The organism is Micromonospora sp. LOL_025 (assembly GCF_048060285.1).
Classification (GTDB): Bacteria; Actinomycetota; Actinomycetes; order Mycobacteriales; family Micromonosporaceae; genus Micromonospora.
The window spans coordinates 226,781-281,301 of the sequence record NZ_JBHMIR010000003.1 but is presented as its reverse complement, the minus strand read 5'-3'; the positions used below and the strand labels follow the sequence as shown (position 1 = coordinate 281,301).

Here is a 54,521-nt window from a genome sequence, read left to right as displayed (position 1 = left end):
GGGGGAGAGCAGGGCGGCCCCGGCAGGACCCGCCCACGTCCTCACTGACGGCGAACGGGCCCGCGTGGTGACAGTCTGGTGAGGACACCACTACCGTCGACACATGCTCGCCGTATCCGCGCAGGTCAGCGAGGCGTTCGAGCGGGCACGGGAGACACGCCGACGGGACCGAGCAGAATTTGGGGAATCGATGGGCACCGCCACCAACTACGTGCTGGGTGAGCTACGCACGTTCCGCGCTCAGCTCGGCCTGAGCCAGGACGACTTCGGCAGGACGATCGGCTACTCCGGGTCGCACGTCAGCTCGGTCGAGACGGGCGGTCGCCCGCCGACGCGGGAGTACATGAAGGCGATCGACGACCAGCACGACACGGGCGAGCGGTTCGGCCGGATGCTCCGTGAGCTGGCCCGGCTCGACGCCACGCCGGCCTGGCTGCGGGAGTGGATCGAGTTCGAGCGGGAGGCCACGACGCTGCGCTGGTTCGAGCTGGCGTACGTGCCGGGCCTGCTCCAGACCGAACGCTACGCCCGCGCCACGCTGGCCGGGGGCCGGTTCACGCCCGACGAGGTCGAGCGGATCGTCGCGTCCAGGATGGAGCGTCAGGCGATCCTCGGCCGGGAGCGGCCGCCCCAGCTCATCGCCGTCGTCGACGAGGCCGTGCTGCGCCGGCCGGTGCTCGACCAGCCGGGGCTCATGGCCGAGCAGCTCGACCACCTGGTGGCCGCCGCGACGCAGGAGCACGTCCAGCTCCACGTCGTCCCGGCCGATGCCGGCATGTACCTCGGGCTGGCCGGCCAGTTCATCATCGCCGAACTGCCGGACGGCACCCGGGTGGCCCACGCCGACAACCAGCTCAGCGCGCAGATCGTCGACGCATCCATCGACATTGCTAGGCTGGCCAAGACGTGGGAGATAGTGCGGAACGAGGCCCTCCCCCGCCGGCAGTCGACCGTGCTGATCAAGGAGGTGGCGAAGTCATGGACGTGACGACCCCGCGGTGGCGGAAGTCGACGAAATCCGGCGGCAACGGCGGTTCCTGCGTCGAGGTCGCCGACAACGTGCCGGGCGTCGTGCTGGTGCGCGACACCAAGGACCGCGAGGGCGGCACCCTCCACTTCGACTCCCGGGCGTGGCAGTCGTTCGTCGGCCTGGCCAAGCGCATCGGCCCGGTCGGCTGACCCGCTTCTCCCCCCGTCCTCACGCCGCATATCCGGCCGGCGCCCGCCCGACGGCGGCAGCGGGGACGTGCACGACCGACTCGGCCGCCCGGGCGAGCAGCCGCCGGTCGGCGTGCCGGGCGGGATGCAGGGCGGCGGAGACGCTCACCCGCACCTCCAGGTCCCGGGCGGCGAGCACCCGGCCCACCGAGCGCAGCAGGTCGTCGTCCCCGACGAATGCGGCGGCCGTGGTCGGCACGCCGGTCGCGGCCCACCGGTAGCCGATCCGCAGCGGCACCACCGGCGCCCCGGCGTCGATCGCCGCCTGGAACAGCGCCGGACGGAACCCCCGGCCGGGGCGGCAGGCGACCGATTCGGCGGTGCCGCACCAGGTCGTACCCTCCGGGAAGACCGCCACCGGGTTGCCGGCGCGCAGCGCGGCGGTGACCCGGGCGACCGTCGCGGGCAGCGCGCGGGGGCGGGCCCGGTCGACCAGGACCGTGCCCGCCGCCGCGAGCAGCCCGACCAACGGCCAGGACCGGACCTCCCGCTTGGCCACCATCCGAGCCGGCGCGACGGCCAGCAGCGCGAGCACGTCCAGCCAGGAGACGTGGTTGGCGGCCGGCCGCGCACCACGAGGCGCACGCCGAACGCGCGCAGCGTCCACCGGGCCCAACCACGTAGGGCCGCCGCCCGGTCCCCGGCCGGCAGCACCGGCAGCAGCGCCGCCAGCGCCGCCCCCGCCGACAGCGTCCCGAGGACGGCGAGGGTCCGGCCCGCCCGCCGTACGGGCGACACGGCCGGCACCTCGCCGGCCGGCGGGAGGCAGGTCGGCCCGCACCCCGACGCGGGCAGCCAGAGGCGTCCGGCGGTGCTCACCGCTCGGCCCCGCCGAGGAAGTGCCGCAGGTAACGGGGGTTCATCCGGTCCAGGGAGAAGAGCACGTAGAAGTCGGCCACCCCGAAGTCCGGGTCGTACGCCGGCTCGCCGCAGACCCAGGCCCCGAGGCGCAGGTAGCCGCGCAGCAGCGGCGGGACCGTGGTCCGCGCCGTCGAGCCGTCGGCCGCCGCCGGCCCGGCGATCCTGTCCGGCTCGGCGAACCAGGGGCGCCTCGGCCGTACGCGCAGCCGCGGCGGGGCCAGGTGCCGGGCCGAGACCTCGTCCCACACCCGCGCGACGGTCCCGCCCCCGTCGGCGACCGGCACCGACGCGCAGCCGCCGAGCCAGCGCGACCCGCGCAGGTGCAGGTAGCGGACGATGCCGGCCCACATGAGGTTGATCACGGCGCCGGATCGGTGATCGGGGTGCACACAGGACCGGCCGGCCTCGACCAGGTCGTCGCGGAGCGGGTCGAGCCCGGTGAGGTCGAACTCGGTCGCGGCGTACCGCCGGTCGGTGCGGCCCGGCGGGAGCAGCCGGTACGTGCCGACCACCTCGCCGGTGCCCTCCTGCCGGACGATCAGGTGGTCGCAGTACGCGTCGAGGTCGTCGACGTCGAGCCCGGCGGCCCCCGGGCGCAGGGTGGCGCCGAGTTCGGTGGCGAACACCTCGTGACGGAGACGTTGCGCGGCGGCGACCTCGCGCGGGTCGTCGGCGATCAGCAGGGTGTAGCCGCTGGTCGTCAGGGGTGCGCCAGCGGCGTGCAGAACGGCCATGGGACCTGTGTAGGCGGCTCGGGTTGCCGGCCGACGGGGTGAGGAGTGTCGATGAGGTGAACGGCCCGTGCCGGTGTCGGGGCGACGACGGCGGGCGCGCTCGTCTCAGCGGGTGGCGCGCAGGTCCCGGGCGAGATGCGAGCGCCGGAACCCGACCGTGACCAGGCGCCGCAGGTCGGCCCGGTTGTCGTGCATGAGCTGCACGCGGAAGTAGTTGACGTACTCCAGTACGGCGAAGAGGCCGAAGGCCAGCCCCGGGTACGACCGCGCGCCGGGCGCCCGCACGGCGGCCACGGCGCAGGCGGCGATCACGGCGACCAGGAGGAACGGCAGGGCGGCGCGCGCGGTGACGAAGTGACGCCGGCCGGGCAGGCGCGCCTCCCCGCGGCGCAGTTGTCGCAGCTTGAGCGCCCAGTAGGCCGCGCCCACCACGAGCAGGGCCGCGAACGCCCCGAAGCCGGCGAGGTTCGCCGCCGTCGGCGGCAGACCCACCAGCTGGAACCACACCCACGCCTGTAGGGGGACGTTCAGCAGCTCCCAGCCGGCGAGGGAGCGGAGCCGACGCCGGGCCGCCTCGCGGGTCGGGCCGGTCACGGCGGCGACGCCTGCACGGAGTCCGAGGGGCCGGGCAGCAGCAGTGCGACCGCTCGTCGTACGGCCTCGACGTCGCCCTCGCCGGGAGTGCCGTCGTCGCGCATGGCGCGGCGGGCGACCGCGTACGGCAGGTCGACCACGGCCAGCACGACATCGGCCGGGCGGTGCCCGGTGGCGTGGGCCATCGCGGTGAGGGCATCGCCGAGGGCGCGGTGGTGGGCCTGCGCCTGCTGGGCGAGCGCGGGTGAGGTGTCGCCGCGCAGCAGGTCGCGCAGAGCGTGGCGCAGGAGGAGGGCGGCGTCCTCGGGGTGGGCACGACACCAGGTCAGGACAGCAACCGCGGCGCGGACGCCGGCCTGCGCGTCGGCCGGGCCGAGGGCCTCCAGGTAGACGCGGAGGAAGCGGTCCTGCGCGCGTAGCCAGGCGGCGGCGACGAGGTCGTCGCGGCGCGGGAAGCGGTGGTAGACCGAGCCGCTGGAGGCACCGGTGGCCAGGCAGACGGCACGGGCGGAGGCGGCGGCAGGCCCGCCCGAGAGCACCAGGGCCCGGACGGCGTCGAGCATCACGTCGGCCGAGTGCTTGACCGGCTGCGGCATGAGGTAGAGACTACCCTCTACTTGAAGTAGCGAATGCTCTCTAGGAGAGTCATGGTCCGCAACATCCACGAGCGGCAGCTCGCGGCGCCTCCCGCAGCCGTGGGCGCATTGATCGACTCCCTCGCGACTGCGGATGACCGGTTGTGGCCGCACGGGCGGTGGCCGGCAATGCGGTTCGACCGCCCGCTCGGCGTCGGCGCCCGTGGCGGGCACGGGCCGATCCGCTACACCGTCGTCGCGTACGAGCCCGGGGCCCGGATCCGGTTCGAGTTCTCCGCGCCGGCCGGCTTCCGCGGCCATCACGGGTACGAGGTCCTACGGGTCACCGACCGACGCTGCCTGCTGCGTCACTCCCTCGTCATGACCACGCGGTGGCCGGCGTGGGTGAGCTGGCCGACGGTCTACCGCCCGCTGCACGACGCCCTCATCGAGGACAGCCTGGACACGGCGGCTCACCACCTGGGGCTGGCATCGGCCCCGTCGCACCGCTGGACCCGGCGGGTCCGGGGCCTCCGCTCGCTGGCCCGCCGCCGACAGCCCTGAGGCGCCCGGCCCGTGCCGGTGCCGGGTCGCGACGTGCGAGGCTGCCGGGGGCGCACCGGCGACGGGGCCGGGCGTCGCGGTCGGAGGTGTCTCATGATCATCGAGTCGCGTTTCAACGGGCCGCCCGGCTCGGGCAACGGCGGCTGGAGCGCCGGGGTCCTCGCCGGCGCCGCCGGCCCCGGGCCGGTCGAGGTGACGCTGCGTCGCCCGCCCCCGTTGGAGACCCCGCTCACTCTCGCCGACGGCGAGGTCCGCGACCCGCAGGGCAATCTCGTCGCCCAGGTCCGCCCCACGGAGGACCCCCGGGCGGTGGTGCCGCCGGTGGACCTGCCGGCCGCGCGGGCCGCCTCGGCGGCGTACCCCGGGCTGGTCGACCACCCCTTCCCGGGCTGCTACGTCTGCGGCCCGGACCGCGCCGACGGGCTGCGGATCTTTCCGGGGCGGCTGCCGGACGGCCGCACCGCCGCGCCGTTCCGGGTGCCCGGGTCGGTCACGACCGCCACCGCCTGGGCCGCGCTGGACTGCCCCGGCGGCTGGGCCGTGATCGCCCCCGGCCGGCCGTACGTCCTGGGCCGGATCGCGGCGGTGGTCGCGGCGCTGCCGGAGCCGGGCGACGAGTGCGTGGTGACCGGCGTCATGGTCGGCGGCGAGGGCCGCAAGGCGCTCGTGCACACCAGCCTGTACGCACCCGACGGCGCCCTGTTGGCCTGGGCCCGGGCAACCTGGATCGCCGTGGCCGACGACATCGGATAATCGTTCCTGGGGATGAGGGCCTCCTGCCTGAGGCGGAGGTGGATCTCGGAAGTGCGCCTGATTGACCTGGTTGCGCCCGCCCGCCACGCTGTGTCACGGCGTACCCCGACGCCACCGCACGAAGGAGAGCAATGACTGACGGGCAGAGAAGCCCCACCGGTGACGGTCAGATCGTGGTGTCCGGCCTGACGAAGCAGTACAAGAACGTCCGGGCCGTCAACGACCTGTCGTTCACCGTCGAACCGGGGCGGGTGACCGGCTTCCTCGGCCCCAACGGCGCCGGCAAGACGACCACGCTGCGGATGCTGCTGAACCTGGTCACGCCGACCAGCGGGACGGCGACCATCAGCGGGCGGCGCTACGCCGACCTGACCGACCCGCTGCGGCACGTCGGCGCCGTGCTGGAGGCGTCCAGCGCGCACAAGGGCCGCACCGGCATCAACCACCTGCGGGTGATCGCCGCGGCGGCCGGCCTGCCGAAGCACCGGGCCGACGAGGCGCTGGCGCAGGTCGGGCTCACCCCGGCGGCGAAGCGCAAGTTCAAGGGCTACTCGCTCGGCATGAAGCAGCGGCTCGGCATCGCCGCCGGGATGCTCGGCGACCCGCGCGTGCTGATCCTCGACGAGCCCGCCAACGGGCTCGACCCGGAGGGCATCCGGTGGATGCGCGGCTTCCTCAAGAACCTCGCGCACGAGGGCCGCACGGTGCTGGTCTCCAGCCACCTGCTGTCGGAGATGCAGCTGCTCGCCGACGACGTGGTGATCATCGCGGCCGGGCAGCTGGTCCGGCAGGGCACGGTCGAGCAGGTGATCGGCTCGATGGCGCAGGGCGTCCGGGTCCGGGTCCGCACCCCGCAGGCCGACGCGCTGACCGCCGCCCTCAAGGAGGGGCCGGCCACCGTCGACCGCGACGAGCACGGCGTCCTGCTGGTGGGCGGGGTGGACGCCCCGACCGTGGGGCGGGTCGCCCTGACGGCGGGCGTCGAACTGCACGAACTGACCACGGAACGGCCCGACCTGGAACGGGTCTTCCTGGAGCTGACGGCCGGAAAGGCGGGCATCCGATGAACCTCGTCCGGTCCGAGCTTCTCAAGATCCGCACCACCAGCACGTGGTGGTGGCTGGCCATCGCCGCGTTCCTGTCGATCGCGCTGGCCTTCGCCTTCAACGCCTGGGTCGCCAACGAGACGTTGAACGGCAACGCCGAGGAACTGGGCGTCACCGGCGACCAGGCCTCCGCGGCGGCGCAGGCCGCCAACCTGTACACCTCCGGGCAGTACCTGGGCCTGATGTTCGTGATGCTCATCGGCATCCTGATGGTCACCAACGAGTTCTTCCACCAGACGGCGACCACGACGTTCCTGGCCACGCCCCGGCGCACGTCGGTGATCCTCAGCAAGCTGGTCGCGGCCAGCCTGCTGGGCTTCGCGTTCTGGCTGGTGACCACGCTGATCGACCTGGCCGCCGGGGCGGTGTTCCTGTCGGCCAACGGCCACGGGACCCTGCTCGGCGAGTGGGCCGTGCAGCGGGCGCTGCTGCTCAACCTGCTGGCGTACGCGATCTGGACGGTCCTCGGCATCGGCATCGGCACGCTGATCACGAACCAGCTCGGCGCGGTGATCACCGCGGCGGTGCTCTACCTGGTCGGCACGCAGGTCGTCGGGCTGCTCTTCGTGCTGCTGTCGAACCTGCTGGACAGCGAGGCCGTGGTCAAGTGGCAGGTGATCTGGCCGGCCGTCGCCTCGACCGTCATGGTCAGCGAGGGCCAGACCGACTTCACCCCCGCGTGGTGGGTCGGCGCGCTCGTGCTGATCGGCTACGCGGTGGTGAGCGGGGTCGCCGGCGTCCTCATCACCCGGCGGCGCGACATCTCCTGACGCGTCCAGACGGCGGGGGTGGTGCCCGGCACCACCCCCGCCGCCGTGCGACGTGGGGCTCACCACCACATCCGGCCTTACCAGCAGCCGACCGCGCGCGCAGCGCTTGGTGAACTTCTGGCATCTTCTGTGAAACCGGCCACGGGTCGGAGGCGGAAATGCCTGTGGCATCCGTACGGCGTAGCCTGGGAGCCGTCTCGTGCGCGCCCGCAGGCAGGGTTCGTCCGGACACCGCGTGACACACAAACCCGCGTGAAAGAGGCGATTACCGGCCGTGTCGACCCAGCAGACTTCGCAGGAGAACCCACTGGCGGGTTTCGGTCCGAACGAGTGGATCGTCGAGGAGATGTACCAGCGCTACCTCGCCGACCCCACCAGCGTCGATTCGGCCTGGCACGACTTCTTCGCGGACTACCGCCCGGCGCCGGGCGCCGGGAAGCCGCGCGGAGCTGAGCAGGCCCCGAAGCCGGCCGCCAAGCCGGAACCCGCCGGCCAGCAGGAGGCGGCCGCCGCGGTCGCGCAGCCGGCGGAGAAGAAGCCCGCCGAGAAGAAGCCGGCCGAGAAGAAGCCGGAGCCCAAGCCCGAGAAGCCCGCCGCCAAGGCCGCCCCGGCCAAGCCGGCGCCCGAGAAGGCGGCTCCCGAGAAGGCGGCTCCCGCCAAGCCCGCGGCGACCAAGCCGACCGCCACCGGCCCGCAGACCACCCCGCTGCGCGGCGTGGCCGCGAAGATCGTCCAGAACATGGACGCCTCGCTGGCCGTGCCGACCGCCACCAGCGTGCGCGCCGTCCCGGCCAAGCTGCTGGTCGACAACCGCATCGTGATCAACAACCACCTCACCCGTGGGCGCGGTGGCAAGGTCAGCTTCACCCACCTCATCGGGTACGCGATGGTCCGCGCCCTGGTCGCCCACCCGGAGATGAACAACTCCTTCGCCGAGGTCGACGGCAAGCCGGTCATGGTCCGGCCGGAGCACGTCAACCTGGGCATCGCGATCGACCTGACCAAGCCGGACGGCAGCCGCAACCTGGTGGTCCCCTCCATCAAGGCCTGCGAGCAGATGGACTTCCGGCAGTTCTGGCAGGCGTACGAGGACGTGGTCCGGCGCGCCCGCCGCAACGAGCTGACCATGGACGACTACTCCGGCACCACGATCTCGCTGACCAACCCGGGCGGCATCGGCACCGTGCACTCGATGCCGCGGCTCATGCAGGGGCAGAGCGCGATCATCGGCGTCGGCGCGATGGAGTACCCGGCTCCCTACCAGGGCATGTCCGAGGCCACCCTGGCCGAGCTGGCCGTCAGCAAGGTCATCACCCTCACCAGCACGTACGACCACCGGATCATCCAGGGCGCCCAGTCCGGCGAGTTCCTGAAGGTCATGCACGAGCTGCTGCTCGGCGAGCACGGCTTCTACGACCAGATCTTCACCTCGCTGCGCATCCCTTACGAGCCGGTGCGCTGGATGCGCGACGTCGCGGTCAACAACGAGGGTCAGATCAACAAGACCGCCCGGGTGCACGAGCTGATCCACGCGTACCGCGTGCGCGGTCACCTGATGGCCGACACCGATCCGCTCGAGTTCAAGATCCGCAAGCACCCCGACCTGGACGTGCTCCAGCACGGGCTGACCCTCTGGGACCTCGACCGCGAGTTCCCGGTCAACGGCTTCGCCGGCAAGCAGCGGATGAAGCTGCGCGACATCCTCGGCGTGCTGCGCGACTCGTACTGCCGGCGCGTCGGCATCGAGTACATGCACATCCAGGACCCGGAGGAGCGGCGCTGGATCCAGGAACGGATCGAGCGCAAGTACGAGAAGCCGCCGGCCGACGAGCAGAAGCACGTGCTCAACCGGCTCAACGCCGCCGAGGCGTTCGAGACCTTCCTCCAGACCAAGTACGTCGGGCAGAAGCGCTTCTCGCTGGAGGGCGGCGAGTCGCTGATCCCGCTGCTCGGCGAGGTGCTGGAGGCCTCCGCCGAGGGCGGGCTGGACGAGGTCGTCATCGGCATGGCCCACCGTGGCCGGCTCAACGTGCTGGCCAACATCGTCGGCAAGCCGTACGAGAAGATCTTCTCGGAGTTCGAGGGGCACCTGGACCCGCGCTCCACCCAGGGCTCCGGCGACGTGAAGTACCACCTGGGCCAGAACGGCAAGTTCACCACCCCCGACGGCGACCACGCGGTCAAGGTCTCGGTGGTGGCGAACCCGTCGCACCTGGAGGCCGTCGACCCGGTGCTGGAGGGCATCGTCCGGGCCAAGCAGGACCGGATAGACCTCAAGCTGGAGGGCTACACCGTGCTGCCGCTGGCGGTGCACGGTGACGCCGCCTTCGCCGGTCAGGGCGTGGTCGCCGAGACCCTCAACCTCTCCCAGCTGCGCGGCTACCGCACCGGCGGCACCGTCCACGTGGTGGTCAACAACCAGGTCGGCTTCACCACCGCCCCGGAGTACAGCCGCTCCAGCCTCTACAGCACGGACGTCGCCCGGATGATCCAGGCGCCGATCTTCCACGTCAACGGCGACGACCCCGAGGCCGTGGTCCGGGTCGCCCGGCTGGCCTTCGAGTACCGGCAGGCGTTCAACAAGGACGTCGTCATCGACATGGTCTGCTACCGCCGGCGCGGACACAACGAGGGCGACGACCCGTCGATGTCCAACCCGCAGATGTACAAGATCATCGACTCGAAGCGGTCCGTACGGAAGCTCTACACCGAGGAACTGATCGGGCGCGGCGACATCACCGTGGAGGACGCGGAGGAGCTGCTGCGCGACTACCAGTCGCAGCTGGAGCGGGTCTTCAAGGCCACCCGCGACGCGGCCACCACGCCGCGGCAGCTCAGCCGCCCCAAGCGGGAGGACGAGCCGGAGCCGCAGGTGGAGACCGCCACCGACGCCGCCGTCGTCAGGGCCGTCGGCGAGGCGCACGTCAACCTGCCGGAGGGCTTCACCCCGCACAAGCGGATCCAGCAGCTGCTCGACCGGCGGGCCAAGATGTCCGTCGAGGGCAACATCGACTGGGGCTTCGGCGAGATCATCGCGTTCGGCGCGCTGCTGCACGACGGGGTCACCGTCCGGCTCGCCGGCCAGGACTCCCGCCGGGGCACCTTCGTGCAGCGGCACGCCTCCGTGGTCGACTCCCGGACCGGCAACGACTACCTGCCGTTGCAGTCGCTCACCGGCGACGGCGAGCGGTCCCGGTTCTTCGTGCACGACTCCCTGCTCAGCGAGTACGCGGCGATGGGCTTCGAGTACGGCTACTCGGTGGAGAACATCGACGCGCTGGTCTGCTGGGAGGCGCAGTTCGGCGACTTCGTCAACGGCGCCCAGTCGGTGATCGACGAGTTCATCTCCTCCGGCGAGGTGAAGTGGGGCCAGCGCTCCGCGGTCACGCTGTTGCTGCCGCACGGCCACGAGGGCCAGGGCCCGGACCACACCTCCGGCCGCCCGGAGCGGTTCCTCCAGATGTGCGCCGAGGACAACATGCGGGTGTCCATCCCGACCACCCCGGCCAACTACTTCCACCTGCTGCGCCGCCAGGCGCTCTCGCCGAAGCGCAAGCCGCTGGTGGTGTTCACGCCGAAGTCGCTGCTGCGGCACAAGCTCTGTGTCTCCTCGGTCGAGGACTTCACCTCCGGCACCTTCCAGCCGGTGCTGCCCGACTCGGGCGCTCTGGCGCCGGAGCAGGTGAAGCGGGTGCTGCTCTGCTCGGGCAAGGTCTACTACGACCTGTTCCAGGCCCGCGCCGATCGCGGCGTCACCGACACCGCGATCATCCGGATCGAGCAGCTCTACCCGATGCCGGTCGAGGAGATCCGGGCCGCCCTCGCGGCGTACCCGAACGCCGAGGACTTCGCCTGGGTGCAGGAGGAGCCGGCCAACCAGGGTGCCTGGTCGTTCGTCGCGCTCAACCTGCTGGAGCACCTGACGGACGTCCGGCTGCGCCGGATCTCCCGCCCGGCCGCGGCCGCCCCGGCCGTCGGCTCGGCGAAGATGCACGAGGTCGAGCAGACCGCGCTGATCGAGGCGGCCCTGCCCCGCCCGTGACCTGACGCACCACCCAGCGCACGGGGCAGAGCCGTCGACACGACGGCTCTGCCCCGCTCGCCGTCCCGCCCGCCCCGCACGCGACGGCACCTGTCCGCACCCCGACCACGAGGAGGCAACGGAGAGCATGTACTTCACTGATCGAGGCATCGAGGAACTGGTCGAGCGCCGGGGCGACGAGCAGGTCACCATGGAGTGGCTCGGCGAGCGCCTGCGCGACTTCGTCGACCTCAACCCCGAGTTCGAGACGCCGATCGAGCGTTTCGCCACCTGGCTGGCCCGCCTCGACGACCCCGACGACGAGTAGCTCTACCCGAGTCGACGAGCGCGGCGTTACAGTGACGTCGGTCTGTCCGCTCGACGGTCGGGGTACGGCATGGAGACGACCGGCGGCGCCACGGTCGCGCCGGCCGACGGCGCCCATCGCCGTCCCGCCCGCGCGCGGGCCCCGGAGCGAGCGGGGTCCCGGGGCGACCGGCAGAGGCCCCGCAGCGGGCGAGGGCCGCGGGACGACCGGCAGAGGGCCCCGGAGCGGGCGGAGGCGCCGGAGCGACCGGCGGAGGCGCCGTGACCGACGCCTGGGCGGATGTCGCCGAGGTTCCCGGCGCGCGAAGGACGCTGGAACGACACGGTCGCGTCCTGCGCGAGGAAATCCTCGGGGTCGCCGCCCACCTCGCCCCCGGGCAGACGCTCCCCGTCCCGATGTCCCGGGAGCCGGAGGAGGACCTCTGGCACGAACCACTCTGGTACGCCCGCCGGGCGACGCTCCGTCTCACCACCGACTTCGGCTCGGTCGAGGTCGTCCAGCACATCGCGCACCGGCTCGCGGCGCAGGGCTGGCACACCGATCTCGACGCCTCCTCGACGGCGGTCGCCACCGCGTCGGCCATCCGCGACGGCTTCTTCCTCTGGCTCATGGCGTACCCCGGCTTGTCCCGGGCCGACCTCGGCGGCAGCACCCCGCCCGTCCTGCTCTACGCGGATCCCGCCGGCACTGCCATCCGCCCCCCTCCCCCTCCCGCGCCGCCGAAGCGGTTCGTACCGCCCGAGCCGGTCGTCACCGAAGCCACCCGCAAGCCCGGTCACGTGCTCTGCGGTGACTGCGACGGGATCGGCTGGTGCCCGGAGTGCCTCGCCCGGGGATACCTCCTCGACGACAGCGGCGAGGAGCGGCGGTGCTTCGTCTGTTTCGGCTCGAAGATCTGCCAGATCTGCGGCGGCTTCGGCCAGAAGCGCCTCGCCGACATGCCCTCCTGGGTGCGCCGCCAATACCCACCCACCGACCCCGCCCACTGACCCCACCCGGCGCCGTTGATCATGGCGTTGCCGACAGCCGGTCCTGGCGTGTCGTGACGGCAACGTCATGATCAACGAAAGAGGGGCGAAGGACCCGAGCCGGGAGTCCGAAGATCTTCTAGGGTGGGTGGGTGGCGCGGAGTGTGTACCTGACCAGCGTGGGTTCCGGCGGCGGAAAGTCGACCATCGCCCTCGGCCTGGCCGAGCTGTTGTCCCGGCAGGTCGAGCGGATCGGCGCGTTCCGGCCGCTGGTGCGCGGGGACGGTCCCGACCCGATCCTCGCCCTGCTCAGTGACCGCTACCGGATCGAGCTTCCGCTGGCCGACCTGAGCGGCACCAGCTACGCCGAGGCGACCGCGCTGGTCGCCGACGGGCGGCGGGAACAGCTCGTCGCCGGCATCGTCGAGCGGTACCGGGAAGTCGAACGGCGCTGCCCCGCCGTGGTCGTGGTGGGCAGCGACTTCGCCGACGGCGGCGACGGGGCCGGCCCCCGCGAGCTGGCCTTCAACGCCCGGCTGGCCACCGAGTTCGGCAGCGTGGTGGTGCCCGTCGTGGACGGCTTCGGGCAGGAGCCGGCGGCGATCGCGGCCGCCGCGCGCGGGGCGTACCACGATCTGGCGGACCTCGGGGCGACGGTGCTGGCGGTGATCGCCAACCGGGCACCCGGCCCGATGACGCTGCCCGAGCTGCCCGTGCCCACGTACGCCATCCCGGAGGTGCCGACCGTGTCGGCGCCGACGGTGGCCGAGGTGGCGGCGGCGCTCGGCGCCACCCTGCTCGCCGGGGACGACGACGCGCTCAGCCGCGACGTGCTCGACTACGTGGTCGGCGCGGCGCACGTGCCGACGCTGCTGGACCACCTGACCGAGGGCGCTCTGGTGATCACCCCCGGCGACCGGGCCGACCTGCTGGTGGCGGCGAGCGCCGCGCACGTGGCCGGGCAGGTCTGCGTCTCGGGGCTCGTGCTGACCCTCGGCGAGCAGCCCGACCCACGGGCGATGCGGCTGGTCGAGGGGCTCAACACCGGGCTCGCGGTGCTCTCCGTGCCCAGCGACAGCTACGACACCGTCGCCGCGTCCAGCCGGATCGAGGGGCGGCCCAGCGCGGCCAACCCGCGCAAGGTGGAGGCCGCGCTCGGCGCGTTCGAGCGCTGCGTGGACACCGACGACCTGGCCCGCCGGCTGCGGGTCAGCCGCTCCGCGCGGGTCACCCCGCTGATGTTCGAGTACGACCTGATCGACCGCGCCCGCGCCCGTCGTCGGCACCTCGTGCTGCCCGAGGGGGCGGAGGAACGGATCCTGCGCGCGACGGAGATCCTGCTGCGCCGGGGCGTCGCCGACATCACCCTGCTCGGCCGCCCGGACGACATCGCGCGACGCACCCGCGAACTGGGCATCGACATCGCCGGGGCGCGGGTGGTCGACCCCGTCGCCAGCGAGTGGCGCGACGAGTTCGCCGCCACGTACGCCAAGTTGCGCGCCCACCGCGGCGTGACCCTCGACCTGGCCCACGACATCGTCGCCCAGCCGAACTACTTCGGCACGCTGATGGTGCAGACGGGACACGCCGACGGGATGGTCTCCGGCGCGACCCACACCACCGCCGCCACGATCCGGCCCGCGTTCGAGATCATCCGGAACGTGCCGGGCGTCTCGGTCGCCTCCAGCGTCTTCTTCATGCTGCTCGCCGACCGGGTGCTGGTCTACGGCGACTGCGCGGTGAACCCCGACCCGGACGCCGCCCAGCTCGCCGACATCGCCATCTCCTCGGCCGACACCGCCGCCCGGTTCGGCATCGAGCCACGGGTCGCGATGCTCTCCTACTCCACCGGCAGCTCCGGGGCGGGCGCCGACGTGGAGAAGGTCGCGGCGGCCACCAAGCTGGTCCGCGAGCGCCGGCCCGACCTGCTCGTCGAGGGGCCCATCCAGTACGACGCGGCCATCGACCCGGCCGTCGCGGCGACGAAGCTGCCCGGCAGCGAGGTCGCCGGCCGGGCCACGGTCTTCATCTTCCCGGACCTGAACACGGGCAACAACACGTACAAGGCGGTGCAGCGTTCCGCCGGGGCGGTGGCCGTCGGGCCGGTGATGCAGGGCCTGCGCCGGCCGGTCAACGACCTGTCCCGGGGCGCCACCGTGCCGGACATCGTGAACACCGTGGCGATCACCGCCATCCAGGCCGCCGCCACCGAGGAGTCGTCATGAACGGTCCCGCCGCCCCGCAGCAGCGCCCGACGGATCGCGTCCTCGTCCTCAACTGCGGGTCGTCGTCGGTGAAGTTCCGGCTCTTCGACGGCGACCGGGTGGTCGACAAGGGCACCGTGGAGCGGGTCGGCGAGGCCGGCGGCGGCCCGGCCGACCACGAGACGGCCGTCCGGGGCATCCTCGACGGGCTGGACCTGACCGGGTTGGCCGCCGTCGGGCACCGGGTGGTGCACGGCGGGAAGCGGTTCGGCGAGCCGGTGCTGATCGACGACGCGGTGCTCGCCGCGATCCGCGACCTGGTCCCGCTCGCGCCGCTGCACAACCCCGGCAACGTGACCGGCATCGAGGTCGCCCGGGCGGCGCTGCCGGAGGTGCCGCAGGTCGCCGTCTTCGACACCGCGTTCCACCACACCCTGCCCGAGGCCGCCGCGACCTACGCGATCGAGCGGGACACCGCCGAGCGGTACGGCATCCGGCGCTACGGGTTCCACGGCACCTCGCACGCGTACGTGTCGCGGCGCACCGCCGAGCTGCTCGGCCGCCCGTACGCCGAGGTGAACACGATCACCCTGCACCTCGGCAACGGCGCGAGCGCCTGCGCGGTGGCCGGCGGCCGGAGCGTGGCCACCTCGATGGGGATGTCCCCGCTGGAGGGCCTGGTGATGGGCACCCGCAGCGGCGACCTGGACCCGACCGTGATCTTCCACCTGCGCCGCGAGGGCGGGCTCTCCGTCGACGAGATCGACGACCTGCTCAACCACCGCAGCGGCCTGCTCGGGCTGACCGGCGCCAACGACATGCGCGAGGTGCTCGCCCGCCGGGCGGACGGCGACCCGGCGGCGGCGCTCGCCTTCGACGTCTACTGCCGGCGGATCACGGGCTACGTGGGGGCGTACTACGCGCTGCTCGGCCGGGTGGACGCCGTCACCTTCACCGCCGGCGTCGGCGAGCACGCCGCGCCGGTGCGCGCCGCCGCCCTGGCCGGCCTGGAGCGGCTCGGCATCGCGGTGGACCCCGAGCGCAACGCCGGCTCCGGCGACCGGGTCGTCTCGCCGGAGGGCGCCGAGGTGACCGTCTGCGTCGTCGGCACCGACGAGGAACGCGAGATCGCCCTCCAGACCCGCGCCGTCATCGAGACCGCCGGCTGACCGCCCAGGCCGGCACCCACGCCGGCTGACGCGACCGGACCGGCACCCACGGAGCTTGTCGCGTCGCTCGGCCCGCAGGTCACCACCCGCATCGGCGACCGGTGGCCGAGGTCCGCGCGCCACCACCGTGGACCTCAGCGGCGGGCCTTTCCACGTCGCCTGGCGGCCCGGGTGCGCCGTACGCGGCCGCGCCCCCGGCCCCGCCGGGGTGGTGCGGGGGCGGGCCGGTCGAGCATCCCCGTCGCAACGAGGGCCGCGAAGAGGAAACCCCCGCCCAACGCCGCACCCAGCAGCCCGAACGGGATGCCGCCCCAGGAGTTGAGGAAGAAGACCGAGTCGTCGGTGCTGCCGTTGGCGGCCACGAACTCCGCCGGCCGCTCCGGATCGACCCAGAGCATCATCTCCTCCGGGGGCTCCTCGGTACAGCCGCCGGCCGAGCCGCAGAGGATGCGCTCGTTGTGCTGGACACCGCCGTACTCGTACCAGACCTGGACGGTGTCGGTGCCGCCGCCGCGTCCGACGGTGTCGCGGCGGTCGCTCACCGTGGCCCGCACCGGGACGCCGTCCGTCCGCAGCCGCTCCGCCTTGGCGTGCAGGTGCCACTTGTACGCCCCGATGGCCACGGCGTACGTCAGGCCCGCGAGCAGCAGCACCAGGCCGAGGGCGGCACTGCCCCGGTGGACGCCGCGAAGACCGGAGCGGAGCCTCCGCCACCGCCCCGGAACGCGCCCCGGGCCCGCCGCCGGCTCAGGGCTGCCCATCGGCGGCTCTCCCGCGCCCGGCTCCGGGCCTCCAGGCGGCGCCACGCCGCTCAGCCCAGCGCGAGCCAGGCGAGGAGGGCGACCAGCACGACCGCGACGACCGCCGCGCCGACGAGCAGCGGCGTCCGGGACGCGCCGGCCGGGGCCTCGGGTTCGGCGGTGTGGGCGTAGGCGCGGAACGCCTCGGTGTTGCCGCTCGGGTCTGTGCGGTTCTCAGGCATGGCGGTGACCCTAGCCAAGCCGGTTGCGCGCCGCCGTCCCCGGCGCGCGTCCCGGGGTCAGGTCCAGCCGGCCGGTGGAGACGATCCGCCCGGGTGGTGAGGGCGTCCGGTCCGGACGGCGGGACCACTGCGGGCCGCCGGGCACCTACCGTGAATCCGTGGGGACAAAGCGGCTGGTCGCCGTGCTGATGACGACGTTGCTGGCCGGTTGCGCCCCGGCGGGAGCCGCCGCGCCCGGCACACCGCCGGCCCGCCCGGTGCCCGTGGCCGCCTACGCCGTCGGCGTACGCACGTTCACCGTCGACCCGACCTCGGCGCGCCCCCTGCCGGTGACCGTCTGGTACCCGACGGAGGGCGACGCGGTGGCCGCCGGGCGCTTCCCCGTGGTGGTCTACAGCCACGGACTGCACAGCCTGCCCGAGCTGCACGCCGGCCTGACCGCGCGCTGGGCCGCCGCCGGGTTCGTGGTGGCCGCCCCGGCCTACCCGCACACCCGGCGCGGCGCCGCCCGGTTCAGCCGTGCCGACGTACGCCACCAGCCCGCCGACGGCTGGCGGCTGATCCGGCACCTGGTGCGGCTCGACACCCGGGCCGGGGACCCGCTCGCCGGGCACCTCGACGTCACCCGGGTCGCCGCCGCCGGCCACTCGGCGGGCGGCTTCACCACGGCCGGCATGTTCGCCTCCGGGCGCTCGGGGCGGCTGCGCGCCGGCATCGTGATCGCCGGTGGCGGAACGGCCGGCAGCTTCGCCGGGCCGGCGGCCCCGCTGCTCTTCGTACACGGCACGGCGGACAAGATCGTGCCGGTGACGGTCGGCCGCGCCGCGTACCACCGCACGGCCGGCCCGACCGCCTTCCTGAGCCTGCTCGGGCAGGGCCACGGCGAGTACCTCACCCCGGGACGACCCGGCTTCGACCAGGTCCTGGCCACGACCACGGACTTCCTCCGTTGGACGCTCTACGGCGACCCGGCCGCCGGCCGCCGCCTACCCGGCGACGCCCGCCGCCCCGGCGTGACGGCGTTCGAGACCCACCCCGCCCGCTGACCCGCCCGCGCCGGCCCGGAGCCGCGCGACCGCCCCCGCACCGGACCCGGAACCGCGCGCGACCGCCGCGGGCCGGGAGCAGCCGGCGCGGAGTCGGGCGTCGCGGAGTCGGGCGTCGCGGTCGGCGGGCTGGGCGTGCAAAGGCGCGTGCGCGGGGAGGGACCATCCGGCTACGGTGCCGCCGTGGACGATCTCGCGGGGCGGCAACTGGACGGCATCACGGAGCTGGCCGGGCTGGCGTCGGCGGCCGGCATCGAGGTGTGGCTCCGGGGCGGCTGGGCGATGGACTTCCACCTGGGTGAGATCACCAGGCCGCACGTCGACGTCGACTGGTACTGCTGGCGCGCCGACGCCGACCGGCTGGGCGGTCTGCTGCGCGGGCACGGCTGGCGACCCGACCCCGGGATGCCCCCGGACGTGCAGCTCGACCTCGTCCGCGAGGACGTCGAGATGAGCGTCGCGTACCTGGCGCGGGACGCGACGGGGCAGGTGGTGGTGGGTGCCGGGCCCTGGGCGGGCACGGCGCTGCCGGACGGGATGCTGGCCGGCCCGCCCGGTCGCATCGGCGCGCTGACCGTCCCGATGATTTCCGTGGCCGCCCAGATCGAGTTCAAGGAGATGTTCCCCGTCTGGATGCCGGACCGGCCCCGGCGGGCGAAGGACGCCGCCGACCTCGCCCGCCTCCGCGCCCGCGTCGCCCCCGAGCCGCGCCCATGATCGGTTGGCGCTCCGCCGGGCTCCCGGCCGCGTCCCGCCCGGGCCGGCATCAATGGATCATGAGGCACAGCCCGACGCACAGCCCGAGGCGCAGGCCGACGCCGCCGAAGCGCAGGCCGGCTGCCGCCCGAGGCGCAGACCGGCGCGCACGGCACCCGGAGCGGCGAGGCAGGAAGGGGGCGGACGGGCGCCCCGGGAGCGCACGCGTCGATCCCCGGTGGGCGGGGGCGAGTCGCGAGGCACAATCGGTCTCATGCCGCGTCGTGTCACCCCCGCCCTGTTCGCCTCCGCACTGCTCACCGCCGGTCTGGTCGGCTGCTCCGACGACGCCGGGCCGGCCCCGCAGGCGGCTGCTCCGCAGGTGACGGTCCCGGCACCGCCCGCGCAGGCGGCCGCCCCCACCCCGCGGGTGCCCGCCGGCACCGCGCCCGACAATGCCTTCGCCGTCGGCGTACGCCAGCTGAAGCTGAACCGCGACGGAAAGCGACCGCTGCCGGTGACCCTCTGGTACCCGGCGGCCGGGAAGCCCGGTGGGCAGCCGGAGCGGTCGGCGGACGCCGCCACGGGCAGGTTCCCCGTCGTGATGTTCAGCCACGGGTTGAACGGGCGGCCGGCCGACTACGAGACGCTGCTCACCCGCTGGACGGCGGCCGGGTTCGTGGTGGCCGCGCCGACCTTCCCGCACACCGCCCGTGGTGGCGACGGCAACGTGCTCGACGTGCTCAACCAGCCGGCCGACGTGTCGTACGTGCTGACCCAGGTGCTCGCCCTCGACGCCCGCGCCGGCGACCCGCTGCGCGGCCGGCTGGCCACGGACCGGGTGGCGGCGGCCGGGCACTCGGCCGGCGGGGTGACCACCATCGGCCTGTTCACCGCCGGCCGGGACGAGCGGCTGGACGCCGGGGTCGTCTTCGCCGGCACGGCGCTCGGCGTCGGTACCGCCTTCGCGGGCGCCGCCGCACCGCAGCTCTTCGTGCACGGCGAGGCCGACGAGGTGGTCGAGTACGCCGCCGGCAGGGCCGCCTACGACAGGGTGCCCTGGCCGAAGGCGATGCTGAGCCTGCCGAAGGGCGACCACGGCCGGGCGCTGCTCAGCGACGGCGCCGCGCTGCGGGTGGTCTCGGACACCACGGTCGAGTTCCTGCGCTGGTCGCTCTACGGCGACCAGGCCGCCAAGGGCCGCATCCCCACCGACGCCGCCCGCGACGACATCGCCACCCTCGACAACCGCCTCTGACCCCGGCGGAGGGGACACCCGCGCACGCCGGCCACCCGGGCGACGACCACCCAGGCGTCGACACTCGAAGCGCGACCACCACCCGGGCACCGGCCCTCGAAGCCCGACAACCACCCGGGCACGACGACACCCGGCCCGGGCGGCCGGCCGCTCCACCGGTCAGGCGGTGTGGTCGACGACGACCTTGCCGAAGACGTCGCCGGAGTGCAGGCGGGCGAAGGCGTCGGCGACCTCGCTGAACGGGACCACGGTGTCCACCACCGGGCGCACGCCGCGCTCGGCGCAGAACGCGAGCAGCGCGGCCAGCTCGTCGGGGGTGCCCATCGAGGTGCCCAGGATCTCCAGCTGCATGGCGAAGACCCGGCGCAGGTTGACCTTCGGCTCGTGCCCGGCGGTGGCGCCGGAGACCACGATCCGGGCCCTCGGCGCGGCGGACTTCAGCGAGTGGTCGAAGGTGGCCGCGCCGACCGTCTCGACGACCACGTCGACCCGCTCCGGCAGCCGGGCGCCGGGCTCGACGGCGGTCGCGCCCAGCTCGGCGATCCGCTCCCGCTTGGCGGCGTCGCGGCTGGTCGCGTACACCCGCTTGCCCATCGCGGCGGCGAGCGCGACGGCCGCGGTGGCCACGCCCCCGCCGGCGCCCTGCACCAGCACGGCGTCCGCGTCGTCGACGCGGCCCACGGTGGTCAGCATCCGCCAGGCGGTCAGCCAGGCGGTCGGCAGGCAGGCCGCGTCCGCCGCCGCCAGGCCCGCCGGCAGGGCCAGCAGGTTCGACCGGGGTACGGCGACCCGCTCGGCCAGCGTGCCGGGGAAGTGCTCCGAGAGGATGGAGACGCCGCGCGGGTCGCCGGGGGTCGGGATCACCGGGTAGACGACGACCTCGTTGCCGTCCGGGTCCACCCCGACCGCGTCGCAGCCGAGGATCATGGGGAGCTGCTCGGCGCGCAGCCCCACCCCCCGCAGGGACCAGAGGTCGTGGTGGTTGAGGGAGCTGGCCCGCACCTGCACGGTCACCCAGTCGTCGGCCGGGTGGGTCGGCTCGGGCTGCTCGCCGACGGCGAGCGCGGCGAGCGGGTTGGCGTCGTCGAAGCGGGAGACGAAGGCGGCACGCATGATCGGCACGGTAACAAGCCGGGCCCTCGACAAGAAGGGCACCGACGCGAGGAAGGGCCCTTTCCCGCCGCCGGGCGGCGGGGGAAGGGCCCTTCTCACACCGTCAGCGGGTGACGCCGTCGCGGCGGGCGGCCTCGGCGACCGCCTCGGCGACCGCGGGGGCGACCCGGGGGTCGAGCGGGGACGGGACGATCGCCTCGGCGGTGAGCGACTCGGCCACCACGCCGGCGATGGCGTCGGCGGCGGCGACCTTCATCCCCTCGGTGATCCGGGTGGCGCGGGCGTCCAGCGCGCCCCGGAACACGCCCGGGAAGGCCAGCACGTTGTTGATCTGGTTGGGGTAGTCGCTGCGGCCGGTGGCGACGACCGCCACGTGCCGGGCGGCCACCTCCGGGTGCACCTCGGGCGTCGGGTTGGCCAGCGCGAAGACGATGCCGCCGGGGGCCATGCCGGCGACCGCCGCCTCCGGGATCTGCCCGCCCGAGACGCCGATCAGCACGTCCGCGTCGCGCAGCGCCTCGGTGACGTCGCCCTCGCGACCGCCGGCGTTGGTGCTCGCCGCCAGTTCGGCCTTGGTGCCGGTCAGTTCGGTGCGGTGCCGGCCGATGATCCCCTTGGAGTCGCAGACCACCACCTGGTCGGGGTTCACGCCGCCGGCGATCAGCATCTTCGTGACCGCGACCCCCGCCGCGCCGGCGCCGCTGACCGTCACCCGCAGGTCGCCGAGCTTGCGGTCGAGCAGCCTGGCGGCGTTGCGCAGGGCGGCGAGCACGACGATCGCGGTGCCGTGCTGGTCGTCGTGGAAGACCGGGATGTCCAGGGCCTCGTCGAGGCGGCGCTCCACCTCGAAGCAGCGCGGGGCGCTGATGTCCTCCAGGTTGATCCCGCCGAACGACGGGGCCAGCGCGCGCACCACGGCCACGATCTCGTCGACGTCCTGGGTGTCCAGGCAGACCGGCACCGCGTCGACCCCGGCGAACTGCTTGAACAGCACCGCCTTGCCCTCCATCACCGGCAGCGCCGCGCGCGGACCGATGTTGCCGAGCCCGAGTACGGCCGAGCCGTCGGTGACGACCGCGACGGTGTGCGACGCCCAGGTGTAGTCGTCGGCGAGCCTCGGGTCGGCGGCGATCGCCTCACAGACCCGGGCCACGCCCGGGGTGTACGCGAGGGAGAGGTCCTCGCGGCTGGTCAGCGGGACGGTCGAGGCGACGGCCATCTTGCCGCCCCGGTGCAGCCGGAAGACGGGATCAGCGGGGTCCACGGTGGACGATGACATGGTGACTCCAGGATCTGTCGAGCAGACGGGGCGGCCGGCGCGGACGCGAGGTGAGGCGCCGAGCGGCGGCACGCGGTGCGGGGGTCACCCGGGCACGTGTGGAGCATAGTGTCGCCACCGTCACACCGGTGTGAGCGGGGTCATATCCGATGCGGGCGCACCCGCGCGGGCCGGGGCCAGTAGCGGGCCACCACGCGGCCCCGTACGTCGGCCACCCCGTACGCCCGGGAATCGTCGGTGACCAGGTCGTTGTCGCCGCGCAGCCACCAGCCGCCGTCCTGGGCGCGCACCGCGCGCTTGACCACGAGCAGGTCGGGGCGGCTGCGGAAGACCGCGACCACGACGTCGCCGGGGCGAACCGCCCGGCTTCCGGGGCGGACCAGCACCGCGTCGCCGTGCCGCAGCGTGGGCGACATGGACGGACCGGTCACCAGTACGGCGGTCAGCGGCCACCGCAACCGGGAGCCCACCGCCGGGTAATCGGTCCCCATCGGTTTCCCCTCCACCCGACCTCCCCGGAGCGCGTCCAGGAGTAATGTCGTCTTGGATCATCGCAAACTTCCCATGGAGGATCCTGATGCGACTTCCGCGCATCCTTACGCCCCGCGTTACCGCCAGCGCCCACTGCGACCTGCCCTGCGGCGTCTACGACCCGGCCCAGGCCCGGATCGAGGCCGAGTCGGTGAAGGCGATCTGCGAGAAGTACCAGGCCAACACCGACCCCGAGTTCCGCACCCGCGCCATCCTGATCAAGGAGCAGCGCGCCGACCTGGTGAAGCACCACCTGTGGGTGCTGTGGACCGACTACTTCAAGCCGGCCCACTTCGAGAAGTACCCGCACCTGCACCAGTTGTTCAACGAGGCCACCAAGCTGGCCGGCGCCGCCGGCGCGAAGGGCGGCACCGACCCGTCCAAGGCCGACGAGCTGCTCCAGAAGATCGACGAGATCTCCAAGATCTTCTGGGAGACCAAGAAGGCGTGACCCTCACCGGTCCGCCGACGATCCGGCCGGCACGTCCCGAGGACGTGCCGGCCGTCGTCGCCATGGTGCACGAGCTGGCGGAGTACGAACGCGCCGCCGACCAGTGCCACCTCACCGAGGAGCAGCTCACCGCCGCCCTGTTCGCGACCGCCCCAGGTCGCGGCGCGGCGACGGACGCGCCGGGCCGGAGCAGCCGTGGCCCGGCGCTGCACGGCCACGTGGCGGTGGACGGCCGGGACCAGCCGATCGGGTTCGCGCTCTGGTTCCTCAACTTCTCCACCTGGGCCGGCGTGCACGGCATCTACCTGGAGGATCTCTACGTCCGCCCGGCCGCGCGCGGCACCGGGGCGGGGCGTTCGCTGCTGGCCGCCCTGGCCGCGATCTGCGTGGAGCGGGGCTACCAGCGGCTGGAGTGGTGGATGATCGACTGGAACCCGGCCGCCAGCTTCTACGCCTCGATCGGCGCGCAGCCGATGAAGGAGTGGGTCCCCTACCGGCTCAGCGGGGACGCCCTGACCGCCCTCGCCGCACAGGGACGTGGCGGTCCCCACACGTCCGGGCGACCGAGCGGGTAGAGTCCCCGACCGGGGGGATGAGTGGTGACTCAACTGACCGGGCAGCCGACGACCGACGACGACGTCGTGCACCTCACCGTGCCCGCGGACGGGGGCTACCTCGGGGTGCTACGTACCGCCACCGCGGGGCTCGCGGCGCGACTGCAGTTCGCCCTCGACGAGATCGAGGACCTGCGCATCGCCGTCGACGAGGCGTGCGCGATGCTGCTCGCCATCGCCACCCGCGACGCGGAGCTCGACTGCCGCTTCGCGGTCACGGACGACGCGCTCACCGTGGAGGTGACCGTGCCGACCGTCCGCGGCGCCACGCTCCCCGCCGAGTCGTCCTTCGCCTGGAAGGTGCTCACCGCGCTGACCACCTCGGCGGCCGCGACGGCCGCCGACGGCCGGGCGACCATCTCGCTGCTCACCCGCCGCGCCTCCGGCTACTGACCGCCCGCGCGGCCCGGCGGGGTCACTCGAAGCCGAGGGCCCGGGTGGTGGGGGTGCTGACCAGCAGAGCGGTCGTGCCGAGGCCGAGCGCCACCAGCGGTACGCCGAGCCACGCCATCCCGCCCTGGACCATGAACCAGCCGATCGGCAGCAGCATCAGCTGAAGCACGATCGCCGGGGCCCGGGCTCCCGCCTTCCGGCGCGTCAGCGCGCCGCCCAGCGCCCAGAGGGCCGCCGCCGCGCCGATGGCGAACGCGGTCACCAGCAACGCCGACGTGAGGTCGGTGGTGGTGGCGGTGAGATCGGCCCAGAGCAGCCACGCGGCGACCAGTCCCACGGCGACCGCCTCGGCCCGCAGCAACCGGACCGCCCAGCGGAGGGTGACGGGGATCGGGTCGGAGTCGATGGTCACGCGCGCCACGATACCCGTGGTGGCGCGCGGTACAGTGCCGCCCATGCGGGCCGTCCTGGTGGTCAATCCGAAGGCCACCACCACCAGCGAGCGCAGCCGGGACGTCCTGGTCCGGGCACTGCGCAGCGAAGTCGACCTCTCCGTGCGCTACACCCGGCGGCGGGGGCACGCGACCGACCTGGCGCGCGAGGCGGCCGAGGAGGGCGTCGACGTCGTCGTCACGTTGGGTGGCGACGGCACGGTGAACGAGGTCGTGAACGGGTTGATGACGGCGCAGCCGCCGACCTTGCCCGACGGCGCCACGCCGGCCGAGCGGCTGCCCGCCCTCGCGACCGTGCCGGGAGGCTCGACGAACGTCTTCGCGCGGGCGCTGGGCCTGCCCCGGGACTGGCCGGACGGGACCAGCATGATCCTGGAGGGCCTGCGGCTGGGCCGGCACCGGACGATCGGGCTCGGCCGGGCCGACGACCGCTACTTCACCTTCTGCGCGGGCTTCGGCGTCGACGCGGCGGTCATCCACCGGGTCGAGCAGGCCCGCCGGCGGGGCCGGGTCTCGACCCCCACCCTCTACTTCCGGTCCACCGTGGCCCAGTACTTCCTCAACTCCGACCGCCGCCATCCGGCGATCAGCCTGGAGCGCCCGGGCGAGCTGGCGGAGGGCGAGTTGGCGACGGTCATCATCCAGAACACCGCGCCGTGGACATACCTGGGCGATCGCGAGGTCAACCCGAACCCCGAGGCGTCGTTCGATCTGGGCCTGGACGTGCTCGCCCTGCGGCAGCTCCGGGTGGCCAGCACGACACGCACAGTGACGCAGTTCTTCTCCCGGACGCCGGATCCGCACGGCCGACAGGTGCTGCGGCTGCACGATGTCGCGGAGTTCACCCTGGTCTCGGCCCGTCCGCAAGCGTTCCAGCTCGACGGTGACTACCTTGGCGAGCGGGAGAAAGTCAGATTCACATCCATTCCCGCCGCACTGAGAGTAATCTGCTAGGTCTCGGGTACTGCCCTAGGTCGACGCGGTCGCGACACCGGACCGATGCGACGGCCGCCACACCGAGGGACAGGTGCCGGAAATGTCAGCAATGTCACGCGGACTGTACTATATTGATCCTCGACAGTGGTACGCCGGGTAACCAGGAAGGCGCTGGAATCCGGACAAAGGGGTTGTGGGCTTGCTCACCGCCCGGAGTTTTTCCGAGCGTCACCCTTGACATCCCGGGCGTTCGTGAAAGTATTCACAAGCGAACTTGAGTTACCGGGACATTGCCTGGATATGCTCGTCAGGTTGAGCTGTTCCAGCAGGTCCGCGGGGCCGACACAGCCTGCTCACGCACTGCCGAATAGGCGTACGCGAACCGTCACCATTCGGCGCTGCGGATGCATATAGGAAAAGCAACAGAAGCAATATCTGCCACCCACCCAGAATGAGGAGTGTTGCCGCCATGGACTGGCGTCACCATGCTGTCTGCCGCGACGAGGACCCGGAGCTGTTCTTCCCGATCGGGACGTCCGGGCCGGCTCTCCTGCAGGTCGAGCAGGCCAAGGCCGTCTGCCGGCGCTGCTCCGTGACCGACCAGTGCCTGCAGTGGGCGCTGGAGTCCGGTCAGGACGCCGGCGTCTGGGGCGGGATGAGCGAGGAGGAACGGCGGGCTGTCAAGCGCCGCGGTGGCCTCCGGGTGCTGCGCGCTCACTCCGCCTGATCCCCACGCACCAGCGATACGCCCCGGCCGGGTACGCCCGCCGGGGCGTACTGCTGCCCACACGCCGTCTGTGTACCCGCCGGAGCCGACTTCCGATCATGGGCCGGCCGTGAGCCCGGCCACCCGGCTCGCGGCGTCCACGCGCCGCAGGACCAGATCGGCCAGCTCCGGCGCGTCGGTCAACGGGGCGGACACCGCCACCGCACCGGCGCCCCGGGCGGCCGTGGCGACGGCGTCGTGGAACAGGCCCGGAGCCAGGAAGTACGCCGACACCGCCACCCGTCCGGCGCCCCGGGCCCGCAGCCGCGCCACCGCCGCCGCGACGGCCGGCGGCGCCGCCGAGGCGTACGACACGCGGGTGGGCACGCCGAGATCGGCGCGCAGCGCGGCGGCCACCCGGCCCACCGACCCGCGCGCCCGGGCGTCCCTGGTGCCCGCCGCGGCCAGCACCAGCCCGTCGAAGCGCCCCGGCTCCGCCTCACCCAGCCGCCGGCGCAGACCCGCCAGCAGACCGGCGTCCACCTCCCCGTCGGCCGGGCCGAGCACGTCGGTCACCCGTACCGCGATCGGTGGCCCCGCCTGCCGGGCGGCCGCGACCGCCGCCGGGACGTCCACCCGCCGGTGGTACGCCGCGGTGAGCAGCAGCGGCACCAGCACGGCCCGCGGATGCCCGGCGGCGGCCAGGTTCCGCAGCACGGTCGCCGGTCCCGGCTCGGTGTGGTCCAGCCAGCTCGCCAGCACCGGCGTGCCCGGCCGGGCGGCCGACACGGCCCGGGCCAGCGCCCGGGTCGCCTCGGCGGCCCTCGGGTCCCGGCTGCCGTGGGCGACCAGGACCACCGGGTCGGCCACGCCCGCCAACCCGGGCGCCCGCGGCGACCCGGGCCGTCGCGACAGCCCGACCGGCCCCGGCGGCCCGGGCGCCCCCGGCGCGGGAGAGCCCGGGACCGGCCCGGTCAGACGTGCAGTCCGCACTCGGTCTTCTCGAACATGGCCCAGCGGCCGGCCCGGGGGTCCTCCCCCGCCTTCGTGCGGCGGGTGCAGGGCCAGCAGCCGATCGAGCCGTAGCCCTGCTTGAACAGCTCGTTGACCGGCACGTTCCAGCGGGCGACGTAGGCGTCCACGTCGGCCTGCCGCCAGGCCGCGATCGGGTTGACCTTGACCTTGCCCCGGCGCGCGTCGAAGGTCACCACCGGCGTGTTCGCCCTGGTCGGCGACTCGTCCCGGCGGAGCCCGGCGGCCCAGGCGTCGTAGCCGGCGAGCGCCCGCTCCAGCGGCTCCACCTTGCGCAGCTGGCAGCAGTCGTCCGGAGCCTTGTTGAACAGGCGCGGGCCGTACTGGCCGTCCTGCTGGCCCACGGTCAGGCGCGGCCGGATCGACCGCACGTTCACCGGCAGCGTCCGGGCCACCTCGTCGCGGACCCGGAGCGTCTCCGGGAAGTGCAGCCCGGTGTCGAGGAAGACCACGTCCACGCCCGGGGCGACCCGGGAGACCAGGTGGGCCAGCACGGCGTCGGCCATCGAGCTGGTGACGCAGAACCGGTCGCCGAAGGTCTCGGCCGCCCAGCGCGCGATCTCCAGCGCGGGCGCGCCCTCCAGCTCCCGGCCGGCCCGCTCGGCCAGCGCGCGCAGATCGTCGGGATCGCGCCGGGCCGCGTCGGCCGGTGCCGGGGCGCCCAGGCCGACCAGGCCCAGGCCCGCCGCCGAGACGAGGCCGGGCCGGTCGCCCGTGCCCCCGCTCACCGGGCCACCGCCCGGCCGAGCAGGCCGGTGAACTTCACCGTGAACACCCGGGCGCACGCGTGGCACTCCCAGGCGCCGTGGCCGGCCTCGCTCGGCCGCAGGTCCTCCTCGCCGCAGTACGGGCAGTACAGCGGCGCGGAACGGGTTTCGCTCATCGGAGTTCCTCCTCGTCGACCCTGATCACCCAGTTGGCGAACGTCTCGCCCGCCTCCCGGCCCGCCAGGTAACGCCGGGCCAGCCGCTCCACGTACGCCGGAAGCTCCTCGGCGGTGGTCTTCAGACCGCGCAGCTTGCGGCCGAACCCGGCCGTCTGCCCCTCGGCCATTCCCAGCCCGCCGCCGAGGTGGACCTGAAAGCCCTCCACCTGCCGGCCGTCCGGGCCGACCACCAGCTGGCCCTTGAGGCCGATGTCGGCGACCTGGGTGCGGGCGCAGGCGTTGGGGCAGCCGTTGAGGTGGATGGAGATGTCGGCGTCGAAGTCGCGCAGCCGCTCCTCCAGCCGGGCCACCAGTTCCTCGCCACGCGCCTTGGTCTCAACGATGGCCAGCTTGCAGTACTCGATGCCGGTGCAGGCCATCGTGCCGCGCCGCCAGGCCGACGGCTGCGCCTCCAGACCGATGCCGCGCAGCTCGCGCACGAGGGAGTCGGTCCGCTCCGGCGCCACGTCCAGCACCAGCAGCTTCTGGTACGGGGTGAGCCGCACCCGCCCGCTGCCGTGCGCCTCGACCACGTCGGCCAGGCGGGCGAGCTGCCCGCCGGAGACCCGGCCCACCACCGGGGCGGCGCCCACGTAGTGGCGACCGTCGCGCTGCCGGTGCACCCCGATGTGGTCCACCGGCCGGTCGGGCAGCTGCGGGGCCGGGCCGTCGAGCAGCGCCCGGCCCAGGTACTCCTTCTCCAGCACCTCGCGGAACTTCTCCACGCCCCAGTCGGCGACCAGGAACTTCAGCCGGGCCCGGTTGCGCAGCCGGCGGTAGCCGTAGTCGCGGAAGATGCCGACCACGCCCGCCCAGACGTCCGGCACCTCGTCCAGCGACACCCAGACGCCGAGGCGCTGGGCCAGCATCGGGTTCGTGGACAGGCCGCCGCCGACCCAGACGTCGAAGCCGGGCCCGTGGTCCGGGTGGTCCACCCCGAGGAAGGAGATGTCGTTCGCCTCGTACGGGGTGTCGACCAGCCAGGAGATGGAGGTCTTGAACTTGCGCGGCAGGTTGGAGTACGCCTTGTCGCCCACGTACCGGCGGACGATCTCGTCGACCGCCGGGGTCGGGTCGAGCAGCTCGTCGCGGGCCACCCCGGCGACCGGGCTGCCCAGCACCACCCGGGGGCAGTCGCCGCACGCCTCGGTGGTCTGCAGGCCGACGGACTCCAGGCGACGCCAGATCTCCGGCATGTCCTCGACGCGGATCCAGTGGTACTGGATGTTCTGCCGGTCGGTGATGTCGGCGGTGTCCCGGGCGAACTCGCGGGAGATGTCCGCGACCACCCGCAGCTGCGCCAGGTTCAGCTCGCCCCCGTCCACCCGGACCCGGAGCATGAAGAACTCGTCCTCCAGCTCGTGCGGCTCCAGCACGGCCGTACGGCCGCCGTCGATGCCCGCCTTGCGCTGGGTGTAGAGGCCCCACCAGCGGAACCGGCCCCGGAGGTCCTGCGGGTCGATCGAGGCGAACCCGTGGCGGGCGTAGATGTTCTCGATCCGGGCCCGTACGTTCAGCGGGTCGTCGTCCTTCTTGATCCGCTCGTTGGGGTTGAGCGGCTCGCGGTGACCGAGCGCCCACTGACCTTCACCTCGTGGCCGGCGGGGGGTCCGGGCCGGTCGGGGGGACGTCGGGTCCCCGGCCCGGGCCGGGATGCTGCTGACCGCCATGGCGGCGTCCTCCGTTGTCTGCGGTGCCTCGGGGACACGCAAGGCGCGCGGCCGACCCGTCGGAACGGGCTGGCGACAACGGTGTCGGAACAGCCGGCGCGAGGCGCGCCCGAGACAGAGTGGTCGGGCGTCGTCAGTGGGCCGGACAGATCGCGCTGCGCACGCGGCCGTAGTCGACGTGGCGACGGGCCACGAAGCGGCGGACGACAGCGGCGGTCATGGGAGTCATGCTGCCACACCCGATGGGGGCCGGCCAACGACTGCGTGCGGGATCCCACATCACGGGCCATGCCCCGACGACCGCCGATGCTAGGCTCCGCCGCCACCCGAACGGGGAAACCCCCATGACCGAAGCACGGGGTTACGGTCGACGGCTGACGGCAGCGTCCGATCGGTGGATCGGCGCACCGGACGGCCGGACTGTGTGACGCTGCGGTATGTGACCGGTTCCGCTGACCCGCCCGGCGACCGCGTCCGGCCGGTCCGCGAGCCGGTGGGCGGGCCCGACCGCACGGGCCGGCTGGTCTGGCTCGCGCCGACACTGGCCACCCTGGCCGTCGTGCTGACCGGGATCGACCACGCGCAGCCGTGGCGCGACGAGTTGGCCACCTGGAGCGCGGCGAGCCGGTCGCCCGGGGAACTCGTCCGGCTCGCCGGCACCATCGACGCCGCCACCAGCCCCTACTACCTGTTCATGCACGCCTGGGTGGCCGTCTTCGGCGACTCGGTGACCGCGCTGCGGCTGCCCGCCACCCTGGCCATGGCCGCCACGGCCGGGCTGACCGCGCTCCTCGGGCAGCGCCTGCTCGGTGCCCGGGCCGGGCTGCTCGCCGGGCTGCTCCTCGCGGTGCTCCCGGGCACCTCGCGGTACGGCCAGGAAGCCCGCCCGTACGCGCTGGCCACCTTCCTGGCGGTGCTGGCGACCCTGCTGCTGGTCGAGGCGGCGGCCCGGCCCCGGTGGACTCGCTGGGCCGGGTACGCCGCCGCCGTGGCCGCGCTCGGGCTCACCCACCTGGTCGCGCTCACCCTGCTCGCCGCGCACGCGGTGGCGGTGCTCGCCGGCCGCCGTACGGGGCCGCCGAACCGCCCGCTGCGCTGGGCGCTCGCCCTGCTGCCCACCGTGCTGCTGCTGACACCGCTGGTGCTGCTCGCCAGGGAACAGCGTTCCCGGCAGCTCGGCTGGGTGGCGACCGCCCGTCCCGACGACCTGGCCGCGCTCGCGGGCGGGGTGGCGCAGAGCGGCGTGGTGGGCGGGGTGCTGGTGGGCCTCGCGGCGCTCGGCGCGGCACGGCTGGGCCGGCGCGCCCTGCTGGCCGGGCTCGCCGTGCTGCTGCCCGTGCTGCTGCTCTTCGCCGCGGGGCTGGCCGTGCCGCTCTGGGTGCCCCGGTACCTCGTCTTCGTGGTGCCCTTCGCCTGCCTGCTCGCCGGGGCGGCGCTGGCGACGGTGCCGCTGCCGCCCGCGCTGGCCGTCGTCGCCCTGGCCGGGCTCCTCGGGCTGCCCGACCAGGCGGCGCTGCGGCGTACCCACGAGTGGCCCCGCAGCGCGACGGTGGACTACCGGGGCGCGGCCCGGATCGTCGCCGACGGTCAGCGGCCGGGCGACGCGGTCGTCTACTCCCCCCGCCAGAGCTGGCTCTTCCTCGACCTGGGTCTCGCGTACCACCTGGGCGACCGTCGGCCCCGCGACGTGCTGGTGACGGAGGACCAGGCCCGCCGGGGCGACCTGTGGGCCGCCGAATGCGCCCACCCGGCCGGGTGCCTGGCCGGCGCGGAGCGGGTCTGGCTGGTCGTGGCCGGTCGCCGCGACGATCCGCTGGCCGCCGTCGCCGGCCCCAAGGGCGACGCGCTGCGCGCCGACTACACCGTCGTACGGGTCTGGCCGCGCCCGGGACTGACCGTCGCCCTGCTCACCCGCTGACCCACCCGCCCCGGCCTGCTCCCCCGCCCCGCGTTCCCCTAGCCTCCGTCCCGGCTCGATCGTTCGACGGTGAGCCGGTGTCGCGGGCGCTCCCAGGCCGGTTTCCCAGCAACTGATCATGGCGCCCGACGGCAGCGGCGACGGCCGCGGCAGCAGCGCGCGCCAGCGCCACCGGTGCTTCGGGTCAGCCGGGGCGACCCTCGGGGGCGTTGCGCACCAGTGGGACGACGAGCGTCGCCTCGGTGCCGCCCTTCGCGCCGTCGCGCAGCTCGATGGTGCCGCGCAGCTCGCCGGTGACCAGCGCCCGGACGATCTGCAGCCCGAGGTTGCCGCCCCGCTCGGCGTCGAAGTCCGGCGGCAGCCCGCGCCCGTTGTCGGTGACCGAGACGTGCAGCATCTTGCGGAACCGGTGCGCCGACAACACCACCTCCGGGGCGGGCCGGGCGGGTGACTCGGCCGCGGCCGGGGCCGGCGTTCCCGGGGCGGGCGCTGCGGGCCCGGTCGGGCCGGCGGACGTCTCGGTCTCGGGCGGGAAGCCGTGCTCGACGGCGTTGAGCAGCAGCTCGTTGAGCACCATCACCAGCGACGTGGCGACCTCGGCGGGAAGTACGCCGAAGCTGCCCTCGCGCCGCATGCCGACCGTGGCCTCCGTCGCGGCCACCTCCGTCGCGGCGCTGGCCACCCGGTCGACGATGCCGTCGAACTCGACCGCCTCGTCGCTGGACATGGAGAGGGTCTCGTGCACCAGCGCGATGGAGGCGACCCGGCGTACCGACTCCTCCAGGGCGACCCGGGCCTCCGGCATGGACACCCGGCGGGCCTGGAGCCGCAGCAGGGCCGCGACGGTCTGGAGGTTGTTCTTCACCCGGTGGTGGATCTCCCGAATGGTGGCGTCCTTGGTGATCAGGGCGCGGTCGCGGCGGCGTACCTCGGTGATGTCGCGGACCAGCACCAGCGCGCCGATCGGCACCCCGGCGGGCATCAGCGGCAGCGCCCGGGTGAGCATCGTCGCGCCGCGCGCGTCGATCTCCCGGCGGGGCGGCGCCTCGCCGCGCAGCGCGGCGAGGATGCCGTTCGCCGCGTCCGTGCCCTCCAACGGGTCGCTCGCCAGCCGGCGGTGCAGCGCCGCCAGGTCCTCGCCCACCAGGTGGGAGGCGTAGCCCAATCGCCGGTACGCCGACTGGGCGTTCGGGCTCGCGTAGGTGACCTTGCCGCCGGCGTCGAGCCGGACCAGCCCGTCGCCGACGCGCGGGGCCGACGTGGTCTCCCCGGGATGCCGCGGCGGCGGAAAGGTCCCGTCGGCGATCATCTGGGCCAGGTCGTCGGCGGTGGTGAGGTAGTTCAGCTCCAGCTGGCTCGGGGTGCGCGCGGTGGAGAGGTTGGTGTCCCGCCCCACCACGGCGATCACCTCGCCGGCCTCGCCGTCGATGGTGCGCAGCCGGACCGGGATCGCCTCGTGCCGGGCCGGCACGTCGCCGTACCAGACCGGGTCGCCCTCCCGCCAGATCCGGCCCTGCCGGTGGGCCACCTCCAGGTGCGCCACCTCGGGCCCGCCGACCATCCGCCCCACCTGGTCGTCCAGGTACGCGGTGGGCGCGGTCGTCGGGCGGACCTGGGCGACGCAGAGGAACGCCCCGTCACCGTCCACGGGCACCCAGAGCAGCAGGTCGGCGAAGGACAGATCGGAGAGCAACTGCCAGTCGCCGGCGATCCGGTGCAGGTGGTCGATGTCGGCCGGACGGAGGCGGGTGTGCTCCTCGGCGAGGTTGCGCAGCGTGGACACGCTGACCAGCGTGCCACGACGGGCGTCACATCGTCGCGGTGACCTTCTTCAGCCCGCGCGGCGCGTCCGGGTCCTCGCCCCGGGCGAGCGCCAGCGCCAGCGCCAGGCGCTGCAACGGCAGGATGTCCAGCAGCGGCGCGTACCGCTCGTCGACCTCGGGGACGGCCATCCGGGTGGCGCCCTCGACGTCGGCGGAGCCGACCACCACCACGTCGGCGCGGCGCTCGCCGAGGCGGGGCAGCACTTCGCCCATGGACCGGCCGCCCGGCCCGGAGCCGACCACGGCGAGCACCGGCACGTCCGGATCGGTCATGGCGAGGGGGCCGTGCAGCAGGTCGGCGCCGGAGAACGCGAGCGCCGGCAGGTAGGAGGTCTCCATCAGCTTCAGCGCGGCCTCGCGGGCGGTCGGGTACGCGTACCCGCGACCGGTGGTGACGAGCTGGCCGGCGAACCGGTAGCGGGGCGCGAGCTGGCCCGGGGTGGGGTCTTCCAGGGTGCGTGCGGCCAGCTCGGGCAGGGCGGCGAGCGCCTCGCGTTCGTCGGCGGGCAGCGCGCCGTCGCCGGCCCGGACGCCCTCGACGAGCATCAGCAGGGCGAGCAGTTCGGCGGTGTAGGTCTTGGTGGCGGCCACCGCGCGCTCGTGCCCGGCGGCGATGTCGACGCTCAGCTCGGCGACGCCGGTCAGCCGGGAGTCGGGCGCGTTGGTGACCGCGAGGGTCAGCGCGCCGGAGGCGCGGGCGGTCCGCAGCACCTCGGCGAGGTCGGGCGAGCCGCCGCTCTGGCTGACGCCGACGACCAGCGCGTCGGAGAGGTCCGGCCGGGCGCCGTAGAGGGTGACGACGCTGGGCGAGGCGAGGCCGGCGGGCAGGCCGAGGCGGATCTCGGTCAGGTAGGCCCCGTAGAGGGCCGCGTGGTCGGAGGTGCCCCGGGCGGTGAAGACCACGTGCCGCGGGCGGCGTTCCGCGATGACCGCCGCCACCCGGGCGATCGCCCCGGCGTGCTCGGCGGAGAGCAGCCGCTCGTAGCCCGCCGGCTGCTCGTCGATGTCGGCCGCCATGCCAGCCCCTGCACGCGTCACGGAAACTCCTCCCACTGCGCGATTGCCGCGCGTTTCCTGCTCAGTCTTGCACGTTTGAGTCGGACCGAGCAATCGAACGAGCAGTAGTGCGCAGATGATCACCATCTCGGCGCAACATCACCTAGGCTTGCCCGGCCCCACCGACCGACCAGCGAGAGGACGACGTGCCCGAGGACGACCGGTCGCTGTCCGCGGCGGAGGAACTTGCCCTGGCCCGCCTCGCCATGGACGACGGCGACCTGGCACACGCGGCCGGTCACGTCGCCGCCGCGCTGGCCCAGGCCCCGACCCTGCCCGAGGTGCACGAGACCCTCGCCCGGCTCGCCGCCGCCGACGGGGCGGGCGGCGTCGACCTCTTCCCGCTCCAGGGCCACGCCTTCGTCGGCGCCGTCGTGGCCCGCGCGCACCTGCTCGCCGCCGCCGGCCGGCCCGCCGAAGGGCTGGACCTGCTGGTCGCGGCGACCGGCCACGCGCCGGGGACGGACTGGGCCGGCGTGCCGTGGGTGACCACCCCGGAACTCGCCGAGCGCCTCGAACCGGGCCGGGCCGCCCGGATCCTGATGCAGGTCTGCGCCGCCGTGGCCGACCCGGTGCCCCGGGCCGGCCGGGCCACCCTCGCCCCCTACCTGGCGCTGGCCCGCAACGCGGTCACCGTCCACCCCGAGCACGGCCTGCTGCTGGGCGCGGCGTCCGCGCTGGCCCGGCGGGTCGGCGAGGTCGACCTGGCGATCCGCTGGGCCGCCCGGGGCGTACGCGCGGAGCCGTCGAAGATCGGCGAGGTGTGGCTCGGGTACGCGTACCGCAGCGCCGGGCGCACCCGGGAGGCGCTGGCGGCACTCGGTCGCGCCGTCGCGCACGACCCCGACGACCTCACCGTCTACGCCGACATCGCCGGCACGCTCGCCGACAACGGCCGGCTCGACGAGGCGCTCGACTGGATAGACCGGGCGCTGGCCCGGGACCCCTCCTTCGAGTGCGCCGTGCACACCGCACACCGGCTGCGGCACCAGCGCGACGGCGACGTGGCGCACCTGGTCGCGCTCGCCGACTTCGTCCGGGACCATCCCGACGACACGCACGAGCACGGCGACCTGGCCGAGAGCTGCCGGGGCCGGCCCTGGCTGGGACAGGTCACCCCGGCGACCGGGCCGGTGGTGGACGCGCTGCGCCAGGCCGTCACCGACGAGCGCGTCGGCCTCGGCGCCGTACGGCTGGACTCGCCCGCGCCGCCCAGCGCGCTGCGTACCGCCGCGGCGGCCGCGCCCGGGCTGCGCATCGAGGTGGCCGGCGTGCCCGACCCGGACCCGCGCGAGCCCCGGCGGGCGACCGCCCGGCAGCTCTGGCGCCACGACGGCACGACCGTCGTGCCCGCCGTGCCGGCGCCCTCGGCGGAGGCGGCGGCGCGGCTGCGGCAGCTCGCCCACCCGGCGTGGCCCCACCCGCCGGCGGCGTACGACGCGGCGGTGGGCCTGGCCACCCTGGAACTGGCCGACCTGCTCGGCCTGCTGGCGCACCCGCCGGAGGCGCCGCCGACCGCGCTGGGCCGGGTACTCGGGCAGGACCCCTCGCTCTGGGTGCGCTGCGTCCAGGTGTGGGCGTGCCTGGGCCTGCTGCACCACCGCACCGACGAGCCGTGGACGGAGTCGACCCGGCGCCGGGTCCTGCTGGACCTCGTCTGGGGGATCGAGGACTGGGTCACCGAGGCGGCCCTGTTCGCCCTGGTCACCGCCGCCTGGGTCGACCCGGCGGTACGCCCCGACGTGGCCCGGGTGGTGAGCGAGCGGTTGACCGACGTGGCGGCGGTCGCCCGGACCCGCCCGGTGCCGATCGCGCCGTCCCTGGCGCACCTGTCCCTGGCGAGCCCGGCCCTGGACCCGGAGACGGCGGCCCTGGCCACCGCGCTGGCGGCCACCGCCCCGGTCCCCCGGCCGCGTCCCCGCCTGCGTCGCCTCTGGGAGCGCCTCAGGCGCCGGTGAACCGTCGTCGCCGGCGGTTGCGGCGCCTCAGGCGCCGGTCAGTTCCAGCCGGAGGCCGAGCAGTCGCACCCCGTCCAGGGGCTCCCAGTCCAGCTCGGGCGTCCGCACGAAGCCGCGACGTCGGTAGAGCCGCTGGGCGGAGTCGGCGAAGCCGCTGCGGACGCAGATGACCACAGCGGAACAGTCCAGCTCGGTCGCCCGCGCCACGCACGCCTCGACCAGCGCCGCGCCGACGCCCCGCCCCTGCGCGGCCGGGTCCACCGCCAGCATCCGGAACTCCGCCTCACCCGCCCGGGACAGCTCGGCGTAGCGGGTGCCGGGCAGGACGAAGGTCACCGAGCCGAGCAGCTCACCGGTGGCGTCGTCGACGGCGACGAGCACCTCGCCGTCCCGGGCCCGGGACGCCACGTCGGCGAGCACGGCGGCGTAGCCGTGTTCGCCCTTGAGCTGGCCGTCCGCCTCGTACGCGGCGACCGTCAGCCGGGCCACCGCCGCGAAGTCGGCCGGCCCGGCCCGGCGGACCGAGAGGCCGGTCAATCGATCACCGCGATCAGGTCACCGTCCTGCACGACGTCGCCCTCGTTGACCGCGAGCTGCTTGACGACACCGTCGGACTCGGCGACGACCGGGATCTCCATCTTCATCGACTCCAGGATCACCAGCGTGTCCCCCTCGGACACGGTGTCCCCGGCCGACGCGACGACCTTCCAGACGTTCGCCACCATCTCGGCGCGGATCTCCTCGGCCATCTTCGGGGCCCTCCCTCTCGCGGTTGCCTGCCGACGTATCCAATCATGCGGGCGACCTCCGGCGGGCGTGGAGCGGCCCGGGCCGGGTGGATGATCGACTCCGGGGCGGGCCCGGCCGGTGCCGGGCCCGGCGCGGCGGGTGGCGGTCCTCCGGCGTGTCGGGCGGCGTGGCGTACGGCGGCGGCCCCGGCGGACGACGGCGGGTGCCGACCGCACTAGCATCAGCGGGTCGGACCCCGGCGCCGGGAGGACCGGTGCGTGCACCGGCGCCGAGATCGCGCGCAGGCGGGATCCGACCATCACGAGGAGGTCACCATGGCGAAGAAGGCCCGCAAGAAGAAGGCCCGCAAGAAGAGCGGCGCGAACCACGGCAAGCGCCCCAACTCCTGACCGGCGGCCGGGCCCCACGGCCCGGCGTCGACCAGTCGGCGCGGACGCCGGTGGCCCGGGTCGTCACGACCCGGGCCACCGGCGTTTGTTGTCTCAAGGGGGGCACCTACCCCGGTCGGCGGCCGCACCCGGACCGACTCAGTCGGCCAGTTCCTTCGACTCGGTGCTCTCGAAGACGACCAGCTCGGTGAGGCGCAGCCGCAGCCGCTCCCGCAGCTGGTCGGGCGCCGTCTCGTTGCCGCAGCAGCGGGCGACCAGCGCCCGCACCTCCTGCTCGATGCCGTACTCGCGCAGGCACGGCCCGCACTCGTCGAGGTGGTGCCGGATCAGCGTGCGCCGCTCCTCGGCGCACTCCAGATCCAGGTAGAGGTAGACCTCCGCGATGACCTCGCGGCAATCCGTCTCGTGCGGATCTCCACAGCTCATGTCAGACCTCCCGGCCGGCGGAAGCGGTCGAGCCCTTCTTCGACGCCGCGGCGCTGAAGCCCCGCTCGGCGGCGTACTGCTCGAGCAGCTTGCGCAGATTACGTCGGCCGCGGTGCAGACGCGACATGACCGTGCCGATCGGCGTGCCCATGATGTCGGCGACCTCCTTGTAGGAGAAGCCCTCGACGTCGGTGAGGTAGACGGCCAGGCGGAACTCCTCCGGCAGTTGCTGGAGGGCCTCCTTGACGTCGCTGTCCGGCAGCCGGTCCAGCGCCTCGGTCTCGGCCGAGCGCAGCCCGCTGGAGGTGTGCGACTCGGCCTCGGCGAGCTGCCAGTCGGTGATCTCGTCGGTCGGCGCCTGGATGGGCTGGCGCTGCCGCTTGCGGTAGGAGTTGATGTAGGTGTTGGTCAGGATCCGGTAGAGCCAGGCCTTCAGATTCGTGCCCTGCTCGAACTGGTGAAAGGCGGCGTACGCCTTCAGGTAGGTCTCCTGGACCAGGTCCTCGGCATCCGCCGGGTTGCGGGTCATCCGCAGTCCGGCAGCGTAGAGCTGATCGACGAAGGGCATCGCGTCCCGCTCGAAGCGGGCCCTGCGCTCGTCCGTCTTCTCGGTGGTCAACCGCACATCCCCTCGCGTCGGATGCTGTCCCGCCGAGGATACGCGTACGGACGTGCCCGCAGATTCACTTCCGGCGGGTGTGCTCGTACTCACCGCGGCCGGGCCGACCGGCGGCACCACCGCGGGCCAGTCCGGGCCGCCCAGCAGCCGTCGCAACTGCCGCGCTCCCCGCTCGTCCCGTTCCCGGACCCGCGTCTCGGTCGGCACCGGTCTCCCCCCTCGCCAGAAATGTCGTCCCGGGGGGTGCAACGCCCCCGGCGGGGCGGGACATTCCGCTGACCTCCCGTTCCTGGTCCCGGCGCCGGCACCGGCCGACGCTGGGACCAGGAAGGGCCTGGGAGGACCGGCGCCGCCCGCCCGAACCGGGCGTCCGGCGCCATCCGATGCAACGACCCGCCGCGGCAGGCGGACACGGCCCGCCGCGCGGCTCAGCGGCGCGCCCAGCCCTGCCCGCGCAACCAGTCGCGCACCACGGCGGCCGTGCCGGCCGGGTCCCCCCGCAGGTCGTGCCGCTCCCCCGGGCGGGTCATCACGTGCACCCCCGGCTCCGGCTGCGGCACCCCGAACGGGTCGCGGTCGCCGTTGACCACGAGGGTCGGCAGGCCGGTCGCCAGCTCCGCCGCGCGCGAGCGCTCCGGGCGGCCCGGCGGGTGCAGCGGGAACGCGAGCGCGACGACCCCGGCGGCGCCCACCGCCCGCGCGGTGCGGCACGCCACCCGCGCGCCGCTGGACCGGCCGCCCACCAGCAGGGGTACGCCGGGATGCCGCTGCCGCAGCACGGCGAGCACGGCGGTCCACGCCTCGTCGAGGTGCCCCGCCGGCGCCGGCGCACGCCGTCCGGCGACGCGGTACGGCTGGGTCACCCGGGCCACCACCAGCCCGGCGCCGACCGCCGCGTCCCGGAGCGCACGCAGGTCGGGGGCGTCGACGTCACCGCCCGCGCCGTGGCCGAGCACCAGCAGGGCGCTCGGCGCACCCGCCGGCAGGTCGGTGTCGACCCGGGCGGGCCCGCGCGGGGTGGAAAGGTCGTCGTCCTGGGGCACCGGCCCATTCTGCGGCGTCCGGGGCACGACGGGCAGCCGGCCCGCCGAGGTGGCGGGCCGGCTGCGACCGGTTCAGTCGACGGTCAGCTCAGCGGCACCAGGGTGAGCAGCCGGTCCCGGACCGGCGGACCCGCCTCGCGGGCGGCGTCCGGATCCGGTTGCACCTCGTCGCGCCAGGCGACCAGCATCGCCCGCCGCTCGCGCGGTGTGGTGCCGCCCCAGACCCCGTGGCAGTCCCCCACGTCCAGCGCCCAGGCCAGACAGGAGCCCTGCACGTCACAGCTGCGGCAGAGCGCGACGGCCGCGTCGGCCGGTTCGTTCGGCGCCGGAAAGAACGTCTCCGGGTCGACGTTCTGGCAGGTTCCCCTGGTGCGCCACGCCTCGTCCTGTCGCCGCTCCCGCAACGCCCGCAACAGCCGCGGATCCCGTCGTGCGGCGGCCACCTCGTGCGGCCGGGGCATACGTGCCCGTGTCATCCACCCACCTCCCCCGTGGGACCGGCAAGATCGGTGCGCGTCGTCCGCCCCGTGCGAATCGACACCCACTACCGGCGCTGTGTTGTATCGCACTTCCGGACACCGGGACAAGACTTCACGGCGAATATGGGTGAACGTCGGGGCGACGTTTCGCCCGCAACGCTGGCAAATCACACCCGACAATGTGTCGGAGTGTCAGAAGAGCGTCATCTCCGTCGGCGCGGCGGCCCGGGCGGGCGGGACCCTCTCGGTCAGCTGCGGCCCGTCGTTGCGCACGTCGCCGACCGCCGTGCCCACCGGGCGGATCTCCAGCGTCGCGAGCCAGTCGGGCGGCGGCGGCGCGAGCAGGCCCTCCGGCTCCTCGGTCGAGGCCAGCCACGCCGCCCAGCGATCGCGGGGCAGCAACAGCGGCATCCGGTCGTGCACCTCGGCCAGCTCGCCCGGCGCGGCGGTGGTGAGCACGCTGAAGGTCAGCAGCGGACCCCCGGAACCGTCCCAGACCGACCAGATGCCGGCGAAGGCGAGCACCGAGCCGTCCGACGGGGTCATGTAGTAGGGCTGCTTGCGCCCGTCCGCCGAGCGGACCCACTCGTACCAGCCGTCGGCGGGGACGAGGCAGCGGCGGCGGGCGAAGGCCCCGGCGTACGCCCGGCTGGTGGCGACCGTCTCGGCGCGGGCGTTGATCATGCGGGCGGCGCCCTTGGGCGACCGGGACCAGGACGGAACCAGGCCCCAGCGGCCGACCGACAGCGCGCGGTGCCCCTCCGGGCTGACCCGCACCAGCGGCACCGGGTCGGTGGGCGCGACGTTGTGGTCGGGGTCGACCCCGCCGCCGGTCTCGTCCTGGGACTCGAACAGCGCGCTCAGGTCGCCCGCGCTCCGGGTCGTCGCGTACCTCCCGCACATGCCGCACACGCTAACCCGCCGCGCGCCGCCCGGCTGTCCCGCTGACCGGGAGGACGCGCGCCGGCCGGCGTCACCCGCCGGCGGACGCGGCAGAATGTAACCGTGGGGAACCTGATCGCGACCCGGCCGCCGCAGCCGTGGACCGCTCCGACCGCCTCCGACCCGGTCGCGGCGACGCTGCGCCTGCCCGGGTCCAAGTCGATGACCGCGCGCGCCCTGGTGCTGAGCGCGCTGGCCGGCGGCCCGTCGACCCTGGCCGGGCCGCTGCGCGCGCGGGACACCGAGCTGATGGCCGCCGGGCTGCGCGCGATGGGCGCGCACATGTCGATCAGCGACGACGAGCGCTGGCTGGTCCGCCCCCACCCGCTGGTCGGCCCCGCGCACGTCGACGTCGGCCTGGCCGGCACCGTGATGCGCTTCGTCCCGCCGGTGGCGGGCCTGGCCGACGGGCGGATCACCTTCGACGGCGACCCGCAGGCCCGCACCCGGCCCCTCGGCCCGCTGATCGGGGCGCTGCGCTCCCTCGGCGCGCGCGTGGACGCCCCCGCCACCGGCAGCCTGCCGCTGACCGTGCTCGGCGCCGGGCGGGTGGCCGGCGGCGAGGTGGTGATCGACGCCTCCGCCTCCAGCCAACTGGTCTCCGGGCTGCTGCTGGCCGCGCCGCGCTTCGACCGGGGCGTGGTCGTCCGGCACGTGGGCCCGCCCGTGCCCTCCGCGCCGCACCTGCGGATGACGGTGCAGATGCTCCGGGCCGCCGGCGCGGCGGTCGACGACGGCACCCCCGACGTGTGGGTGGTCGAGCCGGGCCCGCTGACGGGGCGCGGCTGGCAGATCGAGCCCGACCTGTCGGGCGCCGTGCCGTTCTTCGCCGCCGCCCTGGTCACCGGCGGCGAGGTAACCCTCCAGGGCTGGCCGCGCAGCAGCGCCCAGCCCGTCGAGCAGCTCCGCACGCTGCTCCAGCGGATGGGCGGCGAGGTGACCCTCTCCACCGCCGGGCTGACGGTCCGGGGCACCGGCGCGGTGCACGGCCTGACCGCCGACCTCTCCGACGTCAGCGAGCTGACCCCGGCGCTCACCGCACTGGCCATGCTCGCCGACTCGCCGTCGGTGTTCACCGGCGTCGGCCACATCCGCGGCCACGAGACCGACCGGCTGACCGCGCTGGCGCGGGAGTTCGCCGCGCTCGGCGCCGACATCACCGAGTCCCCCGACGGGCTCGAGATCCGGCCCCGGCCCCTGCACGGCGGCGTGTTCGAGACCTACCACGACCACCGGATGGCGCACGCCGCCGCCGTGGCCGGCCTGGCCGTGCCGGGCATCGAGTTGAGCGACGTGGCGTGCACCTCGAAGACCATGCCCGAGTTTCCGGCACTATGGTCGGCGATGGTGACCGGCAAGAGCTGACACGACGGGGGGCGGGTCCTGACGACCAAGCGGCGGGAGTACGACGAGGACGACGTCCGGGTCCGGCCCGGCAGGTCGTCGCGCCCGCGTACCCGCACCCGACCCCGGCACTCCGACGCGGTGGACGGCTTCGTGATCGCCGTCGACCGGGGCCGCTACACCTGCGTGCCGCCCGACGCCGGGCCGGACGCGCCCCTGGTCACCGCGATGCGGGCCAGGGAGCTGGGACGCAAGTCGGTGGTGGTCGGCGACCGCGTCGGCCTGGTCGGGGACACCTCCGGCGCGGCCGGGGCGCTGGCCCGGATCGTCCGGATCGCCGAGCGGACGTCGGTGCTGCGGCGCACCGCCGACGACGACGAGACGACCGCCGAGGGGCGGCTGGAGCGGGTGGTCGTCGCCAACGCCGACCAACTGGTCATCGTCAGCGCGCTGGCCGACCCGCCGCCGCGCACCGGCTTCATCGACCGGTGCCTGGTGGCCGCGTACGACGCCGGCATCGAGCCGCTGCTCTGCCTCACCAAGGCCGACCTGGCCGGCCCCGAGGCGGTGCTGGACTACTACGCCGAGCTGGAACTGCCGTACGTGCTGATCCGCCCGGAGTCCGACCTCGACGCCCTGCACAGCCTGCTCGCCGGGCGGATCTCGGTCATGGTGGGGCACTCCGGGGTGGGCAAGTCGACGCTGGTCAACCGCCTCGTGCCGGACGCCGCCCGGGCGGTCGGCACGGTCAGCGCGATCGGCCGGGGCCGGCACACCTCCACGAGCGCGGTGGCGCTGCGACTGCCCCGGCTGCCCGACGACGACTCACGGCGACGCCGGCCCGGCGCGTCCGCCGCCGCGCCGCGCCCCGGGGCCGCCGCCGGCTGGATCGTCGACACCCCGGGGGTGCGCAGCTTCGGGCTCGCGCACGTCTCCGCCGACAGCCTGCTGCACGGCTTCCCCGACCTGGTCGAGGGGACGGTCGACTGCCCCGCCAACTGCCCGCACACGCCGGACGAGACCGCCTGTGGGCTGGACGCCTGGGTCGCCGCCGGCAAGGCCGACGCGCGGCGGCTGGCCTCGTACCGCCGGCTGCTGGCCTCCCGGTCGGGTGAGGGCGACGCGCGGGAGCCCGACCAGCGGAATCCGGGCGACCCGCTCGCCGGGTCCTGAAGCCGGCATCGCTACGGTCTAGGCATGCCCGGGTACGCCGACGACATCGCCCTCGCCCACCTGCTCGCCGACGCCGCCGACGCCGTCTCCACGGCCCGGTTCCGCGCGCTCGACCTGCGGGTCGAGGCGAAACCCGACCTGACGCCGGTCTCCGACGCGGACACCGCGGTGGAGCGGGAGATCCGGGCGCTGCTGGCCGCGCACCGGCCGGCCGACGGCCTGCTGGGCGAGGAGTACGGCGAGGAGCCCGCCAGCGGCCCGGACGGCCGCCGCTGGGTGGTCGACCCGATCGACGGCACGAAGAACTTCATCCGCGGCGTGCCCGTGTGGGCCACCCTGATCGCGCTGATGGAGTCCGACCGCCCGGTCGTCGGGCTGGTCTCCGCGCCGGCGCTCGGCCGCCGCTGGTGGGGCGCGCTCGGCGAGGGCGCGTACGCCGGGCCGGACGCCGCCGGTGGCGTGCCGATCCGGGTCTCCGCGGTACGGGACCTCGCGGACGCGAGCTTCTGCTACTCGTCGCTGACGGCGTGGGAGTCCGCCGGGCGGCTGGACGGGATGCTCCAGCTCATGCGGGACACCTGGCGCAGCCGGGCGTACGGCGACTTCTACGGCTACATGCTGCTGGCCGAGGGCGCGCTGGACGTGATGGTGGAGCCGGAGCTGTCGCTGTGGGACGTCGCCGCGCTGGTGCCGATCGTCACCGAGGCGGGCGGCACGTTCACCGACCTGGCCGGCCGGCCCGCCCCCTCGGGCGACGCCGGGACCGAGAGCAGCGCCGTGGCCAGCAACGGCGCGCTGCACGCCGACATCCTCGCCCGGCTGGGTCGGCCAACCGAGCACTGACCTCCGGCAGCCTCTATCCTCGCCAGGTGGTCTCCTCCGGTTGGTGCTTCCTCGCGGCCATGATCGTCGCGTACGGCGTCGCCAACCTGCTCCAGTCGGTGGCCGCAGCCCGGACCACCGTGCACCACACCTTCGACCCGGGGCTGCTGCTGCGGCTCGCGGGGCACCGCACCTATCTGGTCGGGCTCGGCTGCCAGGTGGCCGGGTTCGTGCTGGCCCTGCTCGCCCGCCGGGACCTGCCGCTGTTCCTGGTCCAGTCCAGCGTCGCCGCCGGGCTCGGGGTCACCGCCCTGCTCGGCGTGCTGGTGCTGAAGTGGCGGTTGCCGGCCGCCGAGGTGGCCCTGCTGGTGCTGCTGTTCGCCGGGATCACCGCGTTGGTGCTCTCCGCCGAGCCCGCGCCGGCCAAGCCGCTCGGTACCGCCGGCATGATCGCCCTGGCGGCGACGCTCGCCGTGATCGCCGTGATCGGCTTCTTCGCCGTACGCCTGCACGGGGCGCCCGGCTCGGTGGCGCTCGGCGCGCTGGCCGGGCTGGCGTTCTCCGCCGCCGCGGTGGCCGCCCGGCCCCTCGCCTCCGCCCCGACGCCGGAGGCGTTCGTCCAGGATCCGCTGCTCTACCTGCTGATCGTCCACTCGATCGTCGGTCAGCTGCTACTCGGCCTGGCCATGCAGCGCGGCTCGACCACGGCCGCCGTGGCGGCGATGGACGCCGCCGGGGCGGTGCCCGCCGCCATCGTCGGCCTGCTGCTGCTCAACGACAAGATCTGGCCCGGGCGGGAGTGGCTCGCCGCGGTCGGGTTCCTGGTCACCCTCGCGGCGGTCATCGGTCTCACCCGGTACGCCGAACCCCAGCACCACCACGCGGTCGCCCGCGAACGGGACCGGGGCATGGTGGGCGCCGGAGCGCCCGGCGGCCCGCTCTGAGGACCGCGGGGCCTCCGGTCGCCTCGACCCGGCCGGCCGGCGCATCCGGCCCGTCAGGCCGCCTCGGACCTCAGGCCGCCTCGAACCGATCGCCCGTCAGGCCGCCTCGACCGGCTTGCGGCGGCTCACCACCCGCTCGTAGAGGCGCTCCAGCGCGCCCGCCGTCCGTTCCCAGGTGTAGCTGCACCGCACCCGGTCCACGGCGGCGTGCCCGTACGCGAACCGTCCGGCGTTGTCGGCGAGCAGCCGGCGCAGCGTCACGCCCAGCGCGCGGACGTCGCCCGGCGGCACCAACCGGCCGGTGACCTCGTCGACCACCGCGTCGGCGATCCCGCCCATGGAGTAGCCGACCACCGGCACCCCGCAGGCCATCGCCTCCAGCGACACCCGGCCGGCGGAGGAGTAGTGCGGGGTGCAGGCGACCACGTCCGCCGAGCGGTACCAGGTGGCCATCTGTTCGTGCGGCACCGCGCCCACCAGCTTCACCTGGTCGGCCACCCCGCTCCGCTCGGCCAGCTCGCGCAGCCGCCGGGCCTCGGCGTGGTTGCCGAGCTGCCCGACGGGCGGGCCGCCGGCGATCACCAGCTCGGCGTCGCCGACCAGTCGCATGGCCCGGATCAGGTCCTCCTGACCGTGCCCGGGCGAGAGCCCGCCGACGGAGAGGATCCGGGCCCGTTGGTCGCGGGGGGCGGCCTCGCCGTCGGGATGGAACTGCGCGATGTCGACGCCGGCCGGCACCATCGCCACGGAGGCGCGTTGCAGCCCCATCCGGGTCAGCTCGTCGACCTCGTCGTTGCACTGGGCGACCGCGATGTCCACCGCCCGGGTCAGCGCCCGCTCCAGCGGGATCCGCTCCCCCGGCCCGTCGTACTGCCGGCCGAGGTGGCGCAGCTGCTCGACGCCGAGGGAGTGGAACGTCTGCACCACCGGGATGTCCGTCTCGCGGACCGCGTGCGCGGCGGCCAGCCCGCCGACCCAGTAGTGCCCGTGCACCACCTCGGGATGCCAGTCGCCCGTCCACCGGTCGGCAAGCCAGGCGCCGAACGCGGACACGTGCGGCACCAGTTCGGCGGTGGGCAGCGGGGCGGCCGGGCCGATCGGCACCCGCTCCACCCGGTACCCGTCGACCGTCGCCGTCTCCGGCAGGCCCGGGTCGTCGCGGCGTTCGTACACCCGGACGTCGTGGCCCCGCGCGGCGAGTTCGGCGGCGACCCGGGCGATGTGCTGGTGGGTGCCGACGGTCAGGCCGTCGGTGCCCCTGGGTGGGCCGGCGTGCGCGCAGACGAGGCCGACGCGCATGGGTCACCTCCATGCGATCTTCTCAAGCGGTGGTCCTCGGTCAGAGGGTCCCATTAACCGAACCCCCGGGAGCCGAAACCTGGCAGATCGGGAAGAGCCCGGCGGGTGCTTGCGCGACGGCAACTGTCCGGGACGCCGACACGCCGCGCCCGGGGCCACGACTTTCCGATCCCCGTCGGCCGCATGACCCCTGCCGACGGGGGTACGGGCGAAGAATGCCTCTGACCCGCAGCCTCGCCGACGCCGTCGTCGTGCTCACCGGTGCCTCCAGCGGCATCGGCACAGCCACCGCGTACGCCCTCGCCCGGCGCGGCACCGCCGTGGTGCTGGCCGCCCGCAGCGAAACCGCGCTGGAGGAGGTCGCCGTGCGGTGCCGCGAGCTGGGCGGGCAGGCGCTGGTGGTGCCGACCGACGTGACCGACCCGGCGGCCGTCGAGCGGCTCGCCGCCCGCGCGGTCGCCGAGTTCGGCCGGATCGACGGCTGGATCAACAACGCCGCGGTCGGCGCGGTCGGGCTCTTCGACGAGATCCCGGTGGAGGAGTTCCGCCGGGTGCTGGAGGTGAACCTGCTCGGCGCCGCGTACGGCACCCGGGCCGCCCTGCCCCAGCTGAGCGCGGCGGGTGGCGGGGTGCTGATCAACAACGCCTCGGTGCTGGCCGAGGTGGCGATGCCCTACCAGTCGGCGTACAACGCCGCGAAGCACGGCATCCGCGGGCTGGCCGACACGGTCCGTCAGGAGATGCGGGTCACCGGGCGGGGCGACATCTCCATCTGCACGGTGCTGCCGGCCACCATCGACACCCCGTTCTTCCGGCACGCCGCCAACCACAGCGGCCAGGAACTGGTGCCGCCACCCCCGGTCTACCCGCCGGAGGTGGTGGCCGAGACGATCGTCCGGCTGCTGCGCCGCCCGAGGCGCGAGGCGTACGCCGGCGGGGCCGCCCGGCTGATCGGCCTCCAGTGGCGGCTCGCCCCGGCGATCGCCGAGCGGGTCCTCGGCTGGTACGCGCACCGCACCCAGTTCGGGCCCGCCCCACGGCCCGAGAGCACCGGCAACGTCTTCCAGGCCGATGCGGCGGCGCAGCGCGAGGGCGGCTGGCACGGCCGGCGACGGCATCTGGTGCGGATGACCGCCGCCTTCGGGCTGGCGGCGGCGGGGACGGCCGTCGGGACGGTGGCCGCGATGACCCGCCGCGCGCGAACGGACCGCTGATGTCGGGGGCCGAGCGGTCGGGTGCGCGGTCCGGGCCGGCGGTGCACAATGAGGCGATCATGGCGACCGACGCGCGCTGCCGGGTGGATGCGGACGGGGCATCCGGGGTGCTTCGGCTGACCGGGACGCTCGACCGCTCCGGTGTCGACGTGGTGCGCGACGGCCTGCTCGCCCGGTTCTGCGGCCGTCCCGGCCCGGTGGTCGCCGACCTCACCGCCCTGCAGGTGGCCGACCCGGCGGCCCGGGACGTCTTCGCCGAGGTGCACCGGGAGGTGCGCGACTGGCCCGCCGCCGACCTGCTGCTCTGCGATCCGACCGGCGCCGTCGAGGGGGTGCCGGCCTGGCCGACCCTGGCCGGGGCGCTGGCCGGGCTGGCCGCCGCGCCGCCGGCCGCGGTGGTCGAGACCTACCTTCCCCCCGTCGTCGAGGCGGCCCGGCAGGCCCGGCAGCTCGTCACGGAGGGGTGCGGGCGGTGGGGCATGTCCGAGCTGATCGAGCCGGCCTGCATCGCGGTCACCGAGATGGTGAACAACGTGGTCGCCCACGCGCACACTCCGATGACGGTCCGCCTGGCCCCCCGGGACGGCACGCTGCACCTGGCGGTACGCGACCACTCGCCGCGGCAGCCGGCGTTCACCGGGCAGGCGCCGCTGGACACCGCGGGCGGGCGCGGCCTGCTGCTGATCGACACCGTCGCCCGCAGCTGGGGCAGCAGCCGGGTGCCGGACGGCAAGGTCGTCTGGTGCGTGCTGCACGCCGACGACGAGACGCCCGCCCAGCACGGCTGACCGTCGCCCCGATTTCTGCCCCGCCGTCCCCCGACGTGCCGCTTCCGCCCGGATGGCCACGGGCGGCACCGGTTATGCCGGGAGGGCAGTGGGTAGTGATCAGCCATGCGCGACGACGAGTACCCGACCCCCGTGTCCGACCCCGAGGCGGAGGGCCTGCCCGACACCGCCGACGACGACTCGACCGCCAACGACGACGTCCTGACCGGGCGCGAGGCGGACGGCCCGGACCCCGCCCAGCTGCCGGGCGACCGGACGCCGGTAGCGGTGGACCGGTACGGGAACACCGCCGAGGAGCAGCTGGACGGCGAGTCGCTGGACTACAAGCTCGACCGGGAGCAGCACGAACGCCCGGCCGACGACCCGCTCGCCGGCCCCGTCGACCCGGACATCGCCGCCGAGGCCGACAGCGAGGAGGCGGCGGCGCAGGCCCAGCTCGACGCGGACGTCATCGACCCCGGCCCCACCTCCGACCCGGACTCGCCGGTGTCCCTCTACGACCACGGCAAGCTCGGCGGCGTCAGCGACGGCCAGGTGGGCCGGCTCGTCGAACCGGACGAGGGGGCGCACACCGACCAGGAGACCGACTCGGTGGCGTACGACGCCGGTTCGGCCGGCGGCGGCGCGAGCGCCGAGGAGCTGGCCATCCACGAGACGCGACCGCCGCACTCGGTCTGAGCCGGCCGGGGGCCGTCGGGGAACCCTTCGGGGGCGGTTCCCCGACGGCCCTCAGTCGTCGAGGCCCCGTTCGATCGCGTACCGGGTCAGCTCGACCCGGTTGTGCAACTGGAGCTTGCCGAGCGTGTTCTGCACGTGGTTCTGCACGGTGCGGTGGGCCAGCCCGAGCCGCTCGGCGATCTGCTTGTAGGACATCCCCTTGGCGACCAGGCGCAGCACCTCGGTCTCCCGTTCGGTGAGCCGGGGTGCCGGGCCGGTGCCCCGGGCGTCGGGTCCGGCGGCGGGGTCGGCGCCGCCCGGGTCGGCCGCGAGCCGGCGGTACTCGCCGAGGACCAGCCCGGCCAGGCCGGGCGTGAAGACCGGCTCCCCCGCCGCCGTCCGGCGCACCGCCTCCAGGAACTCCGCCGGGGCGGCCGACTTGACCAGGTATCCGGTGGCGCCCGCCTTCACCGCGTCGAGCACGCTCTGCTGCTCGCCGCTGGCCGAGAGCATCAGCACCCGCACCTCCGGCAGCACGGCGCGCAGCCCGCGGACCACCTCCACCCCCGAGACGTCCGGCAGTTGCAGGTCGAGGACCACCACGTCCGGCCGGGCGGCGGCCGCGACGCGCAGCGCCTGCCGGCCCTCCCCACTCGCGGCGACGACGACGTGGCCGGCCTCGGTGAGGTCCCGGGCCACCCCCTCACGCCACATCGGGTGGTCGTCGACCACCATCACCCGTACGCCTGTCACGGCTGTGCCTCCCTCGTTCGCGACTGCGGGGCTCGCAAACCCGGCTCACTCCGCACGCTCACCGGCCCTCCCTCGGAACGGTCAGTTCCAGCTCGGTGCCGGCGCCCGGCGCGGAGGTGATCCGCACCGTACCGCCGAGGTCGGCGAGGCGGCCCCGGATCGACCGGGCGACGCCGAGCCGGCCCTCGGCGGCGGCCTCCTCCAGCCGGCCCTCCGGAAACCCCGGCCCCTCGTCCCGGATCGACACGGTCACCGTCGCCCCCTCGTCCTCGACGAGCAACCAGGCCCGCCCGTCGGTGTGCCGGGCCACGTTGTCGAGGGCGGCGGCGGTCGCGGCGGCCAGCTCGTGGGCCACCCGCCCGGGCAGGGGCACCGGGGTGGCCGGCGCGGACAGCGAGACCGTCGCCGAGGCGTACCGGCCGAGCAGCCCACGCAGGTCCACGGACCCGCCGTGCGCGGTGGGCCCGACCGGCGCGGCGCCGCCGATCAGGGCGCGCAGCGCGGCCTCCTGCTCCCCGGCGAGCCGGGCCAGTTCCCCGGCCTCGCCGTCCAGGTGGGCGCCGCGCCGCTGCACCAGCGCGAGCACCTGGAGCACGGAGTCGTGGATGTCCCGGGCCAGCCGCTCCCGCTCCCGGGTGGCGGCCTCCAGCTCCACCGCGCGGTGCAACCGCTCCTCGGCGGTCACCGCCAGCCGGGCGACGTGCCCGACGACCACGCCGGCGAGCAGCAGCAGGATCGCCCCGGTGAGCGACGACTGGCCGATCCGTTCGCGGGTGGCGAGGTCGGCCGCGCCGAGCACCAGCGCGGCGACCGTGCCCCGGCGCCGGCCGCCGGAGACCGCCCAGGCCAGCACCGGTCCGGCCAGCCAGGCCACCGCGAGACTGGGCACGCCGGCGGCGAGCGCCGTCCGCCCGATCACCCACGGGGTGGCCAGCATGATGCCGAGGACGACCCCCAGGTCCGCCAGGAGCAGCGGCCAGCCCCGGCGGGCCGGGTCGGCGTAGCCGACGGCGGTCACGCCGGTCCAGGCCGCCATCAGCAGGACCAGGCCGCCGGCCGCGAGCGGGTGGGCGTACCGGTCGGCGTCCCGGAGCGCCAGCACGCAGACGTACGCCAGGGAGGCCACCCGGAACACGGCGATGGCCCGCCAGAGCGGGACCTCGAAACCACCGGGCGGCATCGACACGCCCGTCACGATGCCACAACCGTCAGGACGACCCCGTCGACCGCCGGATGCGCTCGGAGAAACCCTGACGTACGGTGGAAAAGCCGCGAAACATCCACGATCCGCTGTCGGGACGGGGCCATGACGAATGCGCAACCCGGAGCACAGCGTACGGTTGTGCCCATCGAACCTTCCCTCCTCATCGCCGAGGCCTTCGACCAGGCCCAGGTGACCGACCTTCGCCACTCGGTCACCTCCTGCGCGCACGCGGCGGGGCTGAGCGGGCAGCGCCTGGACGACTTCGTGCTCGCGGTCAACGAGTTGATCACCAACGCGGTCCGGCACGGCGGCGGCCGGGGCTGGCTGCGGCTGTGGCGGCAGTCGGGCCAGCTGTTCTGCGAGGTCTCCGACCACGGGCAGGGAATCAGCACGCAGCGGCTGGGCGACCGGAGCCGCCCCGCCGCCGACACCGCCGGCGGGTGGGGCCTCTGGCTGGCCCGGGAGCTGAGCGACAGCATGGACGTGGAGACCGGCGCGCGCGGCACGACGGTCCGCATCAGCGCCGCCGCCGTGGCACCCCAGCACACCGGCCGCCACCGCCGCGACTGACCCCCGCGCGGACGGCACGCGGGGGCCTGCCGCCCGGGGCCGGTCAGGCGAAGAGGGCGCTGACCGACTCGCCGTTGTGGATCCGGCGCATCGCCTCGGCCAGGGCCGGCGCCACGGACAGGATCTCCAGCTTCGGCACCCGCTTGTCGGCGGGGATCGGCACCGTGTTGGTGCACACGATCTCCAGCACGCCCTCCTGCTCGCTCAGCCGCCGCAACGCGCCGCTGGAGAAGAGGCCGTGCGTGCAGGCCAGCCGGATCGAGCGGACCTTCAGCTCGCGCAGATGCTCCATCAGCTCGATCACCGTGCTGCCCTTGGCGATCTCGTCGTCCAGCACGATCACGTCCCGGTCGGTCACGTCGCCGATCACCGCGCTGATCTTGACCCGGTCGTCGCTGAACCGCTGCTTCGCCCCGGCGGCCACCGGGGTGCCGAGCCGCCGGGCGAACGCCGCCGCCTCCTTGGCGTTGCCGAGGTCCGGCGAGACCACCACCGTGTTGCTCAGGTCGTACCGGGTGAAGTGGTCCGCCAGCTCGCGCAGCGCGTGCAGGTGGTCGACCGGCACGCTGAAGAAGCCGTGCACCTGGGGCGAGTGCAGGGTCATCGCCAGCACCCGGTCCGCGCCCGCCGAGGTGAGCAGGTCGGCGACGAGCCGCCCGCCGATCGAGATGCGTGGCGCGTCCTTCTTGTCGGACCGGGCGTACGCGTAGTGCGGCAGCACCACGGTGATCCGGCCGGCCGAGGCGCCCCGGGCCGCGTCGATCATGAGCAGCAGCTCGACCAGGTTCTCCTGCACGGGCGGCACCAACGGCTGGATCAGGAAGACGTCCCGCTCCCGGCAGTTGGCCTGCAACTGCACTTCCAGGCAGTCGTTGGCGAACCGGGAGACCCGCACCGGGTGCAGCGGCACATCGAGGTGGGCACAGATCTCGGCGGCGAGTTCGCGGTGGGCGGTACCACTGAAGACGGCGATGTCACGCACGTCCGCACATCGTACGGACGGGTTCGGGACCCGTTCCCCGCCGGGGCCCGCCGCCGGCCGGCGAAGAGCGGCCGGGCCGGGTACGGTGCTGCCGTGACCCCCCAGTACGTCGCCGCCATCGACCAGGGCACCACCTCCTCGCGGTGCATCGTCTTCGACCGGGCAGGGGAGATCGTCTCCGTGGCCCAGCGGGAGCACCGGCAGATCTTCCCCCGGCCGGGCTGGGTGGAGCACGACGCCGAGGAGATCTGGGACAACGTCCAGCGGGTGGTCCGGGAGGCGCTGCACGCCGCCGGCACCGACGCCGCCGGGCTCGCCGCCGTGGGCATCACCAACCAGCGGGAGACCACGCTCGTCTGGGACCGGGTCACCGGCCGGCCGGTGGCCAACGCCGTCGTCTGGCAGGACACCCGCACCGCGCCGCTGTTGCGCGAGCTGGATCAGGCGTACGGCGAGGAGCGGTTCCGCTCCCGCACCGGGCTGCCGCTGGCCACCTACTTCGCCGGGCCGAAGCTGCGGTGGCTGCTGGAGCACGTCGACGGGCTGCGCGGGCGCGCCGAGGCCGGCGAGGTGCTCTTCGGCACGATGGACAGCTGGCTGATCTGGAAGCTGACCGGCCGGCACGTCACCGACGTCACCAACGCCAGCCGCACCCTGCTGATGGACCTGACCACCCTCGACTGGGACCCGGAGCTGCTCGACGCGATGGGGGTGCCGGCCGCGATGCTGCCGGAGATCCGCAGCTCCGCGGAGGTCTACGGGGAGGCCACCGGCGTCCTCGCCGGGGTGCCGGTGGCCAGCGCGCTCGGCGACCAGCAGGCCGCCCTGTTCGGGCAGACCTGCTTCCAGCCGGGCGAGGCCAAGTGCACCTACGGCACCGGCAGCTTCCTGCTGCTCAACACCGGTGCCAGCCCGGTCCCCTCCACCCACGGCCTGCTCACCACGGTCGCCTACCGCATCCAGGGCCAGCCCGCCGCGTACGCGCTGGAGGGGGCGATCGCGGTCACCGGCTCGCTGGTGCAGTGGCTGCGCGACAACCTCGGGCTGATCTCCACCGCGCCCGAGGTGGAGGAGCTGGCCCGCACCGTCGACGACAACGGCGGCTGCTACGTCGTGCCGGCCTTCTCCGGGCTGTTCGCCCCGCACTGGCGCAGCGACGCGCGCGGGGTGGTCGCCGGGCTGACCGGTTACATCACCAAGGGGCACCTGGCCCGCGCGGCGCTGGAGGCGTCCGCCTGGCAGACCCGCGAGGTGGTCGACGCGATGAACGCCGACTCCGACGTGGCGCTGCGCCGGCTGCGGGTCGACGGCGGAATGACCGCCAACGGCCTGCTGATGCAGTGCCTCGCCGACGTGCTCGACGTGCCGGTGGTCCGGTCCCGGATCACCGAGACCACCTGCCTCGGCGCGGCGTACGCG

General features: G+C 74.6%; 57 protein-coding genes and 1 pseudogene (1 of these 58 cut by a window edge). 31 read left to right on the top strand and 27 right to left on the bottom strand.

The genetic code is table 11. The features are described from left to right. The first annotated feature begins 190 nt into the window (after positions 1 to 190). Positions 191 to 988 carry a helix-turn-helix domain-containing protein gene (locus ACFHW0_RS06245; protein WP_416606163.1) on the top strand — a complete coding sequence of 266 codons (798 nt, stop codon included), beginning with the start codon at positions 191 to 193 and terminating at the stop codon, positions 986 to 988. Beyond that, the gene (locus ACFHW0_RS06240) at positions 979 to 1,179 is read left to right on the top strand and encodes a DUF397 domain-containing protein (protein WP_416606036.1); all 201 of its coding nucleotides are present in this window, start codon (positions 979 to 981) and stop codon (positions 1,177 to 1,179) included. The genes ACFHW0_RS06245 and ACFHW0_RS06240 overlap by 10 nt, the downstream gene beginning before the upstream one ends. 19 nt (positions 1,180 to 1,198) lie before the next feature. On the opposite strand, the pseudogene ACFHW0_RS06235 reads toward ACFHW0_RS06240, so the two are convergent. The 4 genes and pseudogenes from ACFHW0_RS06235 to ACFHW0_RS06220 form a co-directional block, all read right to left on the bottom strand. Continuing rightward, positions 1,199 to 2,037, bottom strand: a pseudogene (locus ACFHW0_RS06235) (lysophospholipid acyltransferase family protein). After that, positions 2,034 to 2,813 carry a GNAT family N-acetyltransferase gene (locus tag ACFHW0_RS06230; protein WP_416606035.1) on the bottom strand — a complete coding sequence of 260 codons (780 nt, stop codon included), beginning with the start codon at positions 2,811 to 2,813 and terminating at the stop codon, positions 2,034 to 2,036. Before ACFHW0_RS06230 ends, ACFHW0_RS06235 begins: the two are co-directional and overlap by 4 nt. Before the next feature lie 105 nt (positions 2,814 to 2,918). Then, on the bottom strand, positions 2,919 to 3,407 hold the full coding sequence (locus tag ACFHW0_RS06225) for a hypothetical protein (protein WP_416606033.1): 489 nt from the start codon (positions 3,405 to 3,407) through the stop codon (positions 2,919 to 2,921). Next, on the bottom strand, positions 3,404 to 4,003 hold the full coding sequence (locus ACFHW0_RS06220) for a TetR family transcriptional regulator (RefSeq protein WP_416606032.1): 600 nt from the start codon (positions 4,001 to 4,003) through the stop codon (positions 3,404 to 3,406). Before ACFHW0_RS06220 ends, ACFHW0_RS06225 begins: the two co-directional genes overlap by 4 nt. Positions 4,004 to 4,171: 168 nt before the next feature. Here ACFHW0_RS06220 and ACFHW0_RS06215 point away from each other — a divergent pair, with 168 nt between their 5' ends. The 9 genes from ACFHW0_RS06215 (at position 4,172) to ACFHW0_RS06175 (ending at position 15,865) form a co-directional block, all read left to right on the top strand. After that, positions 4,172 to 4,546, top strand: coding sequence for a hypothetical protein (locus tag ACFHW0_RS06215; RefSeq protein WP_416606031.1), 375 nt, complete (start codon positions 4,172 to 4,174; stop codon positions 4,544 to 4,546). 93 nt (positions 4,547 to 4,639) lie between these two features. Then, positions 4,640 to 5,299, top strand: a complete 660-nt coding sequence (locus tag ACFHW0_RS06210) for a hypothetical protein (protein WP_416606030.1) — start codon at positions 4,640 to 4,642, stop codon at positions 5,297 to 5,299. Between the two features lie 131 nt (positions 5,300 to 5,430). Beyond that, on the top strand, positions 5,431 to 6,366 hold the full coding sequence (locus tag ACFHW0_RS06205; protein ID WP_416606028.1) for an ABC transporter ATP-binding protein: 936 nt from the start codon (positions 5,431 to 5,433) through the stop codon (positions 6,364 to 6,366). Next, a complete protein-coding gene (locus ACFHW0_RS06200) occupies positions 6,363 to 7,175 on the top strand; it encodes an ABC transporter permease (protein ID WP_416606026.1) in 813 nt (270 codons plus the stop codon). The genes ACFHW0_RS06205 and ACFHW0_RS06200 overlap by 4 nt, the downstream gene beginning before the upstream one ends. Before the next feature lie 274 nt (positions 7,176 to 7,449). Further along, the gene (locus ACFHW0_RS06195; protein ID WP_416606024.1) at positions 7,450 to 11,217 is read left to right on the top strand and encodes a multifunctional oxoglutarate decarboxylase/oxoglutarate dehydrogenase thiamine pyrophosphate-binding subunit/dihydrolipoyllysine-residue succinyltransferase subunit; all 3,768 of its coding nucleotides are present in this window, start codon (positions 7,450 to 7,452) and stop codon (positions 11,215 to 11,217) included. A 127-nt stretch (positions 11,218 to 11,344) separates the two neighbouring features. Continuing rightward, positions 11,345 to 11,524 (top strand): DUF6104 family protein, encoded by a 180-nt coding sequence (locus ACFHW0_RS06190; RefSeq protein ID WP_416606022.1) that lies wholly within the window; start codon positions 11,345 to 11,347, stop codon positions 11,522 to 11,524. 260 nt (positions 11,525 to 11,784) lie between these two features. Next, on the top strand, positions 11,785 to 12,513 hold the full coding sequence (locus ACFHW0_RS06185; RefSeq protein WP_416606020.1) for a hypothetical protein: 729 nt from the start codon (positions 11,785 to 11,787) through the stop codon (positions 12,511 to 12,513). Positions 12,514 to 12,644: 131 nt separating this feature from the next. Continuing rightward, on the top strand, positions 12,645 to 14,717 hold the full coding sequence (pta, locus tag ACFHW0_RS06180) for a phosphate acetyltransferase (RefSeq protein ID WP_416606019.1): 2,073 nt from the start codon (positions 12,645 to 12,647) through the stop codon (positions 14,715 to 14,717). Then, on the top strand, positions 14,714 to 15,865 hold the full coding sequence (locus ACFHW0_RS06175) for an acetate/propionate family kinase (protein WP_416606017.1): 1,152 nt from the start codon (positions 14,714 to 14,716) through the stop codon (positions 15,863 to 15,865). The genes pta and ACFHW0_RS06175 overlap by 4 nt, the downstream gene beginning before the upstream one ends. 134 nt (positions 15,866 to 15,999) lie before the next feature. Here ACFHW0_RS06175 and ACFHW0_RS06170 read toward each other — a convergent pair whose 3' ends face one another. Both ACFHW0_RS06170 and ACFHW0_RS06165 read right to left on the bottom strand, forming a co-directional pair. Beyond that, a complete protein-coding gene (locus ACFHW0_RS06170) occupies positions 16,000 to 16,626 on the bottom strand; it encodes a DUF3592 domain-containing protein (protein WP_416606015.1) in 627 nt (208 codons plus the stop codon). A gap of 50 nt (positions 16,627 to 16,676) precedes the next feature. Further along, on the bottom strand, positions 16,677 to 16,847 hold the full coding sequence (locus ACFHW0_RS06165) for a hypothetical protein (protein WP_416606014.1): 171 nt from the start codon (positions 16,845 to 16,847) through the stop codon (positions 16,677 to 16,679). Between the two features lie 158 nt (positions 16,848 to 17,005). Here ACFHW0_RS06165 and ACFHW0_RS06160 point away from each other — a divergent pair, with 158 nt between their 5' ends. The 3 genes from ACFHW0_RS06160 (at position 17,006) to ACFHW0_RS06150 (ending at position 19,847) form a co-directional block, all read left to right on the top strand. Next, on the top strand, positions 17,006 to 17,893 hold the full coding sequence (locus ACFHW0_RS06160; RefSeq protein ID WP_416606012.1) for an alpha/beta hydrolase family protein: 888 nt from the start codon (positions 17,006 to 17,008) through the stop codon (positions 17,891 to 17,893). 183 nt (positions 17,894 to 18,076) lie between these two features. Continuing rightward, positions 18,077 to 18,610: a nucleotidyltransferase domain-containing protein gene (locus ACFHW0_RS06155; RefSeq protein WP_416606011.1), complete on the top strand. Its 534-nt coding sequence runs from the start codon at positions 18,077 to 18,079 to the stop codon at positions 18,608 to 18,610. A gap of 253 nt (positions 18,611 to 18,863) precedes the next feature. After that, positions 18,864 to 19,847 (top strand): alpha/beta hydrolase family protein, encoded by a 984-nt coding sequence (locus ACFHW0_RS06150; RefSeq protein ID WP_416606010.1) that lies wholly within the window; start codon positions 18,864 to 18,866, stop codon positions 19,845 to 19,847. 159 nt (positions 19,848 to 20,006) lie between these two features. On the opposite strand, the gene ACFHW0_RS06145 is transcribed toward ACFHW0_RS06150, so the two are convergent. The 3 genes from ACFHW0_RS06145 to ACFHW0_RS06135 all read right to left on the bottom strand — a co-directional run bounded on the left by ACFHW0_RS06145 (position 20,007) and on the right by ACFHW0_RS06135 (position 22,730). Then, on the bottom strand, positions 20,007 to 20,969 hold the full coding sequence (locus tag ACFHW0_RS06145) for a zinc-binding dehydrogenase (RefSeq protein ID WP_416606009.1): 963 nt from the start codon (positions 20,967 to 20,969) through the stop codon (positions 20,007 to 20,009). 94 nt (positions 20,970 to 21,063) lie between these two features. Further along, complete coding sequence (locus tag ACFHW0_RS06140) at positions 21,064 to 22,239, bottom strand: NAD(P)-dependent malic enzyme (RefSeq protein ID WP_416606008.1); 1,176 nt, start codon at positions 22,237 to 22,239, stop codon at positions 21,064 to 21,066. A 140-nt stretch (positions 22,240 to 22,379) separates the two neighbouring features. Continuing rightward, on the bottom strand, positions 22,380 to 22,730 hold the full coding sequence (locus tag ACFHW0_RS06135; RefSeq protein ID WP_416606007.1) for a S24 family peptidase: 351 nt from the start codon (positions 22,728 to 22,730) through the stop codon (positions 22,380 to 22,382). 86 nt (positions 22,731 to 22,816) lie between these two features. On the opposite strand from ACFHW0_RS06135, the gene sodN reads away from it, so the two are divergent. The 3 genes from sodN to ACFHW0_RS06120 are packed head-to-tail and all read left to right on the top strand — an operon-like array spanning position 22,817 to position 24,228. Further along, positions 22,817 to 23,221, top strand: a complete 405-nt coding sequence (gene sodN / locus ACFHW0_RS06130) for a superoxide dismutase, Ni (protein ID WP_091103276.1) — start codon at positions 22,817 to 22,819, stop codon at positions 23,219 to 23,221. Next, entirely contained in the window at positions 23,218 to 23,796 is a 579-nt protein-coding gene (locus tag ACFHW0_RS06125) for a GNAT family N-acetyltransferase (RefSeq protein ID WP_416606006.1), read from the top strand. The genes sodN and ACFHW0_RS06125 overlap by 4 nt, the downstream gene beginning before the upstream one ends. A 24-nt stretch (positions 23,797 to 23,820) precedes the next feature. Continuing rightward, complete coding sequence (locus ACFHW0_RS06120; protein WP_121400125.1) at positions 23,821 to 24,228, top strand: ATP-binding protein; 408 nt, start codon at positions 23,821 to 23,823, stop codon at positions 24,226 to 24,228. Positions 24,229 to 24,250: 22 nt separating this feature from the next. Here ACFHW0_RS06120 and ACFHW0_RS06115 read toward each other — a convergent pair whose 3' ends face one another. Then, entirely contained in the window at positions 24,251 to 24,640 is a 390-nt protein-coding gene (locus ACFHW0_RS06115; protein ID WP_416606005.1) for a hypothetical protein, read from the bottom strand. A gap of 43 nt (positions 24,641 to 24,683) precedes the next feature. On the opposite strand from ACFHW0_RS06115, the gene ACFHW0_RS06110 reads away from it, so the two are divergent. Beyond that, a complete protein-coding gene (locus tag ACFHW0_RS06110) occupies positions 24,684 to 25,634 on the top strand; it encodes a diacylglycerol/lipid kinase family protein (RefSeq protein WP_416606004.1) in 951 nt (316 codons plus the stop codon). 451 nt (positions 25,635 to 26,085) lie between these two features. Then, positions 26,086 to 26,343 carry a WhiB family transcriptional regulator gene (locus ACFHW0_RS06105; RefSeq protein ID WP_007072794.1) on the top strand — a complete coding sequence of 86 codons (258 nt, stop codon included), beginning with the start codon at positions 26,086 to 26,088 and terminating at the stop codon, positions 26,341 to 26,343. A 96-nt stretch (positions 26,344 to 26,439) separates the two neighbouring features. Here ACFHW0_RS06105 and ACFHW0_RS06100 read toward each other — a convergent pair whose 3' ends face one another. The 4 genes from ACFHW0_RS06100 to ACFHW0_RS06085 form a co-directional block, all read right to left on the bottom strand. Further along, complete coding sequence (locus ACFHW0_RS06100; protein ID WP_416606003.1) at positions 26,440 to 27,201, bottom strand: sirohydrochlorin chelatase; 762 nt, start codon at positions 27,199 to 27,201, stop codon at positions 26,440 to 26,442. Positions 27,202 to 27,296: 95 nt separating this feature from the next. Continuing rightward, complete coding sequence (locus ACFHW0_RS06095; RefSeq protein ID WP_416606001.1) at positions 27,297 to 28,082, bottom strand: phosphoadenylyl-sulfate reductase; 786 nt, start codon at positions 28,080 to 28,082, stop codon at positions 27,297 to 27,299. Continuing rightward, on the bottom strand, positions 28,079 to 28,237 hold the full coding sequence (locus ACFHW0_RS06090) for an IS1 family transposase (protein ID WP_121399684.1): 159 nt from the start codon (positions 28,235 to 28,237) through the stop codon (positions 28,079 to 28,081). The genes ACFHW0_RS06095 and ACFHW0_RS06090 overlap by 4 nt, the downstream gene beginning before the upstream one ends. Next, complete coding sequence (locus tag ACFHW0_RS06085) at positions 28,234 to 29,949, bottom strand: nitrite/sulfite reductase (protein ID WP_416605999.1); 1,716 nt, start codon at positions 29,947 to 29,949, stop codon at positions 28,234 to 28,236. The genes ACFHW0_RS06090 and ACFHW0_RS06085 overlap by 4 nt, the downstream gene beginning before the upstream one ends. Positions 29,950 to 30,442: 493 nt before the next feature. Between ACFHW0_RS06085 and ACFHW0_RS06080 the strand changes: the two genes are divergently transcribed. Then, a complete protein-coding gene (locus ACFHW0_RS06080; protein WP_416606162.1) occupies positions 30,443 to 31,867 on the top strand; it encodes a glycosyltransferase family 39 protein in 1,425 nt (474 codons plus the stop codon). Positions 31,868 to 32,051: 184 nt separating this feature from the next. Here the strand turns inward: ACFHW0_RS06080 and ACFHW0_RS06075 are convergent, their stop codons facing one another. Together ACFHW0_RS06075 and ACFHW0_RS06070 are read right to left on the bottom strand one after the other, a co-directional pair. Beyond that, on the bottom strand, positions 32,052 to 33,650 hold the full coding sequence (locus ACFHW0_RS06075; protein WP_416605998.1) for a histidine kinase N-terminal domain-containing protein: 1,599 nt from the start codon (positions 33,648 to 33,650) through the stop codon (positions 32,052 to 32,054). 25 nt (positions 33,651 to 33,675) lie between these two features. Beyond that, complete coding sequence (locus ACFHW0_RS06070; protein ID WP_416606160.1) at positions 33,676 to 34,707, bottom strand: SIS domain-containing protein; 1,032 nt, start codon at positions 34,705 to 34,707, stop codon at positions 33,676 to 33,678. 245 nt (positions 34,708 to 34,952) lie between these two features. Here ACFHW0_RS06070 and ACFHW0_RS06065 point away from each other — a divergent pair, with 245 nt between their 5' ends. Beyond that, complete coding sequence (locus tag ACFHW0_RS06065; RefSeq protein WP_416606158.1) at positions 34,953 to 36,704, top strand: tetratricopeptide repeat protein; 1,752 nt, start codon at positions 34,953 to 34,955, stop codon at positions 36,702 to 36,704. Positions 36,705 to 36,731: 27 nt separating this feature from the next. Here the strand turns inward: ACFHW0_RS06065 and ACFHW0_RS06060 are convergent, their stop codons facing one another. Together ACFHW0_RS06060 and ACFHW0_RS06055 are read right to left on the bottom strand one after the other, a co-directional pair. After that, positions 36,732 to 37,241, bottom strand: a complete 510-nt coding sequence (locus ACFHW0_RS06060; protein ID WP_416605996.1) for a GNAT family N-acetyltransferase — start codon at positions 37,239 to 37,241, stop codon at positions 36,732 to 36,734. Then, positions 37,238 to 37,453 (bottom strand): biotin/lipoyl-binding carrier protein, encoded by a 216-nt coding sequence (locus ACFHW0_RS06055; RefSeq protein ID WP_088973021.1) that lies wholly within the window; start codon positions 37,451 to 37,453, stop codon positions 37,238 to 37,240. The genes ACFHW0_RS06060 and ACFHW0_RS06055 overlap by 4 nt, the downstream gene beginning before the upstream one ends. A gap of 315 nt (positions 37,454 to 37,768) precedes the next feature. Here ACFHW0_RS06055 and ACFHW0_RS06050 point away from each other — a divergent pair, with 315 nt between their 5' ends. Then, on the top strand, positions 37,769 to 37,843 hold the full coding sequence (locus ACFHW0_RS06050) for a 50S ribosomal protein bL37 (RefSeq protein ID WP_369700219.1): 75 nt from the start codon (positions 37,769 to 37,771) through the stop codon (positions 37,841 to 37,843). A gap of 138 nt (positions 37,844 to 37,981) precedes the next feature. On the opposite strand, the gene rsrA is transcribed toward ACFHW0_RS06050, so the two are convergent. From rsrA to ACFHW0_RS06025, 5 genes are all read right to left on the bottom strand, one after another. Further along, positions 37,982 to 38,269, bottom strand: a complete 288-nt coding sequence (rsrA, locus tag ACFHW0_RS06045; RefSeq protein ID WP_121399690.1) for a mycothiol system anti-sigma-R factor — start codon at positions 38,267 to 38,269, stop codon at positions 37,982 to 37,984. 1 nt (position 38,270) lies between these two features. Next, complete coding sequence (locus ACFHW0_RS06040) at positions 38,271 to 39,095, bottom strand: sigma-70 family RNA polymerase sigma factor (protein ID WP_121399691.1); 825 nt, start codon at positions 39,093 to 39,095, stop codon at positions 38,271 to 38,273. A 221-nt stretch (positions 39,096 to 39,316) separates the two neighbouring features. Continuing rightward, the gene (locus ACFHW0_RS06035; protein ID WP_416605995.1) at positions 39,317 to 39,931 is read right to left on the bottom strand and encodes an alpha/beta family hydrolase; all 615 of its coding nucleotides are present in this window, start codon (positions 39,929 to 39,931) and stop codon (positions 39,317 to 39,319) included. 83 nt (positions 39,932 to 40,014) lie between these two features. Continuing rightward, positions 40,015 to 40,407, bottom strand: a complete 393-nt coding sequence (locus ACFHW0_RS06030; protein WP_366639444.1) for a WhiB family transcriptional regulator — start codon at positions 40,405 to 40,407, stop codon at positions 40,015 to 40,017. Positions 40,408 to 40,602: 195 nt separating this feature from the next. Next, entirely contained in the window at positions 40,603 to 41,313 is a 711-nt protein-coding gene (locus tag ACFHW0_RS06025; protein ID WP_416605994.1) for an SOS response-associated peptidase, read from the bottom strand. Between the two features lie 102 nt (positions 41,314 to 41,415). On the opposite strand from ACFHW0_RS06025, the gene aroA reads away from it, so the two are divergent. The 4 genes from aroA (at position 41,416) to ACFHW0_RS06005 (ending at position 45,635) form a co-directional block, all read left to right on the top strand. Next, entirely contained in the window at positions 41,416 to 42,717 is a 1,302-nt protein-coding gene (gene aroA / locus ACFHW0_RS06020) for a 3-phosphoshikimate 1-carboxyvinyltransferase (RefSeq protein ID WP_416605993.1), read from the top strand. A gap of 165 nt (positions 42,718 to 42,882) precedes the next feature. Next, the gene (gene rsgA / locus ACFHW0_RS06015) at positions 42,883 to 43,869 is read left to right on the top strand and encodes a ribosome small subunit-dependent GTPase A (protein WP_416606155.1); all 987 of its coding nucleotides are present in this window, start codon (positions 42,883 to 42,885) and stop codon (positions 43,867 to 43,869) included. Between the two features lie 24 nt (positions 43,870 to 43,893). After that, positions 43,894 to 44,712, top strand: a complete 819-nt coding sequence (gene hisN, locus ACFHW0_RS06010) for a histidinol-phosphatase (protein ID WP_416605992.1) — start codon at positions 43,894 to 43,896, stop codon at positions 44,710 to 44,712. A 59-nt stretch (positions 44,713 to 44,771) separates the two neighbouring features. Continuing rightward, on the top strand, positions 44,772 to 45,635 hold the full coding sequence (locus tag ACFHW0_RS06005; protein ID WP_416606154.1) for a hypothetical protein: 864 nt from the start codon (positions 44,772 to 44,774) through the stop codon (positions 45,633 to 45,635). A gap of 96 nt (positions 45,636 to 45,731) precedes the next feature. On the opposite strand, the gene ACFHW0_RS06000 is transcribed toward ACFHW0_RS06005, so the two are convergent. Next, positions 45,732 to 46,934, bottom strand: a complete 1,203-nt coding sequence (locus ACFHW0_RS06000) for a glycosyltransferase (protein ID WP_416605990.1) — start codon at positions 46,932 to 46,934, stop codon at positions 45,732 to 45,734. A gap of 215 nt (positions 46,935 to 47,149) precedes the next feature. Here ACFHW0_RS06000 and ACFHW0_RS05995 point away from each other — a divergent pair, with 215 nt between their 5' ends. From ACFHW0_RS05995 to ACFHW0_RS05985, 3 genes are all read left to right on the top strand, one after another. Further along, positions 47,150 to 48,148: an SDR family oxidoreductase gene (locus tag ACFHW0_RS05995; RefSeq protein WP_416605989.1), complete on the top strand. Its 999-nt coding sequence runs from the start codon at positions 47,150 to 47,152 to the stop codon at positions 48,146 to 48,148. A gap of 59 nt (positions 48,149 to 48,207) precedes the next feature. After that, positions 48,208 to 48,936: an ATP-binding protein gene (locus ACFHW0_RS05990; RefSeq protein ID WP_416605988.1), complete on the top strand. Its 729-nt coding sequence runs from the start codon at positions 48,208 to 48,210 to the stop codon at positions 48,934 to 48,936. A gap of 105 nt (positions 48,937 to 49,041) precedes the next feature. Continuing rightward, positions 49,042 to 49,614, top strand: coding sequence for a DUF5709 domain-containing protein (locus ACFHW0_RS05985; protein WP_416605987.1), 573 nt, complete (start codon positions 49,042 to 49,044; stop codon positions 49,612 to 49,614). Positions 49,615 to 49,665: 51 nt separating this feature from the next. Here ACFHW0_RS05985 and ACFHW0_RS05980 read toward each other — a convergent pair whose 3' ends face one another. Further along, entirely contained in the window at positions 49,666 to 50,328 is a 663-nt protein-coding gene (locus ACFHW0_RS05980; RefSeq protein WP_416606153.1) for a response regulator, read from the bottom strand. Positions 50,329 to 50,404: 76 nt separating this feature from the next. Continuing rightward, the gene (gene macS, locus ACFHW0_RS05975; RefSeq protein ID WP_416606152.1) at positions 50,405 to 51,526 is read right to left on the bottom strand and encodes a MacS family sensor histidine kinase; all 1,122 of its coding nucleotides are present in this window, start codon (positions 51,524 to 51,526) and stop codon (positions 50,405 to 50,407) included. A 126-nt stretch (positions 51,527 to 51,652) separates the two neighbouring features. On the opposite strand from macS, the gene ACFHW0_RS05970 reads away from it, so the two are divergent. Further along, positions 51,653 to 52,120, top strand: coding sequence for an ATP-binding protein (locus tag ACFHW0_RS05970; RefSeq protein ID WP_416605985.1), 468 nt, complete (start codon positions 51,653 to 51,655; stop codon positions 52,118 to 52,120). A gap of 43 nt (positions 52,121 to 52,163) precedes the next feature. Here the strand turns inward: ACFHW0_RS05970 and ACFHW0_RS05965 are convergent, their stop codons facing one another. After that, positions 52,164 to 53,102, bottom strand: coding sequence for a ribose-phosphate diphosphokinase (locus ACFHW0_RS05965; RefSeq protein WP_416605984.1), 939 nt, complete (start codon positions 53,100 to 53,102; stop codon positions 52,164 to 52,166). A 93-nt stretch (positions 53,103 to 53,195) separates the two neighbouring features. Here ACFHW0_RS05965 and glpK point away from each other — a divergent pair, with 93 nt between their 5' ends. Then, positions 53,196 to 54,521: the 5' portion of a glycerol kinase GlpK gene (gene glpK, locus ACFHW0_RS05960; protein WP_416605983.1), read on the top strand. It continues 159 nt past the right edge of the window; the window shows 1,326 of its 1,485 coding nt (coding positions 1-1,326); it begins with the start codon at positions 53,196 to 53,198; its stop codon lies off the right edge, out of view.

What these genes read in the sequence shown, in the direction of transcription:
- ACFHW0_RS06200 (WP_416606026.1), top strand. Translation starts at nt 6,363, where the DNA reads ATGAACCTCGTCCGGTCCGAGCTTCTCAAGATCCGCACCACCAGCACG.
- ACFHW0_RS06210 (WP_416606030.1), top strand. Translation starts at nt 4,640, where the DNA reads ATGATCATCGAGTCGCGTTTCAACGGGCCGCCCGGCTCGGGCAACGGC.
- ACFHW0_RS06025 (WP_416605994.1), bottom strand. Translation starts at nt 41,313, where the DNA reads ATGTGCGGGAGGTACGCGACGACCCGGAGCGCGGGCGACCTGAGCGCG.
- ACFHW0_RS06090 (WP_121399684.1), bottom strand. Translation starts at nt 28,237, where the DNA reads ATGAGCGAAACCCGTTCCGCGCCGCTGTACTGCCCGTACTGCGGCGAG.
- ACFHW0_RS06030 (WP_366639444.1), bottom strand. Translation starts at nt 40,407, where the DNA reads ATGACACGGGCACGTATGCCCCGGCCGCACGAGGTGGCCGCCGCACGA.
- ACFHW0_RS06230 (WP_416606035.1), bottom strand. Translation starts at nt 2,813, where the DNA reads ATGGCCGTTCTGCACGCCGCTGGCGCACCCCTGACGACCAGCGGCTAC.
- ACFHW0_RS05970 (WP_416605985.1), top strand. Translation starts at nt 51,653, where the DNA reads ATGACGAATGCGCAACCCGGAGCACAGCGTACGGTTGTGCCCATCGAA.
- ACFHW0_RS06110 (WP_416606004.1), top strand. Translation starts at nt 24,684, where the DNA reads ATGCGGGCCGTCCTGGTGGTCAATCCGAAGGCCACCACCACCAGCGAG.
- ACFHW0_RS05980 (WP_416606153.1), bottom strand. Translation starts at nt 50,328, where the DNA reads ATGGTGGTCGACGACCACCCGATGTGGCGTGAGGGGGTGGCCCGGGAC.
- ACFHW0_RS06215 (WP_416606031.1), top strand. Translation starts at nt 4,172, where the DNA reads ATGCGGTTCGACCGCCCGCTCGGCGTCGGCGCCCGTGGCGGGCACGGG.
- ACFHW0_RS06070 (WP_416606160.1), bottom strand. Translation starts at nt 34,707, where the DNA reads ATGGCGGCCGACATCGACGAGCAGCCGGCGGGCTACGAGCGGCTGCTC.
- ACFHW0_RS05985 (WP_416605987.1), top strand. Translation starts at nt 49,042, where the DNA reads ATGCGCGACGACGAGTACCCGACCCCCGTGTCCGACCCCGAGGCGGAG.
- sodN (WP_091103276.1), top strand. Translation starts at nt 22,817, where the DNA reads ATGCGACTTCCGCGCATCCTTACGCCCCGCGTTACCGCCAGCGCCCAC.
- ACFHW0_RS06240 (WP_416606036.1), top strand. Translation starts at nt 979, where the DNA reads ATGGACGTGACGACCCCGCGGTGGCGGAAGTCGACGAAATCCGGCGGC.
- ACFHW0_RS06055 (WP_088973021.1), bottom strand. Translation starts at nt 37,453, where the DNA reads ATGGCCGAGGAGATCCGCGCCGAGATGGTGGCGAACGTCTGGAAGGTC.
- ACFHW0_RS06005 (WP_416606154.1), top strand. Translation starts at nt 44,772, where the DNA reads ATGATCGTCGCGTACGGCGTCGCCAACCTGCTCCAGTCGGTGGCCGCA.
- ACFHW0_RS06150 (WP_416606010.1), top strand. Translation starts at nt 18,864, where the DNA reads ATGCCGCGTCGTGTCACCCCCGCCCTGTTCGCCTCCGCACTGCTCACC.
- ACFHW0_RS06175 (WP_416606017.1), top strand. Translation starts at nt 14,714, where the DNA reads ATGAACGGTCCCGCCGCCCCGCAGCAGCGCCCGACGGATCGCGTCCTC.
- ACFHW0_RS06170 (WP_416606015.1), bottom strand. Translation starts at nt 16,626, where the DNA reads ATGGGCAGCCCTGAGCCGGCGGCGGGCCCGGGGCGCGTTCCGGGGCGG.
- macS (WP_416606152.1), bottom strand. Translation starts at nt 51,526, where the DNA reads ATGCCGCCCGGTGGTTTCGAGGTCCCGCTCTGGCGGGCCATCGCCGTG.
- ACFHW0_RS06105 (WP_007072794.1), top strand. Translation starts at nt 26,086, where the DNA reads ATGGACTGGCGTCACCATGCTGTCTGCCGCGACGAGGACCCGGAGCTG.
- ACFHW0_RS06165 (WP_416606014.1), bottom strand. Translation starts at nt 16,847, where the DNA reads ATGCCTGAGAACCGCACAGACCCGAGCGGCAACACCGAGGCGTTCCGC.
- ACFHW0_RS06220 (WP_416606032.1), bottom strand. Translation starts at nt 4,003, where the DNA reads ATGCCGCAGCCGGTCAAGCACTCGGCCGACGTGATGCTCGACGCCGTC.
- ACFHW0_RS06140 (WP_416606008.1), bottom strand. Translation starts at nt 22,239, where the DNA reads ATGTCATCGTCCACCGTGGACCCCGCTGATCCCGTCTTCCGGCTGCAC.
- ACFHW0_RS06065 (WP_416606158.1), top strand. Translation starts at nt 34,953, where the DNA reads ATGGACGACGGCGACCTGGCACACGCGGCCGGTCACGTCGCCGCCGCG.
- ACFHW0_RS05995 (WP_416605989.1), top strand. Translation starts at nt 47,150, where the DNA reads ATGCCTCTGACCCGCAGCCTCGCCGACGCCGTCGTCGTGCTCACCGGT.
- ACFHW0_RS06135 (WP_416606007.1), bottom strand. Translation starts at nt 22,730, where the DNA reads ATGGGGACCGATTACCCGGCGGTGGGCTCCCGGTTGCGGTGGCCGCTG.
- rsrA (WP_121399690.1), bottom strand. Translation starts at nt 38,269, where the DNA reads ATGAGCTGTGGAGATCCGCACGAGACGGATTGCCGCGAGGTCATCGCG.
- ACFHW0_RS06085 (WP_416605999.1), bottom strand. Translation starts at nt 29,949, where the DNA reads ATGGCGGTCAGCAGCATCCCGGCCCGGGCCGGGGACCCGACGTCCCCC.
- ACFHW0_RS06190 (WP_416606022.1), top strand. Translation starts at nt 11,345, where the DNA reads ATGTACTTCACTGATCGAGGCATCGAGGAACTGGTCGAGCGCCGGGGC.
- ACFHW0_RS06245 (WP_416606163.1), top strand. Translation starts at nt 191, where the DNA reads ATGGGCACCGCCACCAACTACGTGCTGGGTGAGCTACGCACGTTCCGC.
- hisN (WP_416605992.1), top strand. Translation starts at nt 43,894, where the DNA reads ATGCCCGGGTACGCCGACGACATCGCCCTCGCCCACCTGCTCGCCGAC.
- ACFHW0_RS06000 (WP_416605990.1), bottom strand. Translation starts at nt 46,934, where the DNA reads ATGCGCGTCGGCCTCGTCTGCGCGCACGCCGGCCCACCCAGGGGCACC.
- ACFHW0_RS06205 (WP_416606028.1), top strand. Translation starts at nt 5,431, where the DNA reads ATGACTGACGGGCAGAGAAGCCCCACCGGTGACGGTCAGATCGTGGTG.
- ACFHW0_RS05990 (WP_416605988.1), top strand. Translation starts at nt 48,208, where the DNA reads ATGGCGACCGACGCGCGCTGCCGGGTGGATGCGGACGGGGCATCCGGG.